The sequence below is a fragment of the Paenibacillus pabuli NBRC 13638 genome, from assembly GCF_001514495.1.
GTDB classification, from domain to species: Bacteria; Bacillota; Bacilli; order Paenibacillales; family Paenibacillaceae; genus Paenibacillus; species Paenibacillus pabuli.
This window is the reverse complement of sequence record NZ_BCNM01000001.1, coordinates 749,728-807,398: the sequence shown is the minus strand read 5'-3', so window position 1 is coordinate 807,398 and position 57,671 is coordinate 749,728. Positions and strand designations below refer to the sequence as shown.

54 protein-coding genes (2 of these 54 only partly in view) are annotated in these 57,671 nt (G+C 47.9%); 12 read left to right on the top strand and 42 right to left on the bottom strand.

The genetic code is table 11. From position 1 onward, the window contains the following. The 5 genes from PPA03S_RS03170 to PPA03S_RS03150 form a co-directional block, all read left to right on the top strand. A protein-coding gene (locus tag PPA03S_RS03170; protein WP_082703971.1) for a GntR family transcriptional regulator crosses the window boundary here: on the top strand, positions 1–47 show its final stretch. The gene continues 685 nt to the left of window position 1, outside the view; the window shows 47 of its 732 coding nt (coding positions 686–732); its start codon lies beyond the left edge, outside the window; its stop codon occupies positions 45–47. 268 nt (positions 48–315) lie between these two features. Then, positions 316–1,383, top strand: coding sequence for a mannonate dehydratase (gene uxuA, locus PPA03S_RS03165; protein ID WP_062319690.1), 1,068 nt, complete (start codon positions 316–318; stop codon positions 1,381–1,383). Beyond that, on the top strand, positions 1,380–2,243 hold the full coding sequence (locus tag PPA03S_RS03160; protein WP_062319688.1) for an SDR family oxidoreductase: 864 nt from the start codon (positions 1,380–1,382) through the stop codon (positions 2,241–2,243). Before uxuA ends, PPA03S_RS03160 begins: the two co-directional genes overlap by 4 nt. A gap of 230 nt (positions 2,244–2,473) precedes the next feature. Beyond that, a complete protein-coding gene (locus PPA03S_RS03155) occupies positions 2,474–3,202 on the top strand; it encodes a DUF421 domain-containing protein (RefSeq protein WP_062319686.1) in 729 nt (242 codons plus the stop codon). 25 nt (positions 3,203–3,227) lie between these two features. Beyond that, a complete protein-coding gene (locus tag PPA03S_RS03150; RefSeq protein ID WP_062319684.1) occupies positions 3,228–3,599 on the top strand; it encodes a DUF4363 family protein in 372 nt (123 codons plus the stop codon). Positions 3,600–3,659: 60 nt separating this feature from the next. Here PPA03S_RS03150 and PPA03S_RS03145 read toward each other — a convergent pair whose 3' ends face one another. The 6 genes from PPA03S_RS03145 to rpmG form a co-directional block, all read right to left on the bottom strand. Continuing rightward, on the bottom strand, positions 3,660–4,367 hold the full coding sequence (locus PPA03S_RS03145) for a M50 family metallopeptidase (protein WP_062319682.1): 708 nt from the start codon (positions 4,365–4,367) through the stop codon (positions 3,660–3,662). A gap of 47 nt (positions 4,368–4,414) precedes the next feature. Next, complete coding sequence (locus tag PPA03S_RS03140; RefSeq protein ID WP_062319680.1) at positions 4,415–4,891, bottom strand: hypothetical protein; 477 nt, start codon at positions 4,889–4,891, stop codon at positions 4,415–4,417. Between the two features lie 200 nt (positions 4,892–5,091). Beyond that, entirely contained in the window at positions 5,092–6,171 is a 1,080-nt protein-coding gene (locus tag PPA03S_RS03135; protein WP_062319678.1) for a metal ABC transporter substrate-binding protein, read from the bottom strand. Further along, positions 6,158–7,051 carry a metal ABC transporter permease gene (locus PPA03S_RS03130; protein ID WP_062319676.1) on the bottom strand — a complete coding sequence of 298 codons (894 nt, stop codon included), beginning with the start codon at positions 7,049–7,051 and terminating at the stop codon, positions 6,158–6,160. The genes PPA03S_RS03135 and PPA03S_RS03130 overlap by 14 nt, the downstream gene beginning before the upstream one ends. Beyond that, positions 6,997–7,704, bottom strand: coding sequence for a metal ABC transporter ATP-binding protein (locus PPA03S_RS03125; protein WP_062319674.1), 708 nt, complete (start codon positions 7,702–7,704; stop codon positions 6,997–6,999). The genes PPA03S_RS03130 and PPA03S_RS03125 overlap by 55 nt, the downstream gene beginning before the upstream one ends. Before the next feature lie 49 nt (positions 7,705–7,753). Beyond that, the gene (gene rpmG / locus PPA03S_RS03120; RefSeq protein WP_062319672.1) at positions 7,754–7,903 is read right to left on the bottom strand and encodes a 50S ribosomal protein L33; all 150 of its coding nucleotides are present in this window, start codon (positions 7,901–7,903) and stop codon (positions 7,754–7,756) included. A 204-nt stretch (positions 7,904–8,107) separates the two neighbouring features. Here rpmG and PPA03S_RS03115 point away from each other — a divergent pair, with 204 nt between their 5' ends. Next, a complete protein-coding gene (locus PPA03S_RS03115; RefSeq protein ID WP_062319670.1) occupies positions 8,108–9,142 on the top strand; it encodes a permease in 1,035 nt (344 codons plus the stop codon). A gap of 64 nt (positions 9,143–9,206) precedes the next feature. After that, entirely contained in the window at positions 9,207–10,190 is a 984-nt protein-coding gene (locus PPA03S_RS03110) for a TIGR03943 family putative permease subunit (protein WP_062319668.1), read from the top strand. Between the two features lie 85 nt (positions 10,191–10,275). Here the strand turns inward: PPA03S_RS03110 and PPA03S_RS03105 are convergent, their stop codons facing one another. From PPA03S_RS03105 to deoR, 6 genes are all read right to left on the bottom strand, one after another. Continuing rightward, positions 10,276–11,577 (bottom strand): pyrimidine-nucleoside phosphorylase, encoded by a 1,302-nt coding sequence (locus tag PPA03S_RS03105; RefSeq protein WP_062319666.1) that lies wholly within the window; start codon positions 11,575–11,577, stop codon positions 10,276–10,278. Positions 11,578–11,849: 272 nt separating this feature from the next. Next, entirely contained in the window at positions 11,850–12,557 is a 708-nt protein-coding gene (deoD, locus tag PPA03S_RS03100; protein WP_062319663.1) for a purine-nucleoside phosphorylase, read from the bottom strand. A 142-nt stretch (positions 12,558–12,699) separates the two neighbouring features. Continuing rightward, positions 12,700–13,878 (bottom strand): phosphopentomutase, encoded by a 1,179-nt coding sequence (deoB, locus tag PPA03S_RS03095; protein ID WP_062319661.1) that lies wholly within the window; start codon positions 13,876–13,878, stop codon positions 12,700–12,702. A gap of 29 nt (positions 13,879–13,907) precedes the next feature. Then, entirely contained in the window at positions 13,908–15,098 is a 1,191-nt protein-coding gene (locus tag PPA03S_RS03090) for a NupC/NupG family nucleoside CNT transporter (protein ID WP_062319659.1), read from the bottom strand. A gap of 257 nt (positions 15,099–15,355) precedes the next feature. Then, a complete protein-coding gene (deoC, locus tag PPA03S_RS03085; protein ID WP_062319657.1) occupies positions 15,356–16,030 on the bottom strand; it encodes a deoxyribose-phosphate aldolase in 675 nt (224 codons plus the stop codon). A gap of 187 nt (positions 16,031–16,217) precedes the next feature. Continuing rightward, on the bottom strand, positions 16,218–17,156 hold the full coding sequence (gene deoR, locus PPA03S_RS03080; protein ID WP_062319934.1) for a DNA-binding transcriptional repressor DeoR: 939 nt from the start codon (positions 17,154–17,156) through the stop codon (positions 16,218–16,220). Between the two features lie 186 nt (positions 17,157–17,342). On the opposite strand from deoR, the gene PPA03S_RS03075 reads away from it, so the two are divergent. Beyond that, the gene (locus PPA03S_RS03075; RefSeq protein ID WP_062319655.1) at positions 17,343–17,969 is read left to right on the top strand and encodes an FMN-dependent NADH-azoreductase; all 627 of its coding nucleotides are present in this window, start codon (positions 17,343–17,345) and stop codon (positions 17,967–17,969) included. A gap of 106 nt (positions 17,970–18,075) precedes the next feature. Here PPA03S_RS03075 and PPA03S_RS03070 read toward each other — a convergent pair whose 3' ends face one another. The 4 genes from PPA03S_RS03070 to PPA03S_RS03055 form a co-directional block, all read right to left on the bottom strand. Beyond that, positions 18,076–18,426 carry a hypothetical protein gene (locus PPA03S_RS03070; protein ID WP_062319653.1) on the bottom strand — a complete coding sequence of 117 codons (351 nt, stop codon included), beginning with the start codon at positions 18,424–18,426 and terminating at the stop codon, positions 18,076–18,078. 196 nt (positions 18,427–18,622) lie between these two features. Beyond that, positions 18,623–19,285, bottom strand: a complete 663-nt coding sequence (locus tag PPA03S_RS03065) for a class II aldolase/adducin family protein (RefSeq protein ID WP_062319651.1) — start codon at positions 19,283–19,285, stop codon at positions 18,623–18,625. A 78-nt stretch (positions 19,286–19,363) separates the two neighbouring features. After that, on the bottom strand, positions 19,364–20,866 hold the full coding sequence (locus PPA03S_RS03060; protein WP_062319649.1) for a rhamnulokinase: 1,503 nt from the start codon (positions 20,864–20,866) through the stop codon (positions 19,364–19,366). Positions 20,867–20,905: 39 nt separating this feature from the next. Then, complete coding sequence (locus tag PPA03S_RS03055; protein WP_062319647.1) at positions 20,906–22,696, bottom strand: L-fucose isomerase; 1,791 nt, start codon at positions 22,694–22,696, stop codon at positions 20,906–20,908. A 487-nt stretch (positions 22,697–23,183) separates the two neighbouring features. Here PPA03S_RS03055 and PPA03S_RS03050 point away from each other — a divergent pair, with 487 nt between their 5' ends. Then, positions 23,184–24,194 (top strand): LacI family DNA-binding transcriptional regulator, encoded by a 1,011-nt coding sequence (locus tag PPA03S_RS03050; protein ID WP_062319645.1) that lies wholly within the window; start codon positions 23,184–23,186, stop codon positions 24,192–24,194. A gap of 146 nt (positions 24,195–24,340) precedes the next feature. On the opposite strand, the gene PPA03S_RS03045 is transcribed toward PPA03S_RS03050, so the two are convergent. From PPA03S_RS03045 to PPA03S_RS03035, 3 genes are all read right to left on the bottom strand, one after another. After that, positions 24,341–25,234 carry an NAD-dependent epimerase/dehydratase family protein gene (locus PPA03S_RS03045; protein WP_062319643.1) on the bottom strand — a complete coding sequence of 298 codons (894 nt, stop codon included), beginning with the start codon at positions 25,232–25,234 and terminating at the stop codon, positions 24,341–24,343. 93 nt (positions 25,235–25,327) lie between these two features. Beyond that, complete coding sequence (locus tag PPA03S_RS03040; RefSeq protein ID WP_062319641.1) at positions 25,328–26,053, bottom strand: hypothetical protein; 726 nt, start codon at positions 26,051–26,053, stop codon at positions 25,328–25,330. Positions 26,054–26,077: 24 nt separating this feature from the next. Beyond that, complete coding sequence (locus PPA03S_RS03035; protein ID WP_062319639.1) at positions 26,078–27,058, bottom strand: Gfo/Idh/MocA family protein; 981 nt, start codon at positions 27,056–27,058, stop codon at positions 26,078–26,080. Positions 27,059–27,220: 162 nt separating this feature from the next. Between PPA03S_RS03035 and PPA03S_RS03030 the strand changes: the two genes are divergently transcribed. Both PPA03S_RS03030 and PPA03S_RS03025 read left to right on the top strand, forming a co-directional pair. Continuing rightward, positions 27,221–27,829, top strand: a complete 609-nt coding sequence (locus PPA03S_RS03030; RefSeq protein ID WP_082703970.1) for a bifunctional transcriptional activator/DNA repair enzyme AdaA — start codon at positions 27,221–27,223, stop codon at positions 27,827–27,829. Next, positions 27,826–28,644 (top strand): SPL family radical SAM protein, encoded by an 819-nt coding sequence (locus PPA03S_RS03025; RefSeq protein ID WP_062319637.1) that lies wholly within the window; start codon positions 27,826–27,828, stop codon positions 28,642–28,644. The genes PPA03S_RS03030 and PPA03S_RS03025 overlap by 4 nt, the downstream gene beginning before the upstream one ends. A gap of 85 nt (positions 28,645–28,729) precedes the next feature. Here the strand turns inward: PPA03S_RS03025 and PPA03S_RS03020 are convergent, their stop codons facing one another. The 9 genes from PPA03S_RS03020 to PPA03S_RS02980 form a co-directional block, all read right to left on the bottom strand. Beyond that, positions 28,730–29,836 carry a Gfo/Idh/MocA family protein gene (locus tag PPA03S_RS03020; protein ID WP_062319635.1) on the bottom strand — a complete coding sequence of 369 codons (1,107 nt, stop codon included), beginning with the start codon at positions 29,834–29,836 and terminating at the stop codon, positions 28,730–28,732. A 66-nt stretch (positions 29,837–29,902) separates the two neighbouring features. After that, on the bottom strand, positions 29,903–30,631 hold the full coding sequence (locus PPA03S_RS03015; RefSeq protein ID WP_062319931.1) for a ThuA domain-containing protein: 729 nt from the start codon (positions 30,629–30,631) through the stop codon (positions 29,903–29,905). 163 nt (positions 30,632–30,794) lie between these two features. Beyond that, entirely contained in the window at positions 30,795–31,967 is a 1,173-nt protein-coding gene (locus PPA03S_RS03010; RefSeq protein ID WP_062319633.1) for a Gfo/Idh/MocA family protein, read from the bottom strand. Between the two features lie 37 nt (positions 31,968–32,004). Continuing rightward, positions 32,005–33,051 carry a LacI family DNA-binding transcriptional regulator gene (locus PPA03S_RS03005; protein ID WP_082703969.1) on the bottom strand — a complete coding sequence of 349 codons (1,047 nt, stop codon included), beginning with the start codon at positions 33,049–33,051 and terminating at the stop codon, positions 32,005–32,007. Positions 33,052–33,320: 269 nt separating this feature from the next. Further along, complete coding sequence (glpX, locus tag PPA03S_RS03000) at positions 33,321–34,397, bottom strand: class II fructose-bisphosphatase (protein ID WP_062319630.1); 1,077 nt, start codon at positions 34,395–34,397, stop codon at positions 33,321–33,323. A gap of 669 nt (positions 34,398–35,066) precedes the next feature. Further along, entirely contained in the window at positions 35,067–35,585 is a 519-nt protein-coding gene (locus PPA03S_RS02995) for an EVE domain-containing protein (protein ID WP_082703991.1), read from the bottom strand. A gap of 23 nt (positions 35,586–35,608) precedes the next feature. Beyond that, positions 35,609–36,175 (bottom strand): DinB family protein, encoded by a 567-nt coding sequence (locus PPA03S_RS02990; protein ID WP_062319627.1) that lies wholly within the window; start codon positions 36,173–36,175, stop codon positions 35,609–35,611. Between the two features lie 66 nt (positions 36,176–36,241). Next, positions 36,242–37,189: a helix-turn-helix transcriptional regulator gene (locus tag PPA03S_RS02985; RefSeq protein ID WP_062319626.1), complete on the bottom strand. Its 948-nt coding sequence runs from the start codon at positions 37,187–37,189 to the stop codon at positions 36,242–36,244. A gap of 500 nt (positions 37,190–37,689) precedes the next feature. Next, a complete protein-coding gene (locus PPA03S_RS02980) occupies positions 37,690–38,043 on the bottom strand; it encodes a hypothetical protein (RefSeq protein ID WP_062319624.1) in 354 nt (117 codons plus the stop codon). A 213-nt stretch (positions 38,044–38,256) separates the two neighbouring features. On the opposite strand from PPA03S_RS02980, the gene PPA03S_RS02975 reads away from it, so the two are divergent. Then, a complete protein-coding gene (locus tag PPA03S_RS02975; RefSeq protein WP_062319622.1) occupies positions 38,257–39,171 on the top strand; it encodes a hypothetical protein in 915 nt (304 codons plus the stop codon). A gap of 72 nt (positions 39,172–39,243) precedes the next feature. Here the strand turns inward: PPA03S_RS02975 and PPA03S_RS02970 are convergent, their stop codons facing one another. The 14 genes from PPA03S_RS02970 to PPA03S_RS02905 form a co-directional block, all read right to left on the bottom strand. Continuing rightward, entirely contained in the window at positions 39,244–39,774 is a 531-nt protein-coding gene (locus tag PPA03S_RS02970; protein ID WP_062319620.1) for a (2Fe-2S)-binding protein, read from the bottom strand. Beyond that, the gene (gene pucD / locus PPA03S_RS02965; protein WP_062319618.1) at positions 39,771–42,104 is read right to left on the bottom strand and encodes a xanthine dehydrogenase subunit D; all 2,334 of its coding nucleotides are present in this window, start codon (positions 42,102–42,104) and stop codon (positions 39,771–39,773) included. Before pucD ends, PPA03S_RS02970 begins: the two co-directional genes overlap by 4 nt. A 33-nt stretch (positions 42,105–42,137) precedes the next feature. Beyond that, positions 42,138–43,073: an FAD binding domain-containing protein gene (locus PPA03S_RS02960; protein WP_082703968.1), complete on the bottom strand. Its 936-nt coding sequence runs from the start codon at positions 43,071–43,073 to the stop codon at positions 42,138–42,140. A 283-nt stretch (positions 43,074–43,356) separates the two neighbouring features. After that, positions 43,357–44,001, bottom strand: a complete 645-nt coding sequence (locus tag PPA03S_RS02955) for a nucleotidyltransferase family protein (RefSeq protein ID WP_062319614.1) — start codon at positions 43,999–44,001, stop codon at positions 43,357–43,359. Then, positions 43,967–45,034 carry an XdhC family protein gene (locus PPA03S_RS02950; protein WP_062319612.1) on the bottom strand — a complete coding sequence of 356 codons (1,068 nt, stop codon included), beginning with the start codon at positions 45,032–45,034 and terminating at the stop codon, positions 43,967–43,969. The genes PPA03S_RS02955 and PPA03S_RS02950 overlap by 35 nt, the downstream gene beginning before the upstream one ends. Before the next feature lie 24 nt (positions 45,035–45,058). Continuing rightward, positions 45,059–46,381 (bottom strand): 5'-deoxyadenosine deaminase, encoded by a 1,323-nt coding sequence (locus tag PPA03S_RS02945; RefSeq protein WP_062319610.1) that lies wholly within the window; start codon positions 46,379–46,381, stop codon positions 45,059–45,061. A gap of 76 nt (positions 46,382–46,457) precedes the next feature. Beyond that, positions 46,458–48,053, bottom strand: coding sequence for a gamma-glutamyltransferase (gene ggt / locus PPA03S_RS02940; RefSeq protein ID WP_062319609.1), 1,596 nt, complete (start codon positions 48,051–48,053; stop codon positions 46,458–46,460). Continuing rightward, the gene (locus PPA03S_RS02935; RefSeq protein ID WP_062319607.1) at positions 48,047–49,288 is read right to left on the bottom strand and encodes a pyridoxal-phosphate-dependent aminotransferase family protein; all 1,242 of its coding nucleotides are present in this window, start codon (positions 49,286–49,288) and stop codon (positions 48,047–48,049) included. Before PPA03S_RS02935 ends, ggt begins: the two co-directional genes overlap by 7 nt. Positions 49,289–49,294: 6 nt before the next feature. After that, complete coding sequence (locus PPA03S_RS02930; RefSeq protein ID WP_082703965.1) at positions 49,295–50,602, bottom strand: Zn-dependent hydrolase; 1,308 nt, start codon at positions 50,600–50,602, stop codon at positions 49,295–49,297. Continuing rightward, positions 50,589–52,004, bottom strand: a complete 1,416-nt coding sequence (allB, locus tag PPA03S_RS02925; RefSeq protein WP_157283911.1) for an allantoinase AllB — start codon at positions 52,002–52,004, stop codon at positions 50,589–50,591. The genes PPA03S_RS02930 and allB overlap by 14 nt, the downstream gene beginning before the upstream one ends. A gap of 41 nt (positions 52,005–52,045) precedes the next feature. Continuing rightward, on the bottom strand, positions 52,046–52,426 hold the full coding sequence (gene uraH / locus PPA03S_RS02920; RefSeq protein WP_326099762.1) for a hydroxyisourate hydrolase: 381 nt from the start codon (positions 52,424–52,426) through the stop codon (positions 52,046–52,048). Beyond that, positions 52,423–53,928: a factor-independent urate hydroxylase gene (pucL, locus tag PPA03S_RS02915; protein WP_062319605.1), complete on the bottom strand. Its 1,506-nt coding sequence runs from the start codon at positions 53,926–53,928 to the stop codon at positions 52,423–52,425. The genes uraH and pucL overlap by 4 nt, the downstream gene beginning before the upstream one ends. 294 nt (positions 53,929–54,222) lie before the next feature. After that, positions 54,223–55,845, bottom strand: a complete 1,623-nt coding sequence (locus PPA03S_RS02910) for a PucR family transcriptional regulator (protein ID WP_062319603.1) — start codon at positions 55,843–55,845, stop codon at positions 54,223–54,225. Positions 55,846–56,091: 246 nt separating this feature from the next. Then, on the bottom strand, positions 56,092–57,671 hold the 3' portion of the coding sequence (locus PPA03S_RS02905; RefSeq protein WP_068963919.1) for a CHASE3 domain-containing protein. Its footprint extends 1,165 nt past the window's final position; the window shows 1,580 of its 2,745 coding nt (coding positions 1,166–2,745); its start codon lies off the right edge, out of view; its stop codon occupies positions 56,092–56,094.

The window sequence follows — 57,671 nt, the reverse complement described above, 5'->3', positions numbered from 1 at the left end:
CGGATCTGGCTGTCCTGCGGGATACATACCCTTCTTATTTTCAATGATGGATAGACCTGTTTTTTTAAGAGGTTGTTCAAAAAGTCCGCTTTTGATTACGAAGGATGCCTAGTGGCATCATCAGCATCGAATATGGAATTCAGCCGAAATAAGCGGATGCTTGCGACGTATGTTTTCTTCGAAAACATTGTAGTTGCTCACGTAGTTTTCCCTACGCTCCGCTACTCCATTTCTAGCTTCATCCCATCTTCTCGGTACTGAAAACCTGTCTTTTTGAACACGCACTTTAATACTAATCTTGATGAGGTGAACGTGATGAGAATGGTTTTTCGCTGGTTTGGTGAAGGCAATGATACCGTAACGCTGGATCACATCCGTCAGATTCCTGGTGTCGAAGGTATTGTATGGGCCCTTCATGATGTTCCGGCAGGAGATGAATGGCCCATGGACAAAATTCTGGCGGTCAAAGCCGCTGCAGATCAGGCCGGTTTGCATCTGGATGTGGTTGAGAGTGTCAATATCCATGAGGATATCAAACTCGGTCTGCCTACACGGGACAAATACATTGCCAATTACAAAAAAACGATGGAAAAACTCGCCCAGGTTGGCGTTAAAGTCATCTGTTATAATTTTATGCCGATCTTCGACTGGCTTCGTACCGATCTGCATAAGGAAATGGAAGATGGCTCTACAGCCCTCTTTTACGAAAGCAGCAAAATTGCGGATATTGAACCGCTTGAACTGGTTCGCCGCATTACCGAAAATTCCGCTTTGACCATGCCAGGCTGGGAACCGGAGCGATTGCAGTATTTAACTGGTCTGTTCGAAGCCTACAAAGAAGTGACAGAGGAAGATATGTGGGAGCATGCCCGCTATTTCCTGCAGGAGATTATTCCTACCGCTGAGCGGCTCGGCATTCGAATGGCTATCCATCCGGATGATCCGCCTTGGCCAATCTTTGGCTTACCTAAAATCATTATCAACCAGGATAATGTTCGCAGATATTTAAACCTTTATGACAGCCCTTACAATTGTGTAACCCTATGCAGCGGCTCTCTTGGAGCCAATCCGGCTAATGATATTATCGGCATGATTCATGAATTCAAGGACCGGATCCCTTTTGCCCATATTCGCAATGTCAAAGTATACGATAATGGTGACTTTATCGAAACCTCCCACCGCAGTCAGGATGGAAACGTGGATATTGCTGGTGTCGTTGAGGCTTATCACAATATTGGATATGAAGGTTATGCACGGCCAGACCACGGGCGACATCTCTGGGGTGAGCAGTGCAGACCGGGATATGGACTCTATGACCGGGCTCTGGGAATTATGTATCTGTGGGGCGTCTGGGACTCCCTGCAAAGGAGGTCAAAATCATGAATAACTTTGCTGAAGAAAGATCGACACGTCTGGAAGGCAGGGTAGCTGTAATCACGGGCGGGGCAGGCGTTCTGTGCCGTTCCATGGCTGAAGAGCTCGCGCGGCATGGTGCAAGTGTAGCGATTCTGAACCGTACCATATCCAAAGGAGAAGAAGTCGCTGCGGCAATCGAAGCTGCCGGCGGCAAAGCGATTGCTGTAGCTTGTGATGTAACCCAGGCGGATAGCGTTATCGCGGCAGCTGCAACGGTTCAGGATAAGCTGGGCTCCTGCGACATCCTTATTAATGGAGCGGGCGGCAACCATGCCAGCGCCAATACCACGAATGAAATATTCAGACAGGAAGATCTGGATCAACCGGATATCACTACTTTTTTTGATGTAAGTGTGGAGGGATTCCGTCAAGTGATGGATCTGAATTTTGTCGGATCGCTTATCCCTACCCAGGTTTTCGCAAGACAAATGATTGAACGTAATGTTCCAGCTACCGTCATTAATATTTCGTCGATGAGTGCCCCTTCGCCCATGACCAAAGTTCCTGCGTACAGTGCAGCGAAAGCCGCGATTAACAACTTTACGCAGTGGCTGGCGGTACATCTGGCCGAATCGGGAATCCGGGTTAACGCCATTGCACCAGGGTTTTTCCTGACGGAGCAAAATCGTAATCTGCTGCTTAAGCCAGACGGCTCGCCAACAGAGCGTTCAAGCAAAATCATTGCGCACACGCCTATGCGGCGTTTCGGCAAACCTGAAGATCTGCTGGGTACGCTGATGTGGCTGGCTGATGAACGGCAATCCGGTTTTGTTACAGGTACCGTAATACCTGTGGATGGCGGGTTTATGGCCTACTCAGGAGTATGACCTCTGTTCTATTTTCATGAATCATTCAAACCAATTCTATGGACTTCATCATCATCATCCGAAGCCTGGGTTACTATCCAGGTTTCGGTTTTTTTGTGTTCAAGAATAAGAATATCCAGCAAAGGAAAAGCTTGTTATAGTCCGTTAAAACGGATTACAACATGAAAGATTGGACGCGGGCGTCATGATCTCACATATCGCATGGCGAAGTGAAGGAAGGTGATACATACATGATGGAAGAAACATGGGTTGTTGCTGTACGGTCTATTCTCGCCTTTTTGACCCTGATCATCTATACAAGGGTGCTGGGCAAACAGCAAATGGGAAACTTGACGTATTTTGATTACATTAACGGCATTACGATCGGTTCCCTTGCAGGTACATTTGCGACGGATCTATCTTCCAAAGCGTGGATTCATTTTGTAGCCTTGACCATTTTCACAATCATCACGATCGTCTTTCAGTATATTACGCTGAAAAATCGCACGATCTCCAAACTGATGGACTCTGATCCTACATTGGTCATTCAGAACGGTAAAATTCTTGAACAGAACCTGCATAAAATGCGTGTGAAATTCGACGAATTGACCATGATGCTGCGACAAAAGGATGTATTCGACATCACTACGCTGGATTATGCCATTCTTGAACCGGACGGCAGTCTCTCTGTGGTTTTGAAACCGGAAAACCAACCGGTAACAGCCAAAGATATGCATATGCATCCTGCCAAGAGCAAGCTGATGACCGAAATTATTATTGATGGCGTGCTGATTAAGCAAAATCTGCAGGAACGGAACAAGGATACGAATTGGCTTAGCGAACAGCTTAAGAAGCAAAAAGTGACGGTACAGGATATTGCTTTTGCCGCTATATTGCCTAACGACAAATTGTATATTGATCTGTTCAAGGATAAGATCACCGATAAAACCGATATGGGCGATTATGAGGGGCCTTTCTAACCCTTTAGATGAAGGAGGCGGTTGAATGAAAACACGTTTCTGGTTGCTGTATGTGCTTCCGATCTGCCTCTTGCTTGTGTTCATAGCGATTATGGCTAGCGGGACCTTTCTCAAAAAACCCTTTGGTGCTGATGATCGCTTGCTCGAATCGATACACAAGCTGGAAAAGCAGGTCGAAGGCAAACAATGGACAGAGGCCAAATCTCAAGTCGATTACGCAATGAATGCCTGGAAGAAAATTGTAAATCGCATCCAGTTCAGTGTAGAGCGTGAGACGATCTACGATATTCTCGGTACCCTGGCAAGGATGAAAGGCGGCGTTGCCGCAGAAGATGATAAGGCGATTATGGAAGAAATCTATTACTTTTATGTCTTATGGGACAATCTTGGTGACTGACCCGGGGACAAACAAAAGGCACTCTCCTTTAATATATAAAGGAAGTGCCTTCTCTGTTTTCTAAACGTTACGCCCACGTAATCCACGAGATTTTGACGTGCGGGCTGTGCTTTCTTTTCGGAAAAAGAGCGTAATTGCTCCCTTCGCACACCACAACGCAAACAGTGCAAATAACGTTCCCCAGAACAGCGCTGGGAGGAATGTCTGCTGAGCCAGATTGGCTGCATCCCCTGCTCGTGACGGCTGTGTCCAAGACATGAGTCCAACGTACATGGCACTAACTACGGATTCTTCCAGTGTGAGAAAAGCCAATAACAGATAATAGAATTTCGCAATTTTGGCACCAAAGATCATAATTACGACATTCAGGGCACTAAAACCTGTAAGCCATAACATGCCGAACTCTCCTCTTACATAGAAGAGAAGCGACACAAGAGCTACACCTGTCATGATGCCGAGTCCCCACATGTGCCGTCCTTTCCGGTATAGATAGAATAGCAGCCATGCAAAGAGGGATGCGGTGATATAACCCGCCAGGGAAACCAATATGGATCTGCCTGGTGTCAGCATGGACGAATAGGTTACACCGCTGTGATCAGCGTATAATTCAATGCGCAATACTTTGCCGGATAACAACAATGTCACCAGCGCATGACCAAATTCGTGAATCATCGTATCCAAGTTACGAAACAATGAAGAAAACGGGATAAAACGGGTCAGTATCGCTGAACCCATCAGAAACAGTATGGTTTTGAGCCATTTATTCAATTCGGTCCCACCTCCCTTGCCATCAAGTAAAACTACCTGTCTGTATACTACGTGGCTACACTATAATCGTTTCGATCCGTGAAATGTGCGGCGCAATACTGTATCCACCAGCAGAAACTCCGGTTATGGCCGATGAAAAAAGAAGACAAATCATACCGACCCGTTCCTGTCTCCAGTGTGGCAAGCAATCTGTTGCGCATCTGCGACAGCGCATAGGTCACAAATTGATCGGCTGCGTCATTTTGAATGAGTGTGACATAGGCATAAAGGGAATGATCTATCGGTTCGTCCAGCGGGCTTACGCCTGCACAAGAAAATTCGGTACGTACGCCGGCACGTTGAAGCAAGATCAAAGCATCGACAAGCTCAGCATCCACTTCCACACCGTTCCAAATCTTCGTTCTCTTCGCTGCAACCGTCTGCTTATCGCGTTCCGTCCAGTGCATTAACTCCAGCTTCCGTCTTCTCCATAGATGGGCAGGCTGCTGGCTTAACAGCACTTCCTGTTCTTCATTTAAATCCATAAGCGCGTCCTCCCGTTCCCTGCGTATTCTCCGGTCATCTTGAACAACGAAAAGAGCACATCCCTGTGCTCTCGCGTGGCAAAAGGCAAAGGAATGGCACAGCCATTCCTCAGCATGTTGTATTATTGTACCTTTTTCGATGACAGGCATCAAATGGGTTTTCTTTTTTCGTAAATCAACTTGCTAAAGAGGCAAAAACGCTATTCATTCAGTGCCTGTTTCAGTGCCTCCAAATTCTGCTGCATTACGCCGATGTAATCCATTCCTGCTGCGATCTCCTCTTCCGTCAACCCTTCAATCGGGTTCAACACAGCCGTTTTAGCTCCTACTTCGTTGGCGATAGTCTCTGACACTTTGGATGAAACCAGCGTTTCGAAGAAAATTGTCTTCACCTGATGTTCCTTGGCAAAATCAATAACAGATGCCATTTGCGCTGCGGAAGGCTCTTGTTCAGGAGACAGACCGGCAATCGGTACTTGCTGCAGACCATATTCCTGTGCAAGATAGCCGAATGCAGCATGCTGTGTGATAAAATCTTTACGTTTGCTGTCTGCTACAGCTGCTTTGAAATCTTGATCCAGTGCCTCCAGTTTGGCAATGTAGGCATCGGCATTTTGTTTGAATTGCTCTGCATGTTCAGGCGCAGCCTGCGCGAGTCCAGCCTCGATATTCCGTACTTCCTTCACGGCAAGCGCAGGTGACAGCCAAACGTGGGGATCAAGTCCACCGTGATCATGATCATGTGTATGTCCTTCTTCAGCCTCAGCGTCATGAGTATGATCATGCTCCTCCGTTGTGGCTTCACCCGCATGGTCATGCGTGTCCGTTGTATCGGTATGTTCGTGATCATGCTCATCTTCTTCCGATCCTTCCAGCAGATCAATCCCATGACTCGCTTCCACTTGAATAAGTTTGGCGTTACTCAGACTATCCGTAACTTGATCGATCCAGGATTCCATTCCCGCCCCATTATAGACAAGCACATCCGCTTTTTCGATGCTTGCCATATCCTGTGGTGTCGGCTCCCAATCATGCGGCTCCGTTCCCGCAGGAACGAGTGTATGAACATTAGCCAGATCGCCCGCTACATTTTTGGTGAATTCGTACATCGGATAAAAGCTGACTTCAACGTTCAGTTTGGCTTCTTGAGTCTCTGCTGGTACCGGCGTGTTGGCCGAGCTGGTACTGGAATCGGAAGCGGACTGATTTTGTCCACAACCGGCTAGGATAAGTGTAAGACTGAATAATAATGCAAGAGCTGATTTTTTATTGAATTTCATGTGGCGTATTCTCCCTTGAATGTATGAATAGAGTTGCACGTTGTTGTTTTCTTTCTTTACGATGACGTTTGCGGTTATATCGTCCAATCAGCTTTTGCACTGATATTCCAATCAATAGAAAGACCAACAGGATGAGAGCAATCGTTCCTCCCGGTGGTGTGTTTAGATGGTAAGAGGTTGTTAGTCCGCTAAAAATACCAATTAATCCGGTGACGACTGCAATAAGGATCGCTGCTGCAAAGCTGCGTGACAATCTCAGGGCCAGGGCAGCTGGCAGTACAATTAAAGCAGACACAAGCAATACGCCGACAATCGGCATGGCGGAAGCTACAGTCATTCCTGTCAGAATGGCAAATGCAAACGATAAACCTTTAACCTGAATGCCTCCGATGGAAGCTGTCTCTTCATCAAACGTCAAATTGTACAGTGGCCTTCTGAGCACGATGAAAAAAATCAGTCCGATAACACACACAGCCGCCATAATCCACAACTGCATATCACTGACTGCAACGATGGAACCGAACAAATAGGAGCTGAATGTCTTGGACAGATTGGTTTTCAGACTCATGAGCACCACAGCAAGGGCCAGACCAGACGTCATAATAATCGCTACAGGCACTTCGCTATATGTCAGGTAATTTCGCCGGAGTTGTTCCACCAGCAATGCGCCGATAATCGCAATCGCAAATCCACAGATCACCGGATCTAGGTTCATCACAGAACCCAGGGCAACCCCTGCCAATGAAACATGGGATAACGTATCCGCCATCAGCACCTGCCGTCGCAGCATCAGATAAACTCCTAAAATTGGAGCAATGACTCCGATCAGTCCGCCTGCCCAGAAAGCACGCTGCATGAATTCGTACTCAAACACTGCCATTCCTCACTTTCTTGCCGCTCCAGGGTAATCGTCCGGTCCAATCGGCTGCCCATCTCTTCCAATCCGTGGGTGACCATTATAATGGTCAGTCCATGGACGTCTGCATAATGGCGCATCAGATCATAGAACCCTTCACGGCTGCGCCGATCCATACCTGTAGTCGGCTCATCCAGTACAAGTACCTGCGGCTGGCCTGCCAAAGCTCTGGCAATGCAGATTCTCTGCTTTTGTCCACCAGACAGTTCGCCAACCCGGGCGTTGCGGTATTCCCACATGCCGACTTCCCGCAAGCTGCGTTCCACAATGGCTTCCTGCTCGGATGTGAATCTGCGGAACAAGCCGAGTTTGCGGTAACATCCGGATCGCACCAGTTCGATCACCGTACTGGGAAACCCACTGTTGAATGATGCTACCTGTTGGGGTACATATCCGATGTTCAGCTTGCTGCCGCGTGCAGACTGTGCATTCATATGTACTGTGCCGCTCCAGGGCTGTAACAGCCCCAGCAGCAATTTTAGCATGGTTGTTTTCGCGGACCCATTCGGTCCTGTAATGCCCACAAACTCCCCTACATGGATATCCAACGACAGTTGGTCAATGACCGGCTCTTTACCGTATCCGAATACCACTTCATGCATGGAAGATAGAATCATGGTTTTTCCCCTTTTCGTAAATATTACGATGTAAAAACAACAAAAAAATTTATCTTGTTTCCCGGTGAATGGTCATCTTCTTCAATCGTGGTGAATACTTCTTCAATTCGATCCGATCCGGATGGTTACGCTTGTTCTTGGTTGTTGTATAGTTGCGATCTCCGCACTCGGTGCAGGCTAAGGTTACAATGACTCTCATGGAAATGGCCTCCTCTGTATTAATCGTAATTATTACTATTTAATGAGTTTATCCTATGCTTTTTCTTTTGTCAACTCCTTCTAAGGTACAGACATCCCCCACACATGTAAATCGTAAAAATGTTGATTAATTAGCAAAGGCGAGTATGTTGCGGCCGGTACAAGCATATATTTTAGCAAAGTCCCGGTTCTGGAGGTCTATCCCATGAAAATGGCAGCCAATCTTAAGCTCCTGTCATTCCTGATTCCCTCTGCATTTCTTGTTCCCGTGTTGATCACGATGGCTCCCAATCTGAAAGAAGCATGGAATAGTGAAGCCTTACAAAATATGAAAACGATATTCATCAGCATTTTCCTTGAAGCCGCTCCATTTCTGCTCATAGGGGTGCTGTTGTCTTCGCTAATGCAATGGTTTGTTTCTGAGGAAATGATTCGCAAACTTACGCCCAAGAATCCCGTCGGAGGTGTTCTGGTAGCGGGTCTGCTGGGAATCATTTTCCCTATCTGCGAATGTGGCATGATTCCGGTCGTGCGACGGTTGATGCATAAAGGCATGCCGCCCTATATCGCGGTGACCTTTATTCTTAGCGGCCCTGTTGTAAATCCAATTGTCTTTACTGCGACCCTGCTCGCTTTTCCTTCCCATCTCGAAATTACGATTGCCCGTATGGGACTGGCCTTTGCTGTAGCAGCTGCCATCGGTGGTCTTGTGTATATGTTCGTCCGCCAGAATCCTTTGCGCAAACCGAAGGCTATAGTGACGGAGGTCAAGACACATCCCGGATTTAAAATGGCACAGCCTCATTCCCATTCTACTGATCATAATCACGCGCATGATAAAAACTGGCGCAGCTTTTTCATCCATGCCGGTGACGAATTTGTCGATATGAGCAAATATTTGGTGATTGGCGCTCTCATTACAGCCTGCATTCAAACCTTTATCAGCCGCAGTGATCTCATTTCTCTGGGTAATGGGCCTGTCGCCTCCTATGCCTTCATGATGGGCTTTGCGTATGTATTGTCTCTCTGCTCGACATCGGATGCATTCGTAGCCTCTGCCTTCTCTCACACGTTTGCGTTGGGACCGCTGGTATCCTTTCTCGTTCTCGGTCCAATGCTTGATTTCAAAAGCACACTGATGCTGCTTTCCACCTTCCGCACCCGATTTGTTATTGGCTTGAGCCTGGCCATTATTGTGTTGGTTTTCGCAGGGTCGTGGTTGATTAATCTTTTGGCATGATCATTATCCTGTTTATTCGAGAAAGCCATTGCAAAGTCACGATCTGAACAAAAGAGGTGAATACATGAACTATCCTGGTTATACAATGACCAAAGCTCCGGTATCAAAATCTTCCACCATCCAGTGGCATAACCTGATTCGTGCGCTGTGGATCGGCGGGCTTGCTGTATACATCATTCACTTGAACGCAAGTGATTCACTTCATTATTACCTGGCGCCGACGATGCAGCGATTGCTTCTCTGCTGCCCAATACCCTTTTTGTTTATTGCCGCCATCATGGCCTGGCACGGACTGTTCGGTAATAGCCAGCTCCATTGCAACTGTGAGCATCCGCCCCCATCGGGATGGGTACGCAGCTCGCTGATGTACGGATTGATTGCCATTCCATTAGTACTTGGTTTTCTTTTGCCAGATCAGGCACTAGGCAGTTCCATGGCCAGTCAGAAAGGCATGTCCCTATCCTATGGACCTCCGGAGATTCGTCGAAAGGAACCTTTACCAGATACAGCTGAACTGGACGTTAAAGATTTGTTCAAAAAAAACGCTACTATTGACTCATCCGTCCCTGCCACGAAAGTACAATTTGTGCCTCCAGATGAGTACAGTCGTGAATTTGCGGAACTGGCAGAGAAACTATATGTTGAGTCGGTTATTAAGGTACACCCGGAAATCTTCTCCGAGACCTTGGGTACGATCGACATGTTCCAACGACAATTTGCAGGTAAGGATATCTCTCTGACCGGGTTTGTATATCGAGACAAAAGCATGGATCATGAATCGCATTTTGCACTGGGACGATTTCTGGTGATGTGCTGTCCCGCAGACGCTGCCCCCTTTGGTGTGATGATTCATGTCCCGAATGCAGACAGCTTTCCTACAGACAGTTGGGTACAAATCGATGGCACAATTGGATCGGCTCAAGTCAATGGCGAGGATACGATTGAGATTCGGGCGACGAAGGTAACGCCGGTCGATCAGCCATCCACCCCTTACATTTACACCAGTGCAGATTCAGTTATGACGTATGATGAATTGCGAAATAAATAAGAAAAGCCCCGGAGCTATGGAATGCATAACTTCGGGGCTTTAGATTTAATTCAGGCATAAGGTCAAACCTGGTTTGCCTGATATATTATTCCGTTACGATATCATGAACCAATACAGGAGCATCTGCATGATCTGAGATGGTAATGTTCTCTTTGATCTTCGCGATTACGTCTGCTACGTCTTCACGATTCGCATGGATCGTTACGAGGGATTCGCCAGCTTTAACCTGGTCACCCACTTTTTTGTTGAGCATCAAGCCCACAGCAAGATCGATCTCGGATTCTTTTGTTGCACGGCCAGCGCCGAGCAGCATTGCCGCAGTACCGATTTCGTCAGCGACGATGCCAGCTACATAACCGTCTTTATCCGCTGGTACTTCAACCAGATATTTCGCCTGTGGCAAGCGATCCGGGTGATCTACAACCGAAGCGTCTCCGCCTTGATTTGCCAGGAAGTCCTTGAATTTCTCCAGCGCTTTACCGTTCTGGATCACTTCTTTCAATTTCTCCTCAGCATGCTCCAGGGAGTCTGCTTTGCCAGCAAGGAATACCATTTGACGTCCAAGCGCCAGACAGAGTTCTTCCAGATCCTTCGGTCCTTTACCTTGAAGTGTAAGAATGGCTTCTTTCACTTCAAGCGCGTTACCGATCGCCAGACCCAGTGGTTGGGACATATCGGAAATGACAGCCATTGTTTTACGACCCACATTGTTACCGATGCTTACCATGGCATGTGCCAGTTCTTTCGCATCTTCTGTCGTTTTCATAAACGCACCAGCGCCTGTTTTGACATCCAATACGATCGCATCGGCGCCAGCTGCAATTTTCTTGCTCATGATGGAGCTGGCGATTAGTGGGATGGAGTTTACAGTAGCTGTAACGTCACGCAGTGCATAGAGCTTTTTGTCCGCCGGCGTGAGATTACCACTTTGACCGATAACGGCAACTTTATGTTCGTTCACGAGGCGGATGAACTCTTCTTTTTCCAACTCCACGTGGAAGCCTGCAACGGATTCCAGTTTGTCCGTCGTACCACCTGTGTGACCTAGTCCACGTCCGGACATTTTGGCAACCGGTACATCCAGAGCTGCTACAAGGGGCGCCAATACCAAAGTTGTTGTGTCGCCTACGCCTCCTGTGGAGTGCTTGTCTACTTTGATGCCTTCAATTGCGGACAAATCGATTGTTTCGCCTGAGTTTACCATGGACATGGTCAAATCCGCGCGTTCCTTGTCGGTCATATCCTTGAAGAATACGGCCATCGCCCAAGCGCTGACTTGATAATCCGGGATTTCGCCTTGTGTATATCCTTGAACAACAAAGTCAATCTCAGCTGTTGTCAGTTCTTTTCCATCGCGTTTCTTAGCAATAATGTCTACCATTCTCATGATGATCTCTCCTCGGGTAAGTGATTTGTATAGAACACTTTGTTGTTAGTCCGTTCCGGCCCCGGATCGTTCTTTCGATCGCTGTTGTCTCCGAATTTCTTTGAATAACCTTTGATAAGGTTGAAATTCGGAGACAGCATAACCTTCCGAAGCAGCTTTCTTTCAGAAAGCTTTTAGGCGAACGCTTTGCTTCTACAGAATCGATTCCGGGTCCTCCACTACGTGCTAAAGACAAAAGTTTCGATCAAAATCATTTGATTATTAATAATAAATTACAGTGTAATTGCTGTTTCCAGTGCTACAACCATCATGTCGTTGAACGTTTTTTGGCGCTCTTCGGCAGAAGTCTCTTCACCTGTCAGCAAGTGGTCACTTACAGTCAGGATAGTCAGTGCGTTTACGCCAAATTTGGCTGCGAGTGTGTACAGTGCAGTGGTTTCCATCTCAACACCCAGTACGCCGTGCTGCATCAATTTCTCTGTCACGGAACGATCGTCACGATAGAAGGAATCGGAACTGAATACGTTACCGACATGGATTTTCATGCCTTTAGCCGTTGCACGATCATATGCTTCTTTCAGCAAAGAGAATGTAGCGATCGGCGAGAAATCATATCCGCCAAATACGAGCTTGTTCATACTGGAATCCGTACAGGAAGCTTGAGCCAGAATGACGTCACGAACACGAACGTGTTCTTGCATGCCTCCGCAAGTTCCTACACGAATCAGGTTTTTTACGCCATATTCGCTAATCAGTTCGTTGGCATAGATGCTGAATGAAGGAATCCCCATGCCGGAACCTTGCACCGAGATACGGTGTCCTTGATATGTACCCGTGAATCCGAGCATTCCGCGAACTTCGTTGTAACAAACGACATCTTTCAGATACGTATCCGCAATAAATTTCGCACGTAACGGGTCTCCAGGCAAAAGGATCGTTTCTGCGATATCTCCGGGTTTTGCTCCAATATGTGTACTCATAATTACATCTCCTCCAGTTATCCATTAGGTTAATGAAGGTCAGGAGATGGAGCAGCATGCACTGCCCCCAATGGTTATCCTGTCCTACTTTTCATTTTAAAAATAACTTCTATTCCCCGTATGCCGTTCAATGGCGTGTATCTTATTTCAAGTCCTTCAGGAAGCTTGTACCGTATTCCGGCAGTTTCACACCGAAGTTCTCGGCTACCGTAGCTCCAAGGTCTGCAAATGTGCTGCGCAGCTCGAGTTTTTTACCTTCTTTGAATCGTGGCGAGTACACAAGCAGTGGCACATACTCACGTGTATGATCTGTACCGCGGTACGTAGGGTCATTACCATGGTCAGCTGTGATGAGCAGCAGATCATCATCGGTCATTTTGCTGAAAATCTCAGGCAGACGAGCATCATAATCTTCAAGCGCCTGAGCATAGCCTTGTGGATCACGACGATGGCCGTACAGAGCGTCAAAGTCAACCAGGTTCAGGAAGCTGAGTCCCGTGAACTCTTCATCCATCGTTTCGGACAGTTTGTCCATACCATCCATATTCGAGACGGTACGCACGGATTTGGTTACGCCTTCGCCATCATAGATATCTGCGATTTTACCCAAGGCAATTACATCAAAACCGCCATCTTTAAGTTCATTCATCACAGTGCGTCCAAACGGTTTGAGCGCGTAGTCATGACGGTTGGCTGTACGTTTGAAGTTACCGACGTCACCTACAAATGGACGGGCAATGATACGTCCCAGCATGTACGGATCATCAAGTGTAATTTCGCGGCAGAACTCACAGATCTCATACAGTTCTTTCAAAGGTACAACATCTTCGTGAGCTGCAATCTGCAGAACCGAGTCTGCCGATGTGTATATAATCAGGGCGCCTGTTTTCACATGCTCTTCACCCAATTCATCAATAATTTCCGTGCCGCTGGCCGGTTTGTTCCCGATCACTTTGCGGCCTGTTTTTTGCTCAATGCGCTGAATCAGCTCATCCGGGAAGCCGTTCTCGAATACGCGGAAAGGCGTATCAATGTAAAGTCCCATGATCTCCCAATGGCCTGTCATGGTGTCTTTGCCCCGGGATGCTTCCTGCATCTTGGTGTAAAAGGCTTTTGGTGCATCCGCTACAGGGACACCCTCTATTTCCTTAATATTGGACAGTCCAAGACTGGCCATATGAGGCATCTTCAGCCCTCCGCGTTCACGTGCAATGTGACCAAAAGTGTCGACGTCGAAATCATCGAATTCCGCCGCATCCGGCGCCTCACCGATTCCTACAGAATCCATAACAATCAGATGTACTCTTTTAAAAGTTGACATAACTTAAGCACTCCTTCCAATAATCCGGCTTATAAGAACAGTCCGGCGATGATCGCAGACAGCACGCTGACAAGCGATGCACCGTAAAGCAGCTTCAGACCGAAGCGGGCCACCACGTTACCCTGTTTCTCATGGAGTCCTTTAACCGCACCGGCAATAATACCGATGGAGGAAAAGTTCGCGAACGACACGAGGAAGACGGATACGATTCCTGTTGTTCTGGCAGACAATGCAGTCTGTTTGGTCAGATCAAGCATAGCGACGAATTCGTTGGATACCATTTTGGTAGCCATAATGCTTCCCGCCTGAATCGCTTCCTTCCAAGGAACACCCATAATGAAAGCAAATGGTGCAAACACATAACCAAGCAGTTGCTGGAACGAAATGCCGAGCACCGCACTGAAGATTCCGTTAACGAGCGCAATCAAGGCAACGAAGCCGATTAACATTGCAGCAACAACGATGGCAACTTTGAATCCATCCAAGATGTACTCGCCCAGCATTTCGAAGAAGGACTGTTTCTCCTCTTCCTGTACTTCCAATATATCTTCTTCTTCCGTTACCTGGTAAGGATTCACGATGGAAGCAATGATAAAACCGCCAAACAGGTTCAGCACGAGAGCCGTAACCACATATTTTGGATCAATCATGGACATATAGGCACCGACAATCGACATCGATACCGTGGACATCGCCGAGGCACACAAGGTGTACAGCCGATGTTTAGGCAACAACCCAATTTGTTTTTTCACGGAAATGAACACTTCAGATTGCCCCAATACAGCCGAAGCAACCGCGTTATATGATTCCAGTTTGCCCATTCCGTTGATTTTGCTTAATACCAGACCAATATATTTTATAACAAAAGGCAAGATTCGGATATACTGCAGTATCCCAATGAGCGCTGAGATGACGACGATTGGCATCAAGACACTGAGGAAGAACGGCGCCCCCCCACTTTCTGCACCTACAGTAGTCAAACCACCGAATACAAATGAGATACCTTCATTCGCATAGCCAAGCAAACTTTCAAATACGGTCGCGAAACCGCCAATCAACAAGGTACCCACTTCCGTGTTTAACAATGCATATCCCAGTATAACTTGCAAAACAACCATGATGATTAGTGGACGATATCGGATCTCCTTCTTACCGTTGCTGACCAGATAAGCTAGTCCAAAGACAACAAGGATACCAAGAAGGGCAATTAAGAATTTCATTTGATCTCTCCTTTGATGGTAGTTAAGCCGGATGTTCATTCAGCTCAAAGGTTTACCATGTATGTGATGAATTATCCTTTCAGAAAAAGAGTGAAGCGCTTACAATAAATTCGGTTTTTTAAGTGGATATTTATTGTTAAAAAAAGGACGTACTGGAATCTTCAGGTCCAAAACTTGTTCTCCATTTCCCAGGGATATGAAGAACAAGTTCCTTCCTGTAGATCTTTAAATCACCGCAACCATCCAACAACTCTGGATTAATAAGTCGATGTAGACTGCCCGCCTTGCATGATTTTCACACCAGAACTGGCGCCAATCCGAGTTGCTCCTGCTTCGATCATTTTTTGCATGTCTTCCAGACTTCTCACACCGCCAGAAGCTTTCACACCCATGTCAGGACCTACAGTGCGACGCATCAAAGCGATATCTTCTGGTGTTGCTCCGCCTGTAGAGAAACCTGTGGACGTTTTGACAAAATCAGCTCCCGCTCTCACGGCTGCCAGGCATGCGCGTACTTTCTCTTCATCCGTCAACAGACAAGTTTCAATAATGACTTTCACCAATGCTTTGCCTGCTGCAGCTTCAACAACTGCACGAATATCCTGTTCCACAACATCATCTTTGCTGTCTTTCAAAGCACTGATGTTGATGACCATATCCACCTCAGTAGCACCTTTAGCAATAGCGTCTTTGGTTTCAAACGCTTTGGTCTCGGTAGTGGAAGCTCCCAGAGGGAAACCAATAACGGTGCAAACATCTACGCCAGTACCTTGAAGCTGTTCAGCTGCATAAGCAACCCAGCCCGGGTTAACACATACAGAAGCAAACTGATATTGCTTTGCTTCTTCGGTCAATTTGGCCATTTCACTTTGTGTTGCATCTGCACGAAGCAAGGTATGATCGATCATTTTGGCTAATTGTGGTGTAGTCATTTGAATCTCCCCTTATCTGAACTAGTTATTTTCTATATCCCTACCCTAACATGAACATATGTAAAAATCAATATGAACTTTTGTTCAAGTTTGAATCATGATGCAATTCAGGGAAATTAGTATATTTTCTGCCTAAGAAAGCAAAACATCCGCCCATGTACGTGGCAGATGTTGTCATGCAATCCAATTAAAATCGTAGTAGAGCCTGAGCAGTGTATTGGTCTGTAACCAAAATGTTCGCGTAGTGTCCTTTAAGTGCGGCATGAATGGCTTCTATTTTGCGCTGCCCACCAGCCACGAGGATGGATTTTTCCTTATTTCGCAGCTCTGCCAAATCTATTCCGACTGTTCTGTTATTAATCTCATCACTGATCAGCTTGCCCTCAGCATCAAAAAAACGTGAACAGATGTCACCTGCACCTGAATGCATCAACAATTGCTGTTCCTCATCATTGAAGTACCCCAATCTGAACAAAAGTGCATCTTCCTTCACTGTGCCTACCGTAAACATCGCAATGTTAGCCTGTCGCCCAAGCTCGACGATTCTGCCAATATGTCGGTCTGCTTCCACCATTTTTTTGACTTCTATATTGTCGAAAATCACAGGCAGAGGCAAATATCGGGGAACCGTATGAAAAGCTTCAGCAAATAAATGAACGATCTCTGCCGCATACGTATTTACATGGGAATGGCTTACGCCTCCCTTTAATTGAACGACCTCGACTCCTTTGACTTGCTTCGGACGAAGTTGACGGGCTACGGCATTCATCGTTGTTCCCCAAGTCACACCTATGATGTCCGCATCCTGAACCGTATCCTGTAAATAATCTGCCGCTCTTTTGCTAATATGTTTCAGAATCTCTTCATCGCTTTTCAACGGGGCAAAACAGACAAGCGCAGTATCCAGATTATACTTGGCCTTGAGCTCCCCGGCGATAATGTCGATATCCTCCAGCGGGTCCATAATTTCAATACGAACGTATCCACGATCTTTCGCATACTGGAGTAAACGCGATACCGTTGGACGCGACACCCCAAGTCTGACCGCAATATCTTGCTGGCTGTAATCCGACTGATAATACAATTTCGCTGCTTCAATGCTTAATCGTTGTTTCTCCAGATCCATTCCCATATGCGCTCATCTCACTCATTCCTGTTATCGTTCGAATTCATCTTACATCCATGTATTATACATGATTGAGTACCAGGTCACTATCCAGGTATAAAACGTTATAAAAGATGCATACTACAGCGGTCGCTTACTAATGTGGGACCTTCTTTGCAAAAAAACATCATAGAGAGGAAGAAAAGCATGTCTACTTTATTGTATATTACTGCCCATCCACATGATCATGAAACCTCCTTCAGCATGGCTGCTGGCAAAGCGTTTGTTGATGCATATCGGGAAAGTCATCCCTCGGACGAGGTCGTTCACCTGGATCTGTATCGCTCTGACATTCCTCATATTGATGCTGATGTGTTCAGCGGTTGGGGCAAACTTCAATCTGGCAGCGAATTGACTTCTGGAGAACAGTCCAAAGTACAACGTTTAAATGAATTGTCCGATCAATTTGCGTCTGCCGACAAATATGTTTTTGTGACACCAATGTGGAACTTCTCCTTTCCGCCCATTATGAAAGCTTATATCGACTCCATCTGCGTGGCTGGCAAAACGTTCCGTTATACGGAACAGGGTCCGGTCGGACTGTTGTCCAACAAAAAGGCACTGCATATTCAGGCTCGTGGCGGAATTTATTCCGAAGGGCCTGCGGCTCAGATGGAATCCGGACATCGTTACCTGAGCATTATCATGTCTTTCCTTGGTGTGCCGAAGCTTGAAGGCATTTTTGTGGAAGGACATAACCAATATAAGGAACGTGCAGATGAGATCAAACAACAAGCCATTGAACAGGCAAGATCACTCGCCAAACAGTTTTAATCAATAAATAAATGGGTACAGCAACAAACACAAAACCCGCAGGCTGTCCCAAGATCATATCTTAGGTCAGCACGCGGGTTTTATTTTGTATAATCAACCAACGAGCTTATTGCTGTCCAGCGTTGGCACGGCTCATGGTTTCAAGTTTGCGGGTGATTGCATTACGGTCCACTTTCAGTCCCCATATGGCTTCAATAATCTGTTCTTTTTCTTCGGAACTATCGGCATACTTCAGTTGCATTAACAGATCATGCATCTGTTCGTTAATACCTTCAAATTGACTCCAAAGATCCTGCCTTACCTCTGTTGAATCCAGATGATGATTAGCATCCACTTCTTCTTTCAATGCTTGCAGAAGGGCCTGTTTCCATTCCTCATCACCCAGCTGTTTCGCTATGTTCAGGAGATCCAGATAATCGTCAACAAGAAGTGAGTTCAATTCAGCATGTGTTTTCATCGTTTATTGCATCCCCTTTGCATCTATTTACCCAGTATTATACTCGGTAATTCAGGATATGCAATACTTGTCGGAAAAAGTTGATTTTTATATCAGGGACTTTTGGATGATTATGGGTCAAAATAAGTGCTTGAAAATAAACTAACCACTACATATGTTTTGCCCGAGATATGAACGAACGCGTGCTCCGATAGACTTATGACTTAAGTTGTTGCAGCAGCTGAACGCGGTAGGCTTCACTTTCGAGAGACTGGATCTCCTTGTATTCTTCCGCAGTAAGGACTTTGGGCTCCCCTGCAGCCTTGGCGATCATATACACTTTGGCGCTTTCCTCCACCACCTGGGTGCGGTAGTAAGCTTCCCGCAAGTTTTTACCTGTGGTGACCAATCCGTGATTGACCAGAATGAGCGCCGTATGTTCTTCAACTTTGGCAGCTACTGCATCGGCAAGAAGTTTGGTCGTAGGCAGAACATAGGGAACAAAACCAATATCGCCTACAAGTGCCGACTGATCAGGGAACAGATGGGGCAATTCATCGAAAACGAGACTCAGTGCGATCGTATATGCGGGATGGGTATGAACAATAGCCTGAATATCAGGATGTACTCGATAACAGTACAGATGCATTAAAACTTCGGAAGAAGGACGTGTCGCTCCTGCACGTGTCTCTCCTGTCGCAATATCAATCGCAATCCATTCGTCTGGCTCCAGATCTTCTAGAGCATAACCACTCGGCGAAAGCAGCATTGTACCTTCGAAGCGTGCGCTCAGATTCCCACCTGGTCCTACCACCAGTCCTTGGGCAACTGCTCTTCGAGCATATTTCGTTAACTCTTCTCTTACGTGTTGTTCAGACATGATCTTCTCCGCTCCTTAGACTGTATCTATTTCAGCAAGTACAGAATTCGATGTTGATTGCTCAAGTGCAAAGCTTATCTAATTGGTTCTGTTCGCCAAATTTTGATTCAGGTTTTGATAGACTTCATAGGCTACCTGCCATCTTGCGGTATCCTCTGGCTCATAGATATCGGGAGAAAACGAAGACCTCATGACTTCCCGAATCTCATACAGGCTGCTCACTTCGCCATATGCCAAGAGTTGCAGCATACAATTGCCCGCTGAAGTTGCCTCTGCTGGGCCAGCGATCACGGGAACACCGGCCGCATTTGCCGTAAATTGGCACAGTAAGCGGTTATGCACACCGCCACCGACCATATGGATCACACGAGGCCGTGCTCCTGTAATTAGCTCCAGTTCATCCAGAGTTTGTCTGAACTCCAGCGCCAGACTCTCCAGAATACTGCGCACAACTGCTCCGATCGTTTCAGGTACGGTTTGCCCGCTGGCGCTGCACTGTTGCCGGATTCGTCCTGGCATGTCTCCTGGTGCCAAATACACTCCATCTCCCGGCAATACATAACATTGATGAGCGTTTGCCGAAGCTGCAAGCTGGACGAGTTCCTCGTGGGTAAAATGTTGTTTTTCTCGTTCCCATTGTCGTTTGCATTCCTGCAATAACCACAGGCCTGATCGATTCTTCAAGGTTCGCACTTTGCCATTTACCGTGCCCTCATTGGTGAACCCTAGTTGACGACTACGATTATCCAATACAGGACTGTCGCGTTCCACCCCCATGAGTGACCAGGTGCCACAGCTTATAAATGCAAATTCCGAATCTGTTGCAGGAATGGCTGCCAATGCAGATGCTGTATCATGTGATCCTACCGATATCACCTGCATCGGACCTGTCTGCAACTCTGCATATAAGTCATCCGTTAACTGTCCCAGCACCGTGCCTGGCTGTACGAGAGGTGGGAACAGCGTCTCCGGGATACCCAGACGGCCAATCAACGGTTTATTCCAACGAGCTTCTCCGGCATGCAACAGTCCGCTAGTGCTGGCAATGGTATACTCGCAGGCCTGCTGGCCAGACAGGTAATAGTTAAACAAATCCGGCATCAATAACATGCGTACATCGGGCCGCAGACCATCCGAGTGCTCGCGCACACTTCCAAGCAGTTGAAATACGGTATTGATCTGCTGCGGCAGAACGCCGGACATGGAATACAGCTCTTCTTCATTCACTATGCGCAGGACTTCTTCCATCCACTTCGCATGACGCGATTCCCGGTAATGGCGGGGGTTGAAGCATAGCCTTCCCGCCCCGTCCACCAATCCATAATCGACTCCCCACGTATCCACAGCAATGGAACGGACCGGTTGGGAGATGCCTTGCATGCCCTTTATAATCCCTTGTTTTAGTTCGTAAAAAAGTCGCAGGAAATCCCAGTACAATCCATCCCCCAGGTGTACAGGATCGTTACTGAATCGATGCATTTCCTGTAACGAGAGCTTGCTCCCGTCAAAAGTCCCCCGGACCACCCGACCGCTTCCGGCGCCGTAATCGGCAGCAAGCACATGTGTTGTTTGAGTACCCATTCCATGCCTCCTTCGCTTCTGCAACAAGCCGTTTGGAAGTTAACGATACAAAGGTCCAAAGACGCTGCAAGCCCGGTAATCGGCACTTTCCGGTTCACTTGTACCAAACAGTCCCCAGGCACGCGGACGGAAAATCTCGGATTCCGGCACATTATGCATACTTACCGGGATGCGAAGCATGGAGGCCAGAGTCAGGAGATCCGCTCCGATATGTCCATAAGAGATGGATCCATGGTTCGCACCCCACTGATTCATCACTTCATAGACGGAAGTAAAAGCCCCTGATCCCGTCAGAACAGGTGCAAACCAGGTGGATGGCCAAGTCGGATCAGTCCGTTGATCCAGCGTATCATGCACATCCTCCGGCAGATCAACAGTGTAACCTTGAGCCAATTGCAGTACCGGACCGAGTCCTTTAACCAGATTCAGACGTGTCATCGTCACAGGCATGCCGCCTTTGGTCAGGAAATCAGCCGAGTAGCCGCCGCCCCGGAAATATTCCACAGATGCCGGCCGCCATGAGGTTGATTTCAGGCAGTCCTGAACTTCTTCGTCCGTAATTTCCCAGAAAGGCTTGAGCACAGGCTCACCATCTCTTGACTGTTGCCCTGTACCATCCAATGCGGCAGAACCGGAGTTGATCAGATGCAGAATACCATCCTTAGCTTTTCCTTCCAGCTGATGTCCTGTCACGCGTTTTACCGAATCCGGGCTCCAATAGGTACGTACATCTGCAAAGATCTGGGCGGTATGCGTAAGCAGGGAACCAAATAACATCGATACGCCATTCAGGCTATCGTTCTCAGTTGCTACGAGATAAGGCGAGCGTTTGCCATTCCAGTCAAAGGACGAATTCAGGATGGATTCCAGGAAATCTCCGTTAGGTGAATGATCTGTCCATTGTCGTTGCCCCTGAAACCCGGAGACAATTGCGTGATGGCCCATGGACTCCTCTGTGAATCCGAGTTCCGCAAGCTTCGGATTGCCCGCCATCAGGTCACGTACGATCTGGGTCATTTTCACTACCGTTTCCCATTCATACGTTTTGCGTTTGCGGTCTGTCTGCAGATGGGCAGGATTGTTATCCGGTCCTTCACTACAGTTCTCTTTCACCCAGGCCAGTGCCAGCTTATATTCCTCGGGATCATATATTTCCTCTTCGATACGACGAGTTAATTCACTCATATCTACATATTCGTTCCGCATGCCTAAGTACTCCTGGAAAAAAGAATCGTTAACGATCGAACCGGCAATGCCCATCGATACCGAACCAATGGACAGATAGGCACGTCCCTTCATGGTCGCAGCGGCAAGACCCGCACGGCTGAAGCGCAGCAATTTCTCACGAACGTCATCAGGAATCGTCGTATCTCCTCCATCTTGAACATCCTCACCATAGATACCAAAAGCCGGAATCCCCTTCTGTGCATGAGCAGAGAGTACTGCTGCCAAATATACTGCGCCCGGGCGTTCAGTTCCGTTAAAACCCCAGATTGCCGTAGGAATGGAAGGGGACATATCCATCGTTTCTGTCCCATAACACCAGCAAGGTGTAACGGTAATGGTCACGCCCACATTGGATCGACTGAATAGTTCCGCTGCTGCCGCTGCCTCGTTCACGCCGCCAATACAGGACTCGGCAACGACGCATTCAACCGGCGATCCATCGGGATAACGAAGTTCTGCTGCGATCAGCTCGGCAACCGACGTCGCCATGCGCATCGTTTGCTCTTCCAATGATTCGCGAACACCCTTGCGTCTTCCGTCAATCGTGGGACGAATACCAATCTTGGAAAATGCCTGTTTATAACGGTAATCCTGATGTGTCATACGAAAACGTCCTCCTTCAATGGTCTCATAGAATAGGTACGAATTACTTGTGACTTGTCCGTGTGCAGTTTGATGGGGATATATATATTCAACAAATGAATATTTACACTGACACTCCGATGACAGAACAACCTTCCGATCGCTGTTATCCCCAGATTTTTTGATTCTTTTTAGCCCTGCATTTCACCGATACCCGAGGGAAAACACTAGCATTTCAAACCTAGAACCATTCTTTTTTTATAATGAATGCGTTTACAAATACTCAATTAAATAAACCGCTCTATATTATTAACTCCGTTATGCTGTCCTTTGATGGGTGTTATGGAGGCAGCGAATGTGAGCAAGAATGAAGAGCGGTTAGACTGAAAAAATCAATTGAAAATCATTAGGGTTATCGGTAACCCTAACATAGCATGAGCCTATGTTGCTGTCAATCGGCATTATCCTATAGAATGGAAAGACTATGTTGCGGAAAGGTTAGATTCCATTGATCACCATTTATGATATTGCCAAAAAAGCCAACGTCTCTGCCATGACCGTCTCCAAAGTCATTAATCAAACAGGCCGCATCAGTCCGGCTACACGTGAGCGTGTACAACAGGTCATCGAAGAACTTGGTTACATTCCCAACTCCAATGCACGCAGTCTTGTGCTGCAGCGGACTCAGATGCTCTCACTGCTGATCACGGATATTACCAACCCCTTCTATACCACGCTGGCTCGGGGGGCTGAGGATGCTGCCAATCAGCGCGGGTATCGCCTCTTGTTCAGCAATAGCGACGAGGATTATGACAAGGAGAAAAATTATGTGGAAACCATTCTGTCTACCCGCGTCGATGGCGTGCTGTTTGCGCCTGCAGGAGACCGCTCGCTGAATCACTTGAAGCAACTTCAGGAACGCAACATTCCGTTTGTCATTTTGGACCGCACTGTCCCGGGAATCATATCTGACGTGATTGCCGGGGACAGTCGGGACGGTGCACTGCAATTGATTCGATATTTGACGAAACTCGGGCATCGCTGCATTGCTCTCGTTAATGGTTCGTCGGAGGTTTCGACTGCACGACTACGCGAAGAAGGATATATGGAGGGGATTCGGGAAGCCGATCTTCCTTTTGATACAGGCTTAATCCTTCGAACAGGCTATCGGGATTTCAGCGATGAAGTGGGTATTGACCAATTGCTTGCACATCAGCACAAGCCTACAGCCATATTTGCAGCAAATAACATGCTTGCCATCGGTGTCATTCGACTTTTGCGTAAACGGGGGCTGCGTGTTCCTGAAGACATCTCGGTCGTCTGTTTTGATGATCTGGATCTGGCTTCTGCCTTTGATCCCTTTCTCACCGTTGCTGCACAGCCCGCCTATGATTTCGGTGCCATCGGCATGCAAATGCTAATCGATCGAATTGAAGGCAAGGCACCTGAGGAACCGCAAACCGTCATTATGCCATCTGAGCTTTGTATTCGCGCTTCGGCCTCTGTACCTAGCGAATAAACAGGAAAATCAATTGAAGATCAACCTTAAATTTAGAGAAACTGTTTTGTTGAAGCAAATACACAAACAGGACGCATCGGAGAATATCTCTCTGACTGCGTCCTGTTTTGTTTGTTTGAAATGAGACTCAAATATACATTTGAATCCTATCTCTCGGATTGAAGTGCCAAAGCGACTTCCCGAACCAGACCCGGGAACCAGTCCATCAGCGCTTCAAATGTATACCCCGCCTGCTCTGCTTTGGACGTATCCATGGTCCAGGATTCGGAAATTCCGAAGGGTGACATGTCTTCCTTGACTGTTTCGGTCAGTACCTGGGACTGCATACCCGTTACTGTTTCAATCAGCTTCATCATCGCAGCAAGTGTGATAGCCCCCTTGGAAGCAGCATTCACAGGGCCGGTAATAGTAGAATGTCCAAGCCAAGCGAGAAATCTAGCGGCTTCTGTGGAGTTGATGAAACCAATCTCGGCGTTTGGATTTGGCATGCCGATGGGTTTTCCTTTTTGCACATGTTCAATATGAAAATGGAGTCTTCGCGTGTAATCATCTATTCCAAGTACAATGGGAATGCGCATTGCTGCAACCGGGAAATCCGCTTCCTGGAAAAATACAGCTTCTGCGAGGCGTTTACCCTCTCCATAGTCGAAATCCTCATGGCTTCCATATTGCAGAGGATAGGTGTACGGATCGAAATCCGCTTCCTTAAATCCAGGTTTGGGTTCACCATATACCGAGAGGGTTGATGTCAAAATGTATCTTTGGGTGCGCCCGGCAAAAGCTTCGCATGCAGACTTCGCCGCATCCGGCGAGTAACAGATGTTGTCATAGACAATGTCCCACATGTCGATCTGCGCCACATCGGCAAGAGACTGCGGGTCTTCACGATCCATCTTAATCCGGTTAACCTCGGGTCCAAAGTCTACATCCGTTTTGCCACGAGTTGCGATCGTGATCTGAGACTTACCTTCCCACAGCAAATGATCAACCAGACGTTTGCCGAAGAAACGTGTCCCACCAAGTATAAGTACTTTTTTCATCCGATAAAACCTCCTAACCTCTTTTGGTCATGCGTACCTTACGTACCTTATTTAAACCTTCATGAATGAAGTGCTGCCTGTAGTTGTTGCAACTCAGGTGTTTTTACCGGGTTTCACAATATGGAGCATCGTGTGTGCTCCCCGCTGGAATTCGTATGAAGTTTTCACTTCAGATGTGATATATCCGCGTTCTTCCAGTATAGCCTTTAGTTCATCCATATGCTCATAACGTTTGCCAGACAAGTCTACCGTAGGAAAAATCCGCAGCTCCCGCTTGGTCACACGCAATAACTCAAGGATCGTCTCAAGATGGAACTCCGCATCCAGGCGATCTGCATACGTAAACAGGAAATGCGCAGACAATGTCAGATCGAATTGTTCATTGGCAAAAGGTAACTCCGGCAGTACAGAGGCCACATAATGGTCAGGAAAACGTCTCATATCCGCTACACAGTCGGTCATTGCACGTCTACGTTCTTCTTTCAAGCCAAGGATCGAACCGAAATCATCCCATCTATATTTGTCTTGTACCTGTTCCATTTGTTTCATCGTATGTTCAATATCCAGAAGTCCCTTCACTTCCAATTGGCCGATCTCATGTTCATAGGCGATATCTGCTGCCATGGGATCTGCACCCCGCTCCCGCGCATGATTACTGAATGAACAAACCCCGCCTGGACAATCAAGAATGGATTTCCCTTTAATTTCTTCCTCAGTCAGGTTGAACATCCTCATATATTCCTCGAAGGTTCGCCCGATAAAAATAATCTGTGCCAGCTCCAGGCCGGCTGCTCTGCTCTTCTGCTCATCTCTGCTCATCTCGTCTCAGCTCACTTTCCAGAATTAATCGTTAGGAAAAACAAGACCAATCTGCTGCCGGATCTGATCCATCACCTGCATGGTAACAAAGGAACGTTCATATGTGTTCATGTCCGATTCCTTTTTGCCCTGCTGAATCAGATTGACAAACTCCTCCACCTCATAATACATTGACGGGTGAATTTGCTCGACAGTGAGTTTTTCCACCGTTCCATCATTGTAGCGTATCTCCGCTTGTTCGGGTGAACCAATTTTGTCAATGATGATGCTGCCGCGTTCACCCATTATTTCGCTTGGAACATGAGAGTTGGAAATTTTGGAGTACGTCACTACCGCTTCCATCTCATCATAATTCAGAATGACACTGCCTTGTCCATCTACCCCAGATTCCAGCATCATTGCCTGGGACTGAACTTGTTTGGGCTCGCCAAACAGCGTAATCAATGGATAGAGACAATACACCCCAAGATCCATTAACGCTCCATTAGCAAGATCCGGTTTGAACGCATTCAGGACGATTCCTTCTTTATACTTGTCGTACCGGGAAGAGTACTGGCAGTAACTCGCCACATATTTACGTACCGGGCCAATTTTATGTAGGTGAGACTGTACCATTTTGAACGAGGGCACAAGGGTCGATTTCATAGCCTCCATGAGCAGAACTCCATGTTCTTTCGCTGTATCAATCATCCGACGAACCTCTGTCCCATTGGCAGCCATAGGTTTCTCGCACAGTACATGTTTGCCGTTTCTCAGAAACAACTCTGCCTGCTCGGCATGAAAAGTATTCGGTGTAGCAATGTACACGGCATCGAACCCATCACTCGTCGCCATCTCTTCCAGGTTAGTGAATCGAAGTGCAGCCTGATGCTGATCTGCAAATGCATTAGCTTTATCTTCAGTTCTTGAGTACACGGCGGTCAATTCGAATCCTTCGACTTGTGCAGCAGCCTCAAGAAGCCTCTCTGTAATCCAGTTGGTACCTACCACTCCAAAACGAACCATGCAATCTACCTCTTTCATAAATAAATTTCACGCTTAAACAGCTTGCCATCCTGTCCATTGTAGCCTATATTTCATTCAGATTGAAGGGAAGACCATTTCCAACATATTGATATCTTGCTTTTTTGCTTGAAACTTCGTCGATCTCCATGAATCAGGGGTATAATGAGACTTGAGGTGATTCTTTTGGAAAGTCACAACCCCTATCAAACAGATTCTGTACTTATAGATGAACAACAGTGGAATGCCATTATCCACAACGACAGCAGCTTTGACGGTAAATTCTATTACGGAGTCAAGACAACGGGTATCTTTTGTCGACCTTCCTGCAAGTCAAAAGCACCCAAATATGAGAATGTCTCTATTTTCAACAACCCCGAAGAAGCATTGGCACGACATTTCCGTCCATGCAAACGTTGCAAACCAACGGGCGAGCGAGTCCCTGATCAGGAATGGATTTCTGTTGTAACCGACTATATAGAGCATCATTTTGCCGAGCCCCTAACACTTGATATTCTTGCAAATGTGAGTCACGGTAGTCCATACCATCTGCATCGGGTGTTTAAACGGATTATCGGCCTAACTCCGGTGGAGTATATCCAGGAAAAACGAATCACCGAAGCCCGGAAATTGCTCGAAAGCACGGGGCTTACCGTATCAGATATCGGCCGTCAGGTTGGCATAGTCAATCCGGCCTATTTTATTACTGTATTTCGAAAGCATGCAGGATGCACTCCTGCCAATTACCGTGAACAAAGGCGTGATGAATCATGAAGACCAGCCTGGTACACAAAGTACCGAAAACGCTGCTGAACAAAGGAACCGGATTCCTTGATGGCTATACACATACCCTCAATCCCTATACTGGCTGCGCATTTGGCTGCTCCTACTGTTATGTAAGACAGATGCCAGTATCTTTATTTCGCCAAGAGCCCTGGGGCAGCTGGGTTGATGTGAAGCAGGAAGCATCCCAGGTGCTCGCGAAGGAGCTGAAACGCGCAAAAACGAAAGGGAAAGTCACCATCTTTATGTCATCCAGCACAGACCCGTATCAGCCCGTCGAATATAAGGAGCAGATTACGCGATCTTTGCTTGAAGTCATGGCCCAGCATCCACCCGATTTCGTATTGGTTCAAACCCGCAGTCCATTGGTGACCCGAGATATCGATCTGCTGCAAAAGTTGGGTAACCGTGTGCGTGTCAGCATGACTGTGGAAACGGATCTGGATGAGATCCGCAAGCAATTCAGTCCTGCAGCTCCACCAATTGCTGGCAGATTGCGAGCATTGAAACAACTGCGGGATGCGGGTATCCCCACACAGGCTGCTATTGCGCCAGTATTGCCCAGCAGCGAAAATTTTGCAGCCGTCCTGAGACCGCTCGTCCAGCGGGTATGCATTGACGATTATTTCATGGGAGATGGCAGTGAGGGCAAGCGCACCCGGAGACTTGGCATGGCATCGCTCTACCAGCAAATAGGCAAGGAAGACTGGTACAGCCCAGAGGCGTACAAAAGGGTAGCCGAGCGAATGAAAGCACATTTTGCGGAAAATGAAATCTGGATCAGCCAAGCCGGATTCGAACCCTAATCATGTTTGTGCCAAAAATGAAATAGCCCTGCTCCCCTTATATCGGGAGTCAGGGCTATATCTATATACAGTAGAGATTTATTAATTACTGATCCAGTGTGTACAGTGGCAGATCGGCCGGCAATGCAGCAGGACGCTGACATGTGCTCTTCATTTTATAGAATGTCTGTTCATCCGACGAATCATGGAATGCCCACATGGCTTCCAGCACATGGTAGGCCAGTTCTCCACTCGCCCGGTGAGCGCGTCCACTGTTCACCGCATAAGCCATATCCGCAACGCCGATGCCACGTGTATTCTCCTGGTACCCTGGAAGAAGAGGCACTTCGGTCCACTCCCGTTCACCCATTAACTGGTATCGAACCGGTCCGCCAAAAGTATTGGGATCAGGCACCTGCAGTGTGCCATGTGTGCCATAAACCTCAATCGGCGGCAAAGTACTTCCGCCAAAAATATCAAAGCTCGTAATCAGCGTACCGATCGCACCCTGTTCGAACTGCAACAAACCGGCCACATGCGTTGGAATTTCGACAGGGATAGTCTGCCCTCTCTTTTTCTCGCTGGTAATGGTTCGTTCTTCCATGGCTTTGCCCGTCATGCCTGCAATGGCCTGGATAGGTCCCAACAATTGTACCAATGCGGTGAGGTAATAAGGCCCCATATCGAACATCGGCCCACCGCCAGCAGCATAATAAAACTCCGGATCAGGATGCCAGTGTTCATGCCCACGAGCCATCATAAATGCGGTAGCTGCCACTGGTTTACCAATTACACCATCCTCCACCAGCTTGAGCGCAGTCTGAATGCCTGATCCAAAGAAGGTCTCAGGCGCACAGCCTACGAGCAAACCTTTGCGTTTAGCCATTTCAAGCACAGCCTGGCCCTCTTCTCGTGTGACAGCGAGTGGTTTCTCCACATAGACATGCTTGCCTGCTTCAAGTGCCCGCAGGCATACATCCGCATGAACGGCAGGAATCGTCAGATTGATAATTAAATCTATCTCGGGGTCTGCCAAAATTTCATCTACCGAATATACGTTAGGAACATTGTAGGCCGCCGCCTGCTCCTCTGCCCTGCTCCGGTCAAGGTCTGCAACCGCAACTAGATCGAGCACCTCAAACCGGTGACAATTTTCCATATAAATTCCGCTGATTTTACCGCAGCCAATAATGCCGACTTTCATTGTTTTCATGCCTGGGCTCCCTTCGTATTCCAACTTGATATAGCGCTTTCAGAACAACCTTTACATTAAAATGAATTAATGATTCTGATTATCTGCCATTCCTGTGTAAACCTCTGTCACTGCGTCCGTACGGCTCTGCGCAAGCGCTTTGCCTGCGGCAGTCCATTTAAATCCACTACGCATCATCTCGGTCACTTGCTTCATTTCCACAATATCTGCATGGTGTCCAAGCGAGTTGTAGAATACACGGCCTGCTCCCCAGCGTTTGGTCCAAACGACTGGCATATCCACTGGGCCATTCGCTGCATGAGGACCGTTAACGATTGGAAAACGTGTCGTTGCCAGCACTTCCACAGCAGGGTCCACGTGCAGATAGTACTGTTCACTTTTCACCTGGAAGTCTTCAATATGGTCCAAGAGCGGACTGGAACCGCGCTTCATGTTCACCGTGTATTCCACGCCGTCGTTCCCCGGATGAGCAACCCACTGTCCGCCCGTCATGAACTGCCAGTCAACATTGTTGCGAAACGCATCACACATCCCGCCGTGAAGACCCGCAAGACCCACGCCGCTCTGAACAGCCGCAGATACGTTATTGACCAGCTCTTGTTCAATCTGCCCCATCGTCCACAGCGGAACGATCAGGTCCAGACCCAACAGTTTCTCTGCATCGGCGTAAGCATTCAGTGTATCTGATACTTCAACCTCAAATTGTTCTTCCTTCAAAATGCGTTCAAAAATCGCTGCTACCTGCTCCGGTTCATGTCCATCCCAGCCGCCCCATACAATTAGTGCCTTGCTCATTCCCATCACTCGCTTTCCGAAAGTTAAGTTATTGTCAATCTGTCGGACCTTACACAACATTCAAGATCTCTCCAAGGTTTACATCCCAGCTTGTATCCAGCTTTATATATTTCAAATGGAGTGGCCACATAATGTCCACGTCACAATTCAAGTGATTGAACACTCACATCTCTTCCAGCGACACCCAGCGACGCTCTGTAACGGAACGTTCCACTGCCTCCAATATTGCTTGACAGGCAACGCCATCATGGAAATTCGGCTGTGGCTGACGACCTTCAGAGATGGCGGTAACCAGCTCCAGCATTTCATGTGTGAACGTATGCTCGAATCCGATCGTGTGCCCCGCAGGCCACCATGCCTCAGCATATTTGTGGGCCGGATCCGTCGCCAGAACACGGCGGAAACCCTGTACGTCTTCCTCGTCCTTTGTAAAATACACTTCCAGTTCGTTCATTCGTTCAAAATCAAAACGGACGCTGCCCAGACTGCCATTGATCTCAAACGAATTCGTACTGCGGTGACCTGCTGCAAAGCGTGTAGCCTCGAAGCTTCCCAATGCACCATCTGCAAACCGTGCGAGGAACAACGTAGCATCATCTACTGTTACTTCGCCCTTCGGCGCATCAGCATTCGAACTGCCTTTGGCGCTAAGTCCAGTCATTTCCGAGGCAAGCGGCCGCTCTTTGATGAACGTTTCGCTCATCCCGATCACTTCCTTGAATTCACCCACCAGGAAACGTGCCAGATCAATCAGGTGTGCGCCAAGGTCACCATGCGAGCCGGAACCCGCCACTTCCTTTTGCAGACGCCATACCAGCGGGAATGAAGGGTCCATAATCCAGTCCTGAAGGAAGAATGCGCGGAAATGATAGATTTTGCCCAGACGGCCGCTTTGTACCAATTCTTTGGCCAGCTGTACAGCCGGAGAGAAACGATAGTTGAATCCGACCATGTGCGCGACGCCTGCTTCTTCCGCAGCCTGTAGCATTTCACGCGAATCAGCAAGCGATAGAGCCAGGGGCTTTTCGCAGAACAGATGTTTACCCTGACGCGCAGCTTCCAGTGCGATTTCCTTATGGGCATCACTTGGCGCGTTAATATCGATCAGATCGATATCATCACGCCCTACCAGTTCACGCCAGTCTGTTACACTCTCAGACCAGCCGAACTGGCTGGCGGCTTCCTGGACTCCCTTCTCGTTACGTCCACAGATTACCGACATCTTAGGCTGTAACGGAGCTGACGGGAAAAACATAGGCAGACTTCGATAAGCGTTGCTGTGAGCTTTTCCCATAAATTTGTATCCAACCATTCCGACACGAAGACGATTTGACATGGTCATTTCCTCCTTTGGAATATAACTAGCTAATGTATTAATTACGGATTGAAGAGGCACGGATAATCAGCTCTGTAGGCAGCAACTGCCTTGCCGTTTCCAAGGCGACTTCAGCTTTCACAATGGAAGCGGATGCTCCCAATGATTCATGGATAAGCTTGGATGCTGCCAGTTCTCCCATTTCATAAAAAGGAACCCTGACACTACTCAGCGGTGGAACCGCCATCTCAGCCGCATCGGAGTCATCGTAACCCACAAACGCGGGGAAGTTCTGAACCTTGATACCACGCTCACGCAAGCCATGCATGACACCGATCGCCATCCGATCATTTGCTGCAAATACAGCATCTATCTCGTCAATCCGAGACGCGATGGTAGCTGCCGCCTCCACTCCGCTTCGTCTGCTGTAATTCCCCTCCAGCATCAGGCTGGAATCCAGCTGCATTCCCGCTTCATTCAATCCGATCTGAACCCCCTGAAGCCGCTCCTGACTATTGGAATAACTGTCCGGTCCATTGAGAAAAGCAATATTTCGGTATCCCTGATCGGTAAGGTGGCGTATTGCCAGCCTGCTGCCTTCCACATGATCGGCATCCACTTCCATGAATGATTCTCCTGCAAAATGCTGGTTCATGATGCAGAATGGATGTCCTTCCTGCTGAAGCTGCTGCATGGCTGCAATTTCCCCATGATCATTTCGCGCGCCGAGAATGATGCAAGCATCCACTTTTTGACGGCGGAACAGATCCGTATAATTCATCACTTCACCCGGTGTACTGAACATGACCAGCAGGTCCATGCCGCTGTCCCTGGCTTTGCTCCCAATGCCGCTCAGCATTTCCGAGAAGAAATACGCCGAGAACAAGTGCGCTTTCGGAACGTAGGGTAATACGACGCCGAGGTTACCACTTTTACTTCTCGCAAAGCTGCGGGCCAGTGCACTGGGCACGTACCCCAGTTGCTCGGAAGCTTCGAGCACTTTACGACGTGTTTCTTCTTTAATAGGACCAACGCCATTAAGTACTCGTGACACTGTAGCTTCGGATACACCAGCAAGGTCAGCCACTTCTTTACGGGATGCCATGGAATTCACCTCCTTCACATTCCCTGAACACATGCACAACAGATGCAATTGTTTAAAAAATAATATTTATGTACGCGCGTACATTTTCTCATGTGTTGTAACCGTTGTCAATGCTTTTAACACAAAAAAAGATGAGGATTTGTGTAAACAAAGCCCTCATCTTTTACGTACGCCATTTGCTTGTAACTTGTCCAATGATACCTGTTAATTCAGTTGGCTACCCAGAGGTTAGAACGGACCCGCCAAACCAACAACAGGCTGACCTTAATTTAAGTCGTCACCTTGTTACTGACAGATGATTGAATGAACTCAGCCTGTTCCAAAATGGGAACTTGGCCTGTAATGCGATCCGAAGGCTCGGGTGTCGATTGAAGCTGCCGCACTTTATGCAGCACTTCCTTATTGGGAAGGAAATGCTGAGAACGGATGAAACGAATGGTTTTGGTTTTGGCACGCATGACAATGGAATCGGTCTCTGCACGGTCATCTGCGAGGTAACGCACACCGCCAAGGATTTCCCCTGGGGTAACACCTGTTGCTGCAAAAATAACATCTTCCGTGCCGATCATATCCTGCATCGTTAATACTTTGTAGGGATTATCGATTCCCATCTGCAAACAGCGCTGGAATTCGTCTGCGTTCGCGGGCATCAGACGGCCTTGAATCTCGCCGCCCAGACAGGACAGTGCAGCTGCAGCAAGCACACCCTCCGGTGCTCCTCCCGATCCGACATACAGGTCAATCCCCGCCTCCGGGAAGGCAGGTGCCATTGCGCCCGCAACATCACCATCACTGAGGAACTTGATCCGCACCCCAACTTTGCGCAGTGTTTTGATCGTGCTCTCATGCCGGACGCGGTCCAGGATCATGACCGTTAGATCCGAGATATTTTTGTTCAATGCTTCAGCGGCTTTCTCCAATGTCACCTCAACCGGGTCTTCGATACTGACCTTGCCCACCAAAGCCGGCCCTACAGCCAGCTTCTCCATGTACATATCCGGTGCGTGGAGCAGGTTGCCTTTTCCCGCCACTGCAATAACCGATAAAGCGTTGTTCAGGCCCTTGGCTACGATCTCTGTACCTTCCAATGGATCTACAGCCACGTCAACTTCGGGCCCCTCAGCGTTCCCAACTTGCTCCCCGATATACAACATGGGTGCTTCATCCATTTCTCCTTCACCGATTACCACCGTGCCGCGAATGGACACGGAATCGAACATGGCGCGCATAGCCAAAGTAGCCGCCTCATCTGCACTATTCTTGTCACCCCGCCCCATCCAGGGTGCTGAAGCTAACGCAGCCAATTCTGTTACTCGGACAATTTCCAACGCCAGTTCGCGTTCCATTTTTCCCACTTCCTTTCCAGTTTCCAAAAGCATACATTGAAAGCGGTACTAAATCCATCGCAAATCCATATCAAATTGATCTAAAACAGATGCATTGGTTCTATATTGGAAATCTTATCCATTCCTATTGATATCTCCAAATGAATAAGTTTACACAGCTTTAAGGCATTCATTTATTGATCTATTTCAACGAATTATTTCTGATTTGAACAGTTTTATCATCTTATATTTTTCAAGCTTCCATTATTTTGCGTTGATAGCGTAAAAGGGGCATGCTACTATACTTTATTTCTTATAACAATATTAATACAATACTAAACCTGCTTCAGTAAAGAAATATTCGGTTCATTCTCACATTTATCGAAAACGATTTACAACCAGGTCCGTTGAGCTGCACTTCACCGCCAAATGAACAATATTGAAGACATTATAAGAGGATATTACTTTCGAAAATCCAAGCTGAAAATCCACCTAAATCCGGAACTGTCCACCCCTTAACATCGTTATCAATATAGATGCAGCTTATGGAGGTCATCGAAAATAATAAGTTTACATAATAAATTTTACGTTACTTAAATTTCAATTCTTTTATATTTTTTTTAAAAGGTCGATTTTCCTATCTGTATTCACCACATAAGTATGTCTTGCTTGTTGTCCAAACTTTGCAATTTAGCGACTTTCAATCTCGGCCCCCAACATGGCAAATGCAATTTTCAAGAAATCTTCTTTCTGAATTTGCAAATGTCCGTATCGAAAGCGATATCCCCAACGTGGCTGTCCCCGAGTAAGGGTCAGTTGATCCAGCAAATCGGCGATCCTCACCGTTTGACAAGAAAAATATTGGATATTCCTCCGATACGGTATAAAGGAATCTGACATGTGGAACGTATACACCTGATGGTCTACTACACGTCCTATCGCAGTAAATGCTTGAAGTACCTTGCCCCCTTGCAAGCTTGTTCGCGGCGAATAATAGATCAGCCAGTCTCCTGCATTCATTTTGCGCAGAGAAGCTGCCTTGCCGTGACAGAGCTGGGCGAAGCCCCCTTCTACCCCTTTATCTACATGTGAGGCTGACACGACGCCGATCCAGTAGCGGTTTCCCTCTTCCGATTCTGCTTCGATATCTAACTGATGGGCCAGGAGCTCTCTCGTATGAATCTGCTGAATGTCTTTACGATTTGCCATCAAATCATGTTCTGCCTGTTCATTCATCTCTGCTCACGTTCTTCCCATGCCATTTTCAGACGCTCAAGCTGTAACAAATGATGACGATAATGCATCTCCACCAACACAAACCATTCCTCTGCGTTCAAACCGCCGAACCTGGGATGTGGCAGCGTAGATTCCAGCGTTGTTCCTTGAAGAAGGACTTCCATTCTCCGCATTTCATCCCGTACCTCACTGAATCCTTGTATTATGGATTCTCTTCCATTCGGTTGAAGGGGGGTATACTCAGGAGAAGCAGGTACTTGGATACGTATCGGTGGAAAACTTCCTTGTGCAAAAATAACTTCACCCGCTTCTGTTTTGCCCTGATCTGTCTTCTTGACTGTCTTCTCGTCTGCGCTTATACAAAGCCGAACATTGGCTAAATGCAATTTCATCGCAGACTGAATTAAATGCTGGTACATCTGGCCCACCGACCAGTCCATCTCACTGGGTTTGTAGCTTAACTGAGCATCGTTCATCAGCTCCAGTTCCTGCAAATAACGTTCCAGCGTTAGTTCAAAATCACGTCTAATCTCATGATGGTTCCTTGTTCTTGTCGTTTCCATACCAATACACAGCTCCTTCAATCGGTTATAAACCGATCATACAAAAACACTACTGACAGCGTTATGTCAGTAGTGTTTAAGAAGATTGCTTGCTTCCTCGCGAATCCGGTTTCTTAATGATTCGGGTTCCAAAACCAGAGCCGAGGCTCCCCAGCCAAGCATCCATTGCAGCACGTCCTCTGGATGCCTCACACGAAAATCTGCGTATAATCCATCGGTTTGCAATTCTGCTTTCTCCATGTAGTAATTATTCGCTTCAATCACTCTGTCTGCAATTCGACCATGAAACCATGCACGGACATAAACATCACGGTTGTCAGGTGGGGAGTAGCTATGAATATTAAAACCGGGAGGAAGCTCGTACGGATCTGTGCTAATCTCCAGATCACTCATGCGGGATATACGAAAATGACGAATCTCCTGCCGCAAATCGCATCGGGCAATCAGCATCCATGAACCTTGCATCCACAGCATCCCGTAAGGAGAGGACATACGAATGGTCTTTTGCACGGTTTCATTAACCGTTCCAGGCTTATGGTAATGAAAGCGGATTTTGAGCTTACGCTGCATTGCGGTTCGAATGACACCCATGTGTTCGATCTCTCGCTCACGTGCATCACTGTCCGCTGAACGAAGGAGACGGATACCCTGTCGTATCTGTCCCACCTCTTCCCGAAGAGGGCCAGGCAGGATTGCTTCAATTTTGGAACGGGACGTAAGAGATGTACTCTTGTAATAGTGATCGAAGCGCTGTTCTACAAAATCAAGCCCGATCAAAAGTGTAACTGCTTCTTCAGCGGTAAAGCTGATCGGAGGCAAAAAGTAACCTTCCATAAGTGAATACCCTACGCCAGGTTCTCCCACGACAGGAACACCAGCCTCACATAACGCCTGAATGTCCCTATATATCGTTCGGACGCTTGTTTCAAACAAGAGGGCTAAATCTTCCGCACGTTGAACCTTCCCCCGCTGCAGTTCAAGTACGATGGCCAGCATACGATCTGATTTGTTCAAGAACCACCCCTCCTTGATGTAATATCAAATACACGAATCTTCATTGGACATTTATTATAAGTAACATATGGACAAATGAAAAGCATTCTGACGAACAAGTCCTCACTGTGCCCGTGTCCACTCTTTTCGTAAGATATTTCATTGAACAACAAAGACCAACCCGCAGAGCATAAGTTGGTCTATAAAAATTCTTATGATTCTGAAATTCAGAGACAATCTTAGTCCCCTCTACTGCCCTCACATTAGTAAGCCATAACGAGATAGGAATTGATCGGCTCTCTATCCATCAGTACCATACAAGCACAGCAGCGACCGACCCGCAGGAAACTTTCGTTCCGGCCAGATTCAACATGTTTTTGTTCAATGTAACTAACGATCTATAATAGGGTCGTTATAATCATCCTGCTCTATCCGCCCCTTAGAGATAGTTTAGCAAGCAATATAGATACAGCTATGGAAGTCATCGAAAATAATAAGTTTACATAATAATTATTACGTAATCAAAAATTCAAATCTTTACTATTTTCTTTTAAAAGGTCAATTTTTTCTCCATCTTTATTCACTACATAAATATGATCTGGCTTTTTGTCTAAGCTTTTACCACTAATTATCAATTGGTGTCCCCCTTCCACGTTGTATTTCCGGATGTATAGTCCTGATCCTTCATCTTCATAAGGGTACGCTTTAAAATCATTCCATGAAAGGCTTCCTCCTTTCTCAGCCAGAGCTCTCAATTCCTTTAATGGAATGGATGAACTCGACTCTTCCTGACCATTATTTGTCTGACAACCTGAACAAAATGTAACCAAAAGTAACAATACTAAGCCGAGTTTACTAGGAATAAATTTTGACACTAGGCTTCCTCCTTAAAATCAAATATGGAATTAGTTGTAATTTTTATCTTGCAATTATCACCATTATATCATAGCATAATTACCGTATATTACATTTTTTTGAATTTAATTCGAGGGGGTATCACCAATCATAAGGATTTTAGTTGGTTAAACAAAGTTTATCGCCATTGTAATCAAAAAAATTTATATTCAAATTTCAGGAGGAACGTAACAATGAAAAAATTAGTTTCATCATTATTTGCAGTGATCTTGTTATTCACACTCGCGTTACCTGTATTAGCTGAATCAAACACTACCAAAAAGGATACTTCTCCTACAACTGAAACTCAAACATGGTTGAATTGGTTTGAAAAACTCACTAAAGAAGATCAATTAAAAGTAAATTACAAACCTGCTGAATTAATATCTGTAGACGAGAATGCCCTTTTAACGTTATCCAATGTAGATCCATTAGCTTCTTTCGCTCCAGATACTAAAGAATGGTTGAATTGGTTCAACAGTTTAACAGAAGAACAACAATTACAGGTAAATTACCGACCTGCTGAATTCGCCACATTGAATAAAACAGAAGTCACTATTCATGAAACCCAATACAATAACCAGACTATCGATTCCAAAACAAACTCAAATGATCAATTAACTCTTCAAGCTCTTGAAACAATGCCTACAGGTGGTTATGAACACCCATATTCAACAAGTGCATGGGAAAATTTGACTGATAAAGCTAATTGTTATGCGTACATGTTAAATACATCCACATATTCTGGACATAAATTACAACCCGGTGAACTTGCCGGAAAAGTATTTACAAGTTTAACTTCTTCGAGCATCATTAGTGCTTCTAAGCTTGACATGCCATATTTAAATAAATCCTTACGGACTTCTTCATATAGTGAAGTTCCGGGGTACAGAGAGTATAAGGTAGCACTTGTTATTGCACCAAACTATGATTATCATTGGTACAGACAGGATGCTGATGGTGGCTGGTCACATAAACGTGGACTAACTGCTATTGATTTTAGAGATGCCAGCGGCAATTCGATTCGTAATCCACAAACAGCTGATCGTAATTATGGAAATGGCCTGAATTATTCGACTTGGGGCGGTTGGTACATTATCAAATATTAATCGTTAATAAAGACCGGGCGAAACGGAGATAATGCACTCCAGTGCCCGGTCCTCTTTAATCCAGTTGTTCAGTTACAAGTCGTTCACTTTCTTCACTCCTGTGGTTAAGCTGAAGGAGGATGCATAGGTTTCTCCTGCGGTTCGAACTGCTCGAATAATCCCTCCATACCCGGTACAGCGGCACAGATTGCCGCACAAACCCGATTCTATCTGTTCCTGACTAGGCTGTGGATAGCGATCCAGCAACGCCTTGGTGGAAATCACCATTCCGGGAGTACAGTATCCGCATTGGAAGCCGCCCTCTTCCACAAAAGCCTGCTGAATTGGATGCAGCTCGCCTTCCTTTTCACCATGTAACCCTTCTATGGTTGTTATCTCACTGCCGGCACATTGATAAGCCATAACAAGACAGGAATTGACTGGCTCTCCATCCATCAGTACCATACAAGCGCCGCAGCGGCCCACTTCGCAGGACACTTTCGTTCCGGTCAGATTCAAATGCGTCCGCAATACATCCACAAGACGGGTTGTCTGGGCAATCCGCAATTGTTGCTCCTCACCATTTACAACAGCGATCCACGGGTTCTCCAAAGGTTCACTCACGAGGGACTCACTCCTTCCTTAAGCGGTACGTCTAGTGGTTTGATCAGTTGATCTCGCGGAACGGGCAAACGATTCACCCATACCCCTGTAGCCTGATGAATCGCAGCGGTGATGGCCGGAGCAAGCGCCACCGAACCAATCTCACCAATTCCCCGAGGTCCAAACGGATCACCCTCTGGCAGCTCTTCAATCGCCTCCACTTCTAGGTTGGTGTGAATATCTTGAATCGTCGGGATCAGATAGGTGTCCAAATTGGTTGTCATATAGCGACTGTCTTGCATGACGGCGTCTTCGGTTAATGTAAAACCCAGAGCCATTACACTACCACCTTCGATCTGTCCGATAAAACCCATTGGATTGATAACCGGACCAGCAGCCACCACATGCTTCGTATCCAGCAATTTGGCTTCTCCAGTTAGTGTGTTTACCTCCACTTCTGCGGCTACTGCCGCATACGTATATAGATAATGCCCGCCTACAACATTGTCCGGTGTGGTCGGATATTCGAAATGAGTATCAAAAGTCCATTCTTCCGCTTCACCATGCTTCGCCAGATCAACGTAAGAAACGACAACTGTGGAATTACTCGCCGTATCATTCGTTGTACGTTCTGGAGAAAGCGATCCCTTGCGCCATACTCCCCCTATTCCAGTAATCAGTTCGTCAGCCGGAATTCCGGACAAGGTAGAGGCTGCCGACAAGATTTTGGAACGGAATGGAACCTGTAATCGCTGAAGAGCCATCCAGGCCATCGTCGTCGAACGCGAAGCGGTGCTTGAGCCGCTGTGCGGCACTCGATCCGTGTCCCCGATGATAATGCTCAGATCCGATGTGGAGCACAGGAACAGATCGCAGAGCATCATTTCCAGAGTAGCAATGAGACCCTGACCGAATTCTTCGTAACTGAATGCCACTTCAATCTTGCCTTCGGCATTCAGGGATAAGCGGCCCCCCGCCGGATCAGGAATGCCATATCCTAACCCCGCCCCGTGCATAGCGATGGCTGCACCAACACCGCGTTTAATCCAGGGAGGCTGAGAAGGATATGCCGGAGGATGTTGATGTTTTTGCCATAACTCCGAACGATCCATCGCCTCCCATACTCGCGACAGTCCATCCGTGACCAGGATCCGTTGATTCAGTGGTCCAGGATCACCCTTTTCCCTCATGTTGCGTCTCCGAAATTCCCAGGGGTCCATCTTCATCCATTCTGCGAGTCGATCCATCTGACCCTCCATCGCAAAGATTGCCTGATTACCGCCAAATCCGCGAAACTCTCCCGACACCCCATTATTCGTGTACACCGAGATGCCCTCCACATCTACATGAGGAATGGAATAGGGCCCGAGACAGTGTTCTGTGCAAAAGTTCAGAACAGGCGCTCCCAGCGTGGCATATGCCCCTGTGTCTGCGGTAATGCGAACCCGGTGAGCCTGAATCATGCCTTCACGGCTGATGCCGGTCTGCATTTCAATTTTCATCGGATGACGCTTCAGTCCTGCCCGTACAGATTCTTTGCGTGAATTGTGCATTTTCACGGGGCGTCCGCTTCTCAAAGCAAGAAGTGCGCCGTAAGGCTGTACGTTCAGTTCATCTTTCCCGCCAAAAGAACCGCCAATCGGAGAGGAGACCACCCTAATATCCTCTTCGGAGCACCCGATAATTCGGGAGAGCTGCATTCTGTCCTTGTAACCATGCTGTGTAGCCGCATAGATATGGAGTCTTCCGTCTTCTTCTGGAACAAACAACCCACCTTCTGTCTCCATATATGCATGCATCTGGCGAGGAGTATAATACGTTTCCGTCACGATATACTCGCATGCAGCCCAAGCCTCATCTACATTCCCACGCTTGATTTCGGTACGGTGCAGCACATTTCCGGGACCATGTTCATGGAGCTCCGGTGCATCAGGTGCCAAAGCAGCCTCAGTGCTGTCCAGCGGAGTCCATTCCTCATACTCTACCCGAATAAGCTCCAAAGCGAGCGCCGCACGTTCCGGGGTATCCGCAGCAACCGCCGCAATGGCATCACCGACATAACGAACGACATCCTCGCAAAATACAGGCTGATCTGGAGTTGCAATGCCGAAGCGATTCAATCCAGGCACATCTTTGGAGGTGAGTACGGCAAATACACCTTCCATGGCCTCAGCTCCGGTAATATCGATAGATACGATACGGGCATAGGGATAGGAGCTGCGCAAAACTCTTCCATAGATCATACCAGGCAGAGTCATGTCCGTCAGATATTGAAGTCGCCCTGTCACTTTGCCCACCCCATCCGGCCGCAGGTGCCAGCGTTTTCCGCTTTGTTCCCGATTCAGCAGCATGGTCTCTCTCCCCTTTTCTTCATCTGTAAACTTCTATGAGCGAAGTGCTTCCCACAGTCCGGCACCCATCATATTACCTGCTGTTTGTTTCCGGTACTGTTCTGAAGCGAATGCATCACTATAAGTCTCGAATTCCGAACTGACCGCAACAGCCAGCGTTGAAGCCTGCATAGCAGAAGCTGCGCTGCCAAGAAGACACGTTTCCGCTTCGGGAAGTCGCATTGCCATCCCTGAACCTCCCCCTGCGGCAATCGCTACCTTCTTCCAACGCCCATCCGATCCCAGTTCTCCGTGAAAAGCTATCGTCACCAGCGAGGCCGTGAAGGTCTCCCGACGACCCAACTTGCGGTAAAATGAAACCTCACGCGCACCCAAGGTCTCTTGGCTGCGGGAATCCGGCAAAGCGGTGTCCGCCATTGGAATATGAATAGCAATTAACACATCATTCGGTTTGCGACTGCCGTCACGACCACCGTTCAGCCAGGACGAAAGACTGCGCTGCTCCATGCCGCTGTCCGTCATCCAGCGCAGCTGCGCATCGTAGACCAGCAGTGCGGGTATGGAGTCCCCCACGCCGGATACAATATTTCCGCCAATTGTGGCTACATTTCGAATGGAAGGAGCAGCTATGGCATTCATTGCCGACTGTAATAAGGGCCGTTGTTGCAGCTGAACGTCTGTGGCACAATGGCTTAATCGTGTCAGTGCTCCAATGACCAGATCATCTTCTTCCACGTACACGCCGCTTACTTCTGGAATACGAGCAAGGCTGACCATATGCTCCGGCATTGGAACAAGTCCACCTTCCCACTGAGTACGCAATAATGTCGCCCCTGCTGCATAACAATATTTCCCGAACAGTTTACCCTTCAAAGCTTGAAGTTCCTCCAGATTAACGGGCTGCCAAACCGTTGGCTGCGCTCCAGACCCATATGCCAGCATGACCATCGTTTCATCTCCCTTCTCCATCTTGAATCTGCGGGGCGTTGGATATGACCGAATGATCCAAATAATTCTTCAAATCATATGGGACGGCAAGAGTAACGTCAATTATCTTCACACCATTTTGGTTAAATGTATAAATACACCGTTTGATTTGTGCCTGATGCATTAATTACGACCCAAAGCTAACACAAGCTAATTCACTCCCCACGTCAAAAAACGATAAAAAGGCCAACCAGACGGTCTGGTTGACCTGATTACATCAAAAAACGATACATAAGCGATACGCTCTTTTTGCTGTGATCTTCATTTATCTTAACCCATTCACATATTTCAAAATGCGCTCCAGCTCTGGTTCGGTATCCGCATCCCAGAAGCAGGAATCAGACAAGGATACATGCGTTCCTGCATATTTGGCATTGCGTATGATCTTTCGCGCCCCCTCGTCTCCGCTGAGTGACAAAAGAGGCCCTAGCATATGCTCCCGAAAAGCCACAGGGGGCTTACCTCCACGGCCATCCGTAGCTGCTGCATAATCACACAGTTTGTTGGGAGCTAGGGCCTCGGCAACCCTGTTGATATCCCGTGCCTGCAATAATGGCTGATCTGCCAAAATCATCATCACACCTTCTGGGTGGTGAGGCATAGCAGTCAGAATGCCACATTGAAGAGACATGGCCATGCCATATGCATAATCGGTACAGATTGCAATCTGAAGCCTCGTCCCCGTTTCTGGAGTACTGCTATAAGAAGCTGCGTTGAGGTGTTCGGCAGGGATCCACGCCAATGAATCCTCAGGTTTGACCACACAGATGACCTGCTCCAAATCGGAATTCAAGGCAGCTTCCAAGGCCCATGCGGCTAAGCACCTTCCATCAGGCATGGCGATAGACAGTTTATCCCGGCCCAGTCGGCTGCTCTTACCTGCCGCTAGCACGATACCCGTCAGTTGCATGTGTAATCCCCCTCTGTACGTTGAGACACTCGGTGACAGCCGCCGCGCGCTTACAGGCAACAAGTTCTGCTGCGATACTGATCGCAATCTCCTCCGGACCATCTGCACCAATGGTCAGGCCGACGGGTGAATGCACATGCTTCAGTGGAGGGAGATCGTTCAGCAAACGTGCTGTCCGTGTTCTGGACCCCATAATGCCAAGATATGCATAATTCCGATCCTCGAGCAATTCAAGAAATTCCCGTTCTCTCGGAAATTGATGGCTCATCAATACGATATAATCCCCGCTTTGGATATCCAGTACAGGGATGATCTCATGAGGGAAACCCCGGATAAGCTCAACACCCGGAAACCGTGCAGTGGTACATAAATTCTCTCGCCAATCCGCTACTACCACGCGAAAGCCTGCGGATCGGCCCAGACGGGCTACTGGAATCACATCATTTCCGGCTCCGACAATAATCAGACGGGGTTTGGGCACATATCTTGTTGAGATCTGTAGCGGAATATCCCGACTCTCTGGCTCTGACCTCCCCTCCCTTTGAGAAACACTCTTCCCAGAATCAGAATCAGTAGCGGCAGCACCAGATCCAGACGGATGAATAACGACCTTAATTACATAATGAATCCTTGTGTATTGATGGTAGAAGGAACGGGTTAGCTCCACAGGTGATCCAGATTGAAAATAGGTATGCATACGGGACAAGATCGACCTGAGTTCGCCACAAACCGGCTCAAGCAGAATAATAATCAATCCGCCGCAGCCAATCGTTTCTCCCCAGGACAGATCATCTGCGGGTCGCATATCATACTCCACGAATTCCAGCTGCTCCTTATCCAGCACCCGATCCACTCTGGCCTGCAGATCACTCTCCAGACAGCCTGGGCTGATACTGCCATACCTCACCCCTTCTTCAGTCAAAAGCATGGAGACTCCCTGCTTACGGTAAGCATGACCTTCTACCTTGACCGCTGTTGCGAGTACACAGCGTGGTTCTCGCGCTGCAATTGCACACAGATCATGCATTTCCATAGTTGTCTCCATCCTTTCAGGGATTCAGATGCGTTTCATCAATCTCGCAATACTTTTATCCGATTCACGCAGTACGATGCCACGATCAATCGTTTGAATCTTCCGGTTATTGAGCACAATGCTTCCATCAATAATAACGGTATCCACACAGCTGCGAGTTGCAGAGTAGACTACACGGGAGTATACATCCGTCTCATAGGAAGGATACGTATGGAAATCATCCAGATCCAGCAGCAGCATATCTGCCTTCTTCCCCACTTCGAGACTGCCGATCTCCTTGGACAGTCCGAGCACTTCTGCTCCACCCATTGTCGCCATGCGCAGGACCGTTCGGGCATCCATCACGGTTGGGCCATGCGGCACCTTTTGCATAAGAGCGGTCAGACGCATTTCTTGGAACATATCCAGATTGTTGTTACACGCCGCGCCATCAGCTCCTATCCCTACTGCAATTTGGCGATTCAATAGATCAGGAATATCCGCTATACCGGAGGAAAGCTTCATATTCGAGCCAGGACAGTGGGTGACTTTCACACCTCGTTTGCGAATAATCTCCTTTTCTTCCTCACTCAGCCATACACAGTGGGCAAGCACCAGTCTTGGGGTTGCCAAGCCAATATGATCCAGATAGACAATGTTGCGCATGCCGCGCTCGTGTTCAACAAGTTCGATTTCGCCGCGGTTTTCGGAGGCATGGGTGTGTACTTTCACATGATACTTATTCGACAGGTCACGCACCTCAACCAGCAATTCCTCTGTACACGAGACGACGAAGCGCGGACAGAACGCATATTGAATACGGCCACCGCCGAATCCATTCCATTTTTCCAGCAAGTCTACACTTTGTTGCAGCGAGGTTGCTGTATTTTCACGCAGCGGTTCAGGAACTTCATCCCCATGATCCATCATCACCTTACCGGAAATCACACGAATCCCGCTCTGTGCCATTGCCTGAAAAGCCGAATCGGTATGATGCACCGTCTCCATATCGAGAATGGTCGTTGTCCCGCTAGAGATCAATTCACCCAAGCCGAGCATTGCCGAGTAATAGACAGATTCCTCATCATGTGCAGCCTCCAGCGGCCAAACGCGTTGACGAAGCCAATCCATCAGCTCCAGATCGTCCGCACGTCCTCGAAAAAGAGTCTGACACAGATGAATATGTGTCTGGATGAAACCTGGCAGCAGCACCTTGCCCCGAGCATCAATGACCTGATCTGCCTGAATGTCGATATGCTCTGCAATCTCTTTAATTTTGTTATCCTCGATCAGCAGATCACCGGTAAATACATCCTCTTCTGCATTCATTGTGACGAGCTGTGCGCCTTTCAGCAGGATCGTTCCCATCCTAATCTCCCCTATCCGTATCTATCTGTGTGCCTTTAACTATTTCGTTGATCCTGCACATGACCTTTTGCTCACACTACCACCCGATAGCCATGCCATCTCCCCTGGGGTCTGCTGCACCACTGATCATGCCATCTTCACGGATGACGATCCCTTGTGATTGCCCCATAATCCCATCCCACGGCGCTCTGGCTTCGACGTTATGCCCCCATTGGGCAAGCGTGTCACATACGTCGTCATGATAACGGTTTTCCACTCGCATCGTGTCGCCTTCTTCGCCCCAGGTGCGTCCATACACCCAACGCGGCAGACCGATCGCTTCCTGAATGCTGAGACCATAGTCCAGGACACCGGTAAGAACCGATAACTGTGTCTGGGGTTGGCCTTCTCCACCTTGCGTGCCGACAAGCATATAAGGTTTTCCGTTACGAGTGACAAGACCCGGCATCAGCGTGTGGAAAGAGCGTTTATTCGGCTCCAGCACATTGGCGTCCTTCGGATCAAGTGAGAAAAAGGAACCCCGATTTTGCATGATTACACCCGTATCCCCAGGCACATAGGCTGCGCCAAAATCAAAATACAGGCTTTGAATAAATGAAACGGCATTGCCTTCATTGTCCACAATCGCAGCATAAGCGGTATCCTGCCCCATCGTTTTGGACAGAAAAGGCTGCGCCACAGGTGGAGCAGACTGAATCTCATTCCACAATTCATCTCCATACACCTTGGATAACAGATGGTTTATTGGAATATCCCTGAATTCCGGGTCTGTGAGATAACGGTCACGATCGCGAAAAGCTTTTTTCACGACTTCAGCCATCAGGTGGTAGAACTCGGGGGACGTACGGGCCACAGCGGACAGGTTAATATGCTCCAGCATATTAAGCATCATCAGCATCGAGAAACCCTGGGAATTTGGGGGCATCTGGTGAATTTCATATCCACGGTAATCCGTGCTGACCGGCTTCACCCATTCCCCTTTGTGACTCGCAAAATCCGCTGGTGCAAGCATGCCGCCATCTTCACGAATAGCCGATGTCAGTTGATCCGCAAGCTCTCCTGTATAAAAAGCATCCCGTCCTCCCGCCTGAATCAGGCGAATAGATCCGGCTAAATCCGGTTGCAGCAGCAGCTCGCCTTCCTGCAAAAGTGTACCAAAAGGGGCAAATAACGCTCGAAGCGGCGTATGCCCCATAATGAAATCCTCATCCCGTTCCAGCCATAGACGCAGATTCCGGGATACAGGGCATCCCTTTTCTGCATACTGGGCTGCAGGTTCAAGCAGCTGTTCCCATTTCAACTTGCCATAGCGGGACCAGACCTCCCACCACGCATCCACCATTCCTGGGACGGTAATGGCACTCAACACACCCCGCTGAGGAATGGTGCTCATGCCCATCGCTTTGAACGTATCGGCATGAATTCCCGCAGCTGAACGACCGCTGCCGTTGTAGGCGGTTATATCACCACTTGCTCCATCGTGGATCAAGAAGAACGCATCGCCGCCAAGCCCTGTCATGTGTGGGTACACTACACCCAGTGCTGCACTAACCGCAACCGCTGCATCATAAGCGTTACCCCCCTGCTGGAGGATTGCACTGCCAACCGCACTCGCCAAATAATGAGGAGAGGTAACCATCACCTCTCTGGATATTGGCATCTGGTTTAACATAAGACGCCCTCCTTCCCGGCATACACATCCAGCGCTGCCTGTACCGCCTCCCCTGCTGGCAAGGCGTGACGATGGCGCAACAGGACAGCTTCCAGTGCGCCCAACACATGCAGTACATTTTTGCGCTGGCAGCTGAATCCCATCGTACCAATGCGCCAAATCTTGCCTTTCAGTGGTCCAAATGAACTAGCAATCTCAATGCTGAAGTCGTTCAGAAGCATGCTGCGTACCGACTCACCATCCACACCGTCTGGAATTTTGATACAAGTGACCACCGGAAGTTTGCTGGATAATTCTCCATACAATTGGAGTCCCATACTCTGAATCCCCGCCACCAGTGCTCGTTCGTTAATCCGATGTCTCTGGAAACGGGCCTCCAGCCCTTCCTGAAGTAAAATCCGCAGTCCTTCGTGAAGGCCGTAGAGCATGGAGGTGGCCTCCGTATGGTGGTTCAAACGTGCCGAACTCCAGTAATCCTGCAATTGGCTCAGGTCAAAATAATTGCTGGCAATCGTATGACCTTCGGCTCGGGCACTTGTCGCGTCCCGAAGCCCGCGTTCGACGGTTTTACGGCTCATCAGTTTCTTCTCTACCCGACTGTTATAGGTCAAAGGCGCCATCCCGGATGGAACGGATAAACACTTCTGCGTTCCGCCCATTACCGCATCCAGATGCCAGGCATCCGTCTCCACAGGTGTTCCGCCTATGGTGGCAACCGCATCAACCACGAGTAAAATATCGAGTTCACGACAGGCTTTGCCAATCTCGGCGAGAGGCTGCATTTGCCCGGTTGATGTCTCGCCATGAACCATTGCGACCAGACTCGGCTTATGGGTATGGATGGCCTTAATTACCTCTTCGGGATCAAATACCGTCCCCCACGCTGTTTCAAAAAAAATAACCTCGGCACCACATCGCTCCGATATTTCCACAAGTAAATGCCCGAAACGTCCATAGATCGGAACCAGCACCTTGTCCCCAGGCTGGATCAGACTGACCAGTACCGCTTCAATACCTGAGCGGGATGTGCCATCTACCGGATAACACCACTCATTATCTGTCATGTATAGTTCACGCAGCATCGCCATCGTCTCATTCATCAGGGAGGTGAACTCCGGATCAAACTGTCCCAGGATCGGGAAGGATAATGCCCTCAGCACTCTTGGGTCGACTTCAACAGGCCCTGGTGTCATGATCGTCCGCAAGGAAGGGGACAATTCTTTATAGTTGGACATCTCCACTCAACTCCCGTAACCGTATTTATAAAGTAACTGGACCAGAACCCGGAAACCATTCATCAGGTCCTCTTCAGCTGTATATTCAAGGGGATTATGGCTAATGCCATCCTGGCTGGGCACAAAGATCATCGCTGTAGGGCAGGCCTTCTGAAAGATCTGGGAATCATGTCCTGCGCCGCTTGGCATATGCATATAGGACAGCTGCTCCATTTCACAGATATCACGAATGTCGGATGTAATCTGCTCGTTCATCGGAATAGGTGTAACAGACAAGTGTTCTTCCCAGTTCAGTCCGAGCTGCTGCTCGGCTGCAATTCGGCTAAATTCCTGAAGCAACTGCTGCCAGCATCGGTCAATGCTTTCCTGCCTGATGTGCCGGATATCCAGTGAGAATACGGCCCGTGAAGCAACAACGTTGCCAACGCCCGGATCAACGGTTACTCGTCCCACGGTCGCTACAAGTGGTTCTCCCGCTTCCAGCGCAATGCTTCTGACGACTGTAATCATCTCGGCTGCACCTGCAAGTGCATCCTTGCGCCAGGACATCGGTGTAGTACCTGCATGATTGGCTTCGCCACTTACTGTAATGCTGAAACGTTTCTGGCCGACAATATCCGTTACAATACCAATGGAATGCCCCAACCGTTCCAGGACCTGGCCCTGTTCGATGTGAAGTTCGATAAAGGCTCCGTATTTTTTCGCTGCGGGTCTATATTTACAATCTAATCCAAAGCCTGCATCTCGCATCGCCTCTGCTAAGGTAATTCCCTCTTGATCCTTCAAATGCTGGACTTCTTCCAGGCGGGTTACTTCCGTTATACTCCGTGATCCCCAATAAGCGAAGGGGAATCGGCTGCCTTCTTCCTCGCAGAGCGATACTACCTGAAGTGTTCGTTTTGGTGCCCCGAATTGAGTTTGCAGATACGCCAGTGCAAGCACTCCCGCAGCTACGCCGTACGCACCATCATACTTTCCACCATGGACGACCGTATCAATATGGGACCCTGTAACAATCGGCGCTTCTTCCATACCTGTTCCTTTTCCCGCCCCCGTACCGGGCAGCGTGCCATACAGGTTGCCCGATTGATCAAATTCAGGAGCCAGCCCTTTCTCCTGCATTTTAGCCGCAAGTGCATGCTGTGCTTCACACCATGCTTGATCATACAGCAGACGTGTCACACCCCCCTGGGCATCCGCTCCATAAGTGGACAACCAGTCAAGAAATGCTTGCAGTTCCACCTGCTCCAATTGAGGCAAAGGCTGGATGGGATGTTCCATACCAGAAGGCGCATGAACTTCAAAGTCGGTCATATTCCCCCTCCATTCCTTTAACAACAGATTGAACAGATGGGTTGGCATGGACAAATCGTCCGATGGGCTCAGCCGATAATCCTGTTGTTGAGCTGTATACTCGCCCGCCCCGACAGAATACGTCCGTAATCCTAGAGGAAAACGTTCGTCCTACATAAGGGCTCTGTTTATGTGTGTAGAGCAAGTCATTCGTATTCAAGGTGGTACTCTTCTCCCAATCAATCAGTACCAGATCCGCATCCTTGCCGATGGCGATTTCACCTTTGCTCTCCAGCCCAAGCCTTCTGGCTGGTTGCAGGGCTAGGACTCTTCCGAGCAATGGAAGGGCTATATTTCGCTGGAGATGTCCTTCTTCCAACATAAGCAGCAGCGTACTTTGCGCTCCGGAGATGCCACCCCAGATTTCGAAGAAATTATCAGATTGTTTCATTGATGGCGGACAAGGAGAATGGTCGGATGCGATAATATCAATCAGACCTGCTTCCAGCGCATCCCATAACTGATCTTGCTCAGCCTGACTTCGCAATGGCGGCGCGCATTTGGCCACGGCCCCCAGCCGAACAACATCCTCATCTGTCAGAGTCAGGTAATGCGGACATGTTTCAGAAGTGACATCCTGCCCGCGCTGTTTCGCCTCTGCAATCAGATCAAGCGCTTCCCGTGAACTGATATGAACAAAATGCAATGCACATCCGGTCTGCTCTCCATATTCCAATGCTCGGGATACCGCGCTAACTTCAGCTTCTGCCGGGCGAGATTGTACGTAATCCATCGGGCCGATTCGTCCGGCTGCCATACTTCTGGCCCCAAGTTCAGCAACCATTGCCTCGTCTTCGGCATGAAGCGCCAGTATACGGTTTAGCTTTGCAATCTCTTGCATGCCATTCAAAAGTGTATCGTCATCGGCTCTCGCGAAGATATCTTCCCCTTCTCCGCCGGGTTCAGACATAAATGCTTTGAATCCTGCCACACCCCTATCGGCTAATGGCCCAAGCTCAGCTTGATTGCCGGGAACTAGCCCTCCCCAGAACGCATAATCAACATAGGATTGACCTTCGGCTGCTTTTATTTTCAGGTTCCACGCATCCGGTCTAATTGTTGGGGGGACGCCATTGAGCGGCATATCGACATACGTCGTAATTCCGCCAGCAGCCAGTGATGCTGATCCTGACTTGAATCCCTCCCAACTCGCGAGTCCAGGTTCATTAAAATGAACATGAATGTCCACTGCCCCCGGCATCACGGTAAGGCCATTTGCTTTTATTATCTCAGTGTCTTCACCACCAACCAGCAATGAGGACAAAGCTGTTATTTTTTCACCTGTAATCCCGATATCCAGTTCTTCGATGCTATCTCTCAATACAACCCGGGCCCCCCGGATGATCGTATCTAATCTTGTCATATGGATGACCCTCCCCTGATCAGAACCGGATTCTGTGTATTTCAGCTTCCCCGGTATGTACTGTAACCTCCTGGAGCAATCAATAAAGGAATGTGGTAGTGACTTGCAGCATCGGATACGGAAAAACGAATCGGTACCATTGTCCATAACGCCTGCCCCAACTCTTCAAAGGATCGCTGTGCGTAATAACCCTCAACGTTGAATTGAAGCTCGTAGACCGCCTTCTCCAGCTTCCCGCCTTCAAGCAACGGTGCTTCCAGACGCCCATCCCCATTGGTCACCGATTCAGCAACTTTCCTTTTACTTTCCTTCTCGCCGTCTCGGTGCAGTACATACAGTTCAACCCGTACGCCTGCAGCAGGAACCCCCTTGGATGTATCCAACACATGCGTAGTAATCCGTCCTCCAACCAGCGACATCATGCATCCCCTTCTTTCTTCATGCGACTGCTGTCAGCCTCTAGATCGTCCCTAGTCATTGAGAAACCCTGAAATCCATAAGGAGGCCTGGGCTCGGTAAATACTTTACCTTCTCCTTCTTTCACTTCATCCAGCACCGTCTCCCAAGTCCGATTATTGGATTCGAAGGACACTTCACTGAGCTGTCCAAATCGTTTCAGCAGCCTTAATCCGATCTGATAAATCAGATGTTGAATGGAGGCGGAACGACATGCATGAAATACCGCAGCAGCTACATCCCTTACCTGCTCTGCCGCTACATAACGCCCGCGCTGATCGTCCATACCATCCCTCGGATCTTCATAACGCCAGTTAATATTAAGGAAAATGAAAAGCGGACGGTCCCACGTCTCTGGTAAGCTTGTGTACTGATCCTTGACGAAACTGGCAAATTCACTGCCCTTGACCTTTATCAGTCTGATATCCGCGACACCACTGAAATGATTGCTCAGCTCGACCTGGCTTCCTTTCCGCTCCGCTTCAACCGCTGCCATCGCCCGCTCATTCTGGGAATAACGGAATACCAGCTCACTTGCACGAAAGCCCCCCTCCCCGCCAATAGGTACATCTTCAAAAGGAACCTGATCTGCAGTCATTTGGACTTTGTTCATCTGTGGGTATGTTTCCAGAAAGCGTCTGCTGATGGTAGCAAGAAAACCTTCAACGGTAGCTCCACTGTAATCCGCGGCGTGTTTTAGAATGAAATTCTTCATTGAATCTGTTGGAACGACGCGAGAGTTATCTCCTTCGATAAAAGAAGGCAGAAATACGTCGCCTTGTACGGCTACTTTAATGTTCAGCCCGAACAGAATATTACTGCGTCCAGTAAACGGAGATTCCGGAATGGACTGGATTCCCGTTAACGGTTTGACGTATGAACGGTACATCCATACGTCCCCTTTGCCGTAATACATGGTCCGCTGCTTTACATCGACTGGCTTAAACGCAAATTCATGTTCATGACCCATCTGCACCAGCCACTGCTCCAATCGAATGGAAGCAATCTTGAACACTTCCTTCAGGGCGGTTTGGAATTCTTCCTCCCTGCCTCTCCGATTGCGCACCCGCATGGACTCCAGGATAGACTGTGCCGTGTGACCTTTCACGGCCAATATAAAAGGAAAGCCGTATTGGCTTGTATATTCCTGATTTAACTTGCTAAGTTCGTTATATTGCTCCGGCGAAAGGGAATTAAGCCCTGCACCCGTTTGTTCTTGAACGGAATTGCTGCTCATGCTAATCCGTGCCCCGAGATCCGGGTGATTGCAAAGCAGTTGCAGCTTGACCTTCTCATCGGATGTCTGGACCACGTTTTTCATCACATTCATCATGTGTTCAAAAGAGTCAAAAGGCCGTGAAGACCAGGAACGCTCTGCTACCCAGGGTGATTCTTCGAATAGCCCGCCAAACGTATGCACGAACTGTGTGACAGACCAGTTGTTAACGAGTTTAATGAAGTCAGCCATGTTAGAACCTCCGGTCTTCTGTGGATTGTTGTTCTTCATTTTAAGTGTCCCTCTGCGCTGCGACAACAATATTCACGTAAATTTGTAATATAACATAACATCAGTTATGTGATTTGTTAGCAATGCACGGGAGATGATCAATCCAATGCAATAAAAACCTAAAAAAAACCGCATTCCCTCAAGGGAAATACGGTTTTATCTGACACGGCTGCTCCGTTGTCTTGCTGCACAACACTTGATTAGGATACTGATTATCATCCTAAAAGGATATAAATATACGGTTCCACCGTCAGATTAATGCTGCTGCGAATGTGTTCTTGCCGATGTTTTGTCACGAACAAACTTACGGAAGGTGAACACCAGCTTTAATTTCAACAGGTCATTCGTCTTCTTAAAGTCCATCTGCAGCAAACTTCCGACTTTCTCCATCCGATAGGTGACGGTGTTCCGATGCACAAACAGTTGTTTGGCAGCTTCGTTAATGAGTCCATCATTTTCGATAAATGACTCCAGCGTATTCATCAGCACCTGATTGGGGTCACCATCCCTGGCCAATAATGGCTCAAGTACTTTGTTGCAGTAATTCTCCATGATGTTATCCGGTACATGTTGAAACACATAGGCGAATTCCAACATCTCGAACTGGAGAGCACGATCCTTCATGCCGAATCGACGAGCCAGCTTCCGGGTATCCAGACATTCCTGATACGCTTCTCGCAGCGATTTCGGCTCATGCTTCATTTTGCTGATCCAGAACCGCGGAGCAGATTCTCCCTTGGCTTCCTGTGCCGCGAGAACATCACCGAATCGATTCAGCAGGAAAGCTGATAATTCCTCTCCATAATCCCGCCCCGTTGGACAGGTATAGATGGATAATAAGCCATCTTCGATCTGGAAATGCTGTGAGGCTGTGAACTGCATAAGCGGATTGTACTGCAACTCACGGTGGATCTGCTTCAGTAGTTTTCCTTCCGCAAAAACAGACGGTTCCAGTGTGATCAACACGCACTGATAGGTCCCCTGGAACAGGTGAATACCTTTATTCTCACTGAGCCTGGTTAGTTCATCCGATGTCATTTTGTTATCCAAATATTGGGTCAGCAGTGTTCGCATGTCATCCTGAACGGTCGGGTTAATGTGTTCCCGATAGGTCATATCCATATAGAATGCCAGGACATCCGCAGCCTGCTGGAATAATTCTTCCTCCGCTCTAAGAGACAGGGCAGAGTCTGTAAAGACGAGCAAGAATCCGTATTCTTCATCATTCTGTTTGATGGGCACCCGATGGCAACTACCCTGATTCCATTTCACCCGGTGCATGACGGATTTCCAGGGCCAACCCTGTACAACCGCATCTCCGGCAATACCTTCGCTTCCATAGAGCACATGTCCTCGGGAGCCAATCACCGCAAGCGGGTAATTCAACACGGTAGCAAGTTCAGCGAATACATTCCGATGCAGCTGCTGTTGCAATGCAAACTGCATCAATTTTTTCTGTTTCTGTACCACCTCATGGAGCAACCGATTGCTGCGTTCATGTTCGGCCTTGAACAACGCATTCATCTGGTCGGAAAACGTGAATTGGAACGGCAGTTCGAGCAGAGGCATCCTCAATCGATCCGCTTCCTCAATGATTCCTTGCGGAATGGACTGCCAGAAGCGGCCCAATTTAATGCCAAGTCCGGCACAACCGCGTTCATTCAGGCGGCGCATTAAACGAAGTGCATCCGTCTCGTTATCTTTCATAATAAATGCTGTTGTGAACAGCAATTCTCCGGATTTGATCCAATCCGCTATATCTGGAGCGTCCATGACGTTAACGGATTTCATCATCCGCGAAGTCCCTTCCCCACCTGCAACTAGTCTGGCCTCAGACAATGGGTATACCTTTAAAGCCTCTTTAACCGTAAGCTGCATGGACATTACCTCCCATATATATAACGCAAATAGCGGTTGACTTGGACAGAAGCAAAGGTTCAATACTCATTTTTGTCCATATTTTTGAAATCTACATTGAATATTGTTAAGTATTATAACATCATTTTGATTTGAAAAGCTTACATGAGAAAAAAATAAAACCTATGACACAATTGCAGCAATCATTGCGCAACTGGCATAGGTTTCAATTTTAATTTCAATATGGTTCATCTGGGTGATGAAAGATCAGATTCCCAATGTTTCATGACTCAGCCATAGTTTCATTCGGGACAGTACCTCTTTCATATTCAGCGGTTTGCTAATATAGTCCGATGCTCCTGCTGCAATACATTTGTCACGATCTTCTTTCATGGCCTTCGCAGTCAGAGCTATAATAGGGAGCTGCTTGAGATTCAATCTCTCCCGGATCTGGCGAGTGGTTTCATACCCGTCCAGCTCTGGCATCATGATGTCCATCATAATAATATCCGGGTTCGCTTCCCCACGTTCCAGCATCTCCAGACATTCGTATCCATTCTGTGCTGTGATCACATTCATGCCATATTGCTCAAGGGCATTTGCCAAGGCGTATACATTCCGAATATCATCATCCACCACAAGCACTTGGCGCCCGTTCAATAACGATTCTTCCAGTGGAGTCAGCAGCGTCTCGATGTTTGTTAAATTCACTTCTGAAGTTATGGTTGCTTCAGGAGCCGTGACGGCAACCTCATTCAAGAACAATCTGGAGGTCTGCATAACCTCAGGCTCTTCCGTTCTCAGCGGGAGGAACAGCGTGAAGACACTTCCCTGTCCCTCACGGCTTGTGGCCGAGATCGATCCGCCCAACAGATTGGCAAGGGATTGAGAGATCGACAGTCCCAGTCCGGTTCCGCCATATTTTCGGGCCGTGGCTCCGTCTGCCTGCTTGAACGCATCAAAGATCTGTAACAGTTTGTTGTCAGCAATGCCAATTCCCGTATCACTAACCGAGAAGGCAATAGCATCCATCTCCATCTCATTCCCTTCAGGACTGGCCAGACTCACTCTGGAGATCGTTAAGGCCACTTCGCCCTCATGGGTAAACTTGAATGCATTGGAGAGCAAATTCCGCAAAATCTGGTGTAAGCGCATCTCGTCGGAAACAATCGTATCCGGCAAAGGGCTTTGGAGCTGAATCCGAAAATCAATTCCTTTTTGCTCAGCCGTCTTCAGGAAATATTGATTCATCACTTCGGGTAGGCTTTCAAGATAAACATCATCAAAATCCACTTCCATCTCTCCGGCTTCCACTTTGGAAAGGTCGAGAATGTCGTTAATCAGGTTGAGCAGATCCTTGCCTGATGCATGAATCACCGAAGCATATTTCTGTTCTTCACTGTTTAAGTTCTGATGCTTGTTCTCAGCCAAAATCTCGGATAAAATCAGCATACTGTTTAGCGGAGTACGCAGTTCATGCGACATATTCGCGAGGAATTCAGACTTGTAACCGGAACTGGTCCGCAGCTGATCCGCTACTTTTGCAAGTTCGCTGGCTGAGGTTTCTGCTGCATTTTTCTGTATCTCCAAACGTTCGTTCAGTATATGCAGCTCTTCTGTCTGCATATGTAACTCTTCAGTCTGAGATACCATCTCTTCGGTTTGAAGCTGGAGTTTTTCAGACTGTGCCTGCAATTCTTCATTGAGTACCTGAGATTCATCATATAATTGCTGCAATTCCATACGTGTAGCAGTCGAATGCAGGGAGACACTGAAAATTTCAATCAATTCGCCAAGCATCTTCATATCATTCTCCTGCAATGATTTCATAGAGGCGAGTTCAATCA

Bases quoted from the DNA above. Each gene is read 5' to 3' on its own strand.
- PPA03S_RS02960 (WP_082703968.1), bottom strand. From the start codon at position 43,073: ATGGAGAAGGGAGATGAAACGATGGTCATGCTGGCATATGGGTCTGGA.
- PPA03S_RS03115 (WP_062319670.1), top strand. From the start codon at position 8,108: ATGAAAATGGCAGCCAATCTTAAGCTCCTGTCATTCCTGATTCCCTCT.
- deoB (WP_062319661.1), bottom strand. From the start codon at position 13,878: ATGTCAACTTTTAAAAGAGTACATCTGATTGTTATGGATTCTGTAGGA.
- pucD (WP_062319618.1), bottom strand. From the start codon at position 42,104: ATGCTGCTGAATCGGGAACAAAGCGGAAAACGCTGGCACCTGCGGCCG.
- deoR (WP_062319934.1), bottom strand. From the start codon at position 17,156: ATGGATCTGGAGAAACAACGATTAAGCATTGAAGCAGCGAAATTGTAT.
- PPA03S_RS02950 (WP_062319612.1), bottom strand. From the start codon at position 45,034: ATGGAAATGCATGATCTGTGTGCAATTGCAGCGCGAGAACCACGCTGT.
- PPA03S_RS02910 (WP_062319603.1), bottom strand. From the start codon at position 55,845: ATGCAGCTTACGGTTAAAGAGGCTTTAAAGGTATACCCATTGTCTGAG.
- deoC (WP_062319657.1), bottom strand. From the start codon at position 16,030: ATGACTACACCACAATTAGCCAAAATGATCGATCATACCTTGCTTCGT.
- glpX (WP_062319630.1), bottom strand. From the start codon at position 34,397: ATGGAACGCGAACTGGCGTTGGAAATTGTCCGAGTAACAGAATTGGCT.
- PPA03S_RS03125 (WP_062319674.1), bottom strand. From the start codon at position 7,704: ATGATTCTATCTTCCATGCATGAAGTGGTATTCGGATACGGTAAAGAG.
- PPA03S_RS03130 (WP_062319676.1), bottom strand. From the start codon at position 7,051: ATGGCAGTGTTTGAGTACGAATTCATGCAGCGTGCTTTCTGGGCAGGC.
- PPA03S_RS03060 (WP_062319649.1), bottom strand. From the start codon at position 20,866: ATGGGTACTCAAACAACACATGTGCTTGCTGCCGATTACGGCGCCGGA.
- PPA03S_RS03055 (WP_062319647.1), bottom strand. From the start codon at position 22,696: ATGACACATCAGGATTACCGTTATAAACAGGCATTTTCCAAGATTGGT.
- uraH (WP_326099762.1), bottom strand. From the start codon at position 52,426: ATGATGTCGCTGGTTGGAGGACGGATTACTACGCATGTGTTGGATACA.
- uxuA (WP_062319690.1), top strand. From the start codon at position 316: ATGAGAATGGTTTTTCGCTGGTTTGGTGAAGGCAATGATACCGTAACG.
- pucL (WP_062319605.1), bottom strand. From the start codon at position 53,928: ATGGCTGACTTCATTAAACTCGTTAACAACTGGTCTGTCACACAGTTC.
- PPA03S_RS03005 (WP_082703969.1), bottom strand. From the start codon at position 33,051: ATGGCATCCCGTAAAGAAGTGGCTGACCTTGCTGGTGTATCCGAAGCT.
- rpmG (WP_062319672.1), bottom strand. From the start codon at position 7,903: ATGAGAGTCATTGTAACCTTAGCCTGCACCGAGTGCGGAGATCGCAAC.
- PPA03S_RS03135 (WP_062319678.1), bottom strand. From the start codon at position 6,171: ATGAAATTCAATAAAAAATCAGCTCTTGCATTATTATTCAGTCTTACA.
- PPA03S_RS03070 (WP_062319653.1), bottom strand. From the start codon at position 18,426: ATGAAAACACATGCTGAATTGAACTCACTTCTTGTTGACGATTATCTG.
- PPA03S_RS02930 (WP_082703965.1), bottom strand. From the start codon at position 50,602: ATGACCGACTTTGAAGTTCATGCGCCTTCTGGTATGGAACATCCCATC.
- PPA03S_RS02995 (WP_082703991.1), bottom strand. From the start codon at position 35,585: ATGGCAAATCGTAAAGACATTCAGCAGATTCATACGAGAGAGCTCCTG.
- PPA03S_RS03150 (WP_062319684.1), top strand. From the start codon at position 3,228: ATGAAAACACGTTTCTGGTTGCTGTATGTGCTTCCGATCTGCCTCTTG.
- PPA03S_RS03160 (WP_062319688.1), top strand. From the start codon at position 1,380: ATGAATAACTTTGCTGAAGAAAGATCGACACGTCTGGAAGGCAGGGTA.
- PPA03S_RS03040 (WP_062319641.1), bottom strand. From the start codon at position 26,053: ATGAGCAGAGATGAGCAGAAGAGCAGAGCAGCCGGCCTGGAGCTGGCA.
- PPA03S_RS03075 (WP_062319655.1), top strand. From the start codon at position 17,343: ATGTCTACTTTATTGTATATTACTGCCCATCCACATGATCATGAAACC.
- PPA03S_RS03025 (WP_062319637.1), top strand. From the start codon at position 27,826: ATGAAGACCAGCCTGGTACACAAAGTACCGAAAACGCTGCTGAACAAA.
- PPA03S_RS02935 (WP_062319607.1), bottom strand. From the start codon at position 49,288: ATGTCCAACTATAAAGAATTGTCCCCTTCCTTGCGGACGATCATGACA.
- PPA03S_RS02955 (WP_062319614.1), bottom strand. From the start codon at position 44,001: ATGCAACTGACGGGTATCGTGCTAGCGGCAGGTAAGAGCAGCCGACTG.
- PPA03S_RS02975 (WP_062319622.1), top strand. From the start codon at position 38,257: ATGAAAAAATTAGTTTCATCATTATTTGCAGTGATCTTGTTATTCACA.
- PPA03S_RS03105 (WP_062319666.1), bottom strand. From the start codon at position 11,577: ATGAGAATGGTAGACATTATTGCTAAGAAACGCGATGGAAAAGAACTG.
- PPA03S_RS03140 (WP_062319680.1), bottom strand. From the start codon at position 4,891: ATGGATTTAAATGAAGAACAGGAAGTGCTGTTAAGCCAGCAGCCTGCC.
- PPA03S_RS03035 (WP_062319639.1), bottom strand. From the start codon at position 27,058: ATGGTTCGTTTTGGAGTGGTAGGTACCAACTGGATTACAGAGAGGCTT.
- PPA03S_RS03020 (WP_062319635.1), bottom strand. From the start codon at position 29,836: ATGAAAACAATGAAAGTCGGCATTATTGGCTGCGGTAAAATCAGCGGA.
- PPA03S_RS03030 (WP_082703970.1), top strand. From the start codon at position 27,221: ATGAGACTTGAGGTGATTCTTTTGGAAAGTCACAACCCCTATCAAACA.
- PPA03S_RS03015 (WP_062319931.1), bottom strand. From the start codon at position 30,631: ATGAGCAAGGCACTAATTGTATGGGGCGGCTGGGATGGACATGAACCG.
- PPA03S_RS02990 (WP_062319627.1), bottom strand. From the start codon at position 36,175: ATGGAAACGACAAGAACAAGGAACCATCATGAGATTAGACGTGATTTT.
- PPA03S_RS02945 (WP_062319610.1), bottom strand. From the start codon at position 46,381: ATGGGAACGATCCTGCTGAAAGGCGCACAGCTCGTCACAATGAATGCA.
- PPA03S_RS03110 (WP_062319668.1), top strand. From the start codon at position 9,207: ATGAACTATCCTGGTTATACAATGACCAAAGCTCCGGTATCAAAATCT.
- allB (WP_157283911.1), bottom strand. From the start codon at position 52,004: ATGACAAGATTAGATACGATCATCCGGGGGGCCCGGGTTGTATTGAGA.
- deoD (WP_062319663.1), bottom strand. From the start codon at position 12,557: ATGAGTACACATATTGGAGCAAAACCCGGAGATATCGCAGAAACGATC.
- PPA03S_RS03045 (WP_062319643.1), bottom strand. From the start codon at position 25,234: ATGAAAAAAGTACTTATACTTGGTGGGACACGTTTCTTCGGCAAACGT.
- PPA03S_RS03090 (WP_062319659.1), bottom strand. From the start codon at position 15,098: ATGAAATTCTTAATTGCCCTTCTTGGTATCCTTGTTGTCTTTGGACTA.
- ggt (WP_062319609.1), bottom strand. From the start codon at position 48,053: ATGTTAAACCAGATGCCAATATCCAGAGAGGTGATGGTTACCTCTCCT.
- PPA03S_RS03155 (WP_062319686.1), top strand. From the start codon at position 2,474: ATGATGGAAGAAACATGGGTTGTTGCTGTACGGTCTATTCTCGCCTTT.
- PPA03S_RS03065 (WP_062319651.1), bottom strand. From the start codon at position 19,285: ATGTCTGAACAACACGTAAGAGAAGAGTTAACGAAATATGCTCGAAGA.
- PPA03S_RS03010 (WP_062319633.1), bottom strand. From the start codon at position 31,967: ATGTCAAATCGTCTTCGTGTCGGAATGGTTGGATACAAATTTATGGGA.